General features: G+C 70.5%; 48 protein-coding genes and 4 pseudogenes. 22 read left to right on the top strand and 30 right to left on the bottom strand.

Features of this window, described 5'->3' with window-relative positions; translation table 11 throughout:
• Positions 1–427 (bottom strand): ATP-binding cassette domain-containing protein (locus AB0I76_RS01190; RefSeq protein ID WP_357028075.1); only part of this gene is annotated, 427 nt, incomplete at its 3' end.
• Positions 428–632: 205 nt separating this feature from the next.
• Positions 633–1,526, bottom strand: a complete 894-nt coding sequence (locus tag AB0I76_RS01185) for an alpha/beta hydrolase (RefSeq protein WP_357028072.1) — start codon at positions 1,524–1,526, stop codon at positions 633–635.
• 135 nt (positions 1,527–1,661) lie between these two features.
• Between AB0I76_RS01185 and AB0I76_RS01180 the strand changes: the two genes are divergently transcribed.
• Positions 1,662–2,003, top strand: coding sequence for a nucleotide pyrophosphohydrolase (locus tag AB0I76_RS01180; protein ID WP_357028069.1), 342 nt, complete (start codon positions 1,662–1,664; stop codon positions 2,001–2,003).
• A 2-nt stretch (positions 2,004–2,005) separates the two neighbouring features.
• Here the strand turns inward: AB0I76_RS01180 and AB0I76_RS01175 are convergent, their stop codons facing one another.
• Complete coding sequence (locus AB0I76_RS01175) at positions 2,006–2,785, bottom strand: NAD-dependent deacylase (protein ID WP_357028065.1); 780 nt, start codon at positions 2,783–2,785, stop codon at positions 2,006–2,008.
• Positions 2,786–2,826: 41 nt separating this feature from the next.
• Positions 2,827–3,738, bottom strand: a complete 912-nt coding sequence (locus tag AB0I76_RS01170; protein WP_357028062.1) for an NAD(P)-dependent oxidoreductase — start codon at positions 3,736–3,738, stop codon at positions 2,827–2,829.
• 94 nt (positions 3,739–3,832) lie between these two features.
• On the opposite strand from AB0I76_RS01170, the gene AB0I76_RS01165 reads away from it, so the two are divergent.
• Complete coding sequence (locus tag AB0I76_RS01165; protein ID WP_357028059.1) at positions 3,833–4,651, top strand: endonuclease/exonuclease/phosphatase family protein; 819 nt, start codon at positions 3,833–3,835, stop codon at positions 4,649–4,651.
• A gap of 22 nt (positions 4,652–4,673) precedes the next feature.
• Here AB0I76_RS01165 and AB0I76_RS01160 read toward each other — a convergent pair whose 3' ends face one another.
• A complete protein-coding gene (locus AB0I76_RS01160) occupies positions 4,674–5,075 on the bottom strand; it encodes a hypothetical protein (RefSeq protein ID WP_357028056.1) in 402 nt (133 codons plus the stop codon).
• 243 nt (positions 5,076–5,318) lie between these two features.
• Positions 5,319–6,083, bottom strand: coding sequence for an SDR family NAD(P)-dependent oxidoreductase (locus tag AB0I76_RS01155; RefSeq protein WP_357028053.1), 765 nt, complete (start codon positions 6,081–6,083; stop codon positions 5,319–5,321).
• A 99-nt stretch (positions 6,084–6,182) separates the two neighbouring features.
• On the opposite strand from AB0I76_RS01155, the gene AB0I76_RS01150 reads away from it, so the two are divergent.
• On the top strand, positions 6,183–7,037 hold the full coding sequence (locus AB0I76_RS01150; RefSeq protein WP_357028048.1) for a helix-turn-helix transcriptional regulator: 855 nt from the start codon (positions 6,183–6,185) through the stop codon (positions 7,035–7,037).
• A gap of 43 nt (positions 7,038–7,080) precedes the next feature.
• Here the strand turns inward: AB0I76_RS01150 and AB0I76_RS01145 are convergent, their stop codons facing one another.
• From AB0I76_RS01145 to AB0I76_RS01130, 4 genes are all read right to left on the bottom strand, one after another.
• The gene (locus AB0I76_RS01145) at positions 7,081–7,323 is read right to left on the bottom strand and encodes a hypothetical protein (protein WP_357028045.1); all 243 of its coding nucleotides are present in this window, start codon (positions 7,321–7,323) and stop codon (positions 7,081–7,083) included.
• A gap of 82 nt (positions 7,324–7,405) precedes the next feature.
• Positions 7,406–8,746, bottom strand: a complete 1,341-nt coding sequence (locus AB0I76_RS01140) for a metallophosphoesterase (RefSeq protein ID WP_357028042.1) — start codon at positions 8,744–8,746, stop codon at positions 7,406–7,408.
• A gap of 441 nt (positions 8,747–9,187) precedes the next feature.
• The gene (locus tag AB0I76_RS01135) at positions 9,188–9,586 is read right to left on the bottom strand and encodes a hypothetical protein (protein ID WP_357028039.1); all 399 of its coding nucleotides are present in this window, start codon (positions 9,584–9,586) and stop codon (positions 9,188–9,190) included.
• A 91-nt stretch (positions 9,587–9,677) separates the two neighbouring features.
• A complete protein-coding gene (locus tag AB0I76_RS01130) occupies positions 9,678–10,772 on the bottom strand; it encodes a winged helix DNA-binding domain-containing protein (RefSeq protein WP_357028036.1) in 1,095 nt (364 codons plus the stop codon).
• A 427-nt stretch (positions 10,773–11,199) separates the two neighbouring features.
• Here AB0I76_RS01130 and AB0I76_RS01125 point away from each other — a divergent pair, with 427 nt between their 5' ends.
• Positions 11,200–11,334, top strand: a complete 135-nt coding sequence (locus AB0I76_RS01125) for a hypothetical protein (RefSeq protein WP_357028033.1) — start codon at positions 11,200–11,202, stop codon at positions 11,332–11,334.
• Between the two features lie 22 nt (positions 11,335–11,356).
• On the opposite strand, the gene AB0I76_RS01120 is transcribed toward AB0I76_RS01125, so the two are convergent.
• From AB0I76_RS01120 to AB0I76_RS01095, 6 genes are all read right to left on the bottom strand, one after another.
• Positions 11,357–11,830 carry a hypothetical protein gene (locus AB0I76_RS01120; RefSeq protein WP_357028029.1) on the bottom strand — a complete coding sequence of 158 codons (474 nt, stop codon included), beginning with the start codon at positions 11,828–11,830 and terminating at the stop codon, positions 11,357–11,359.
• 101 nt (positions 11,831–11,931) lie between these two features.
• Positions 11,932–13,272, bottom strand: coding sequence for a hypothetical protein (locus tag AB0I76_RS01115; RefSeq protein ID WP_357028026.1), 1,341 nt, complete (start codon positions 13,270–13,272; stop codon positions 11,932–11,934).
• Positions 13,269–14,075, bottom strand: a complete 807-nt coding sequence (locus AB0I76_RS01110) for an ATP-binding cassette domain-containing protein (RefSeq protein ID WP_357028023.1) — start codon at positions 14,073–14,075, stop codon at positions 13,269–13,271. Before AB0I76_RS01110 ends, AB0I76_RS01115 begins: the two co-directional genes overlap by 4 nt.
• A 14-nt stretch (positions 14,076–14,089) precedes the next feature.
• Positions 14,090–14,764 (bottom strand): zf-HC2 domain-containing protein, encoded by a 675-nt coding sequence (locus tag AB0I76_RS01105; RefSeq protein ID WP_357028021.1) that lies wholly within the window; start codon positions 14,762–14,764, stop codon positions 14,090–14,092.
• A 128-nt stretch (positions 14,765–14,892) separates the two neighbouring features.
• Positions 14,893–15,432, bottom strand: coding sequence for an RNA polymerase sigma factor (locus AB0I76_RS01100; RefSeq protein ID WP_357028018.1), 540 nt, complete (start codon positions 15,430–15,432; stop codon positions 14,893–14,895).
• A gap of 68 nt (positions 15,433–15,500) precedes the next feature.
• Positions 15,501–16,181: a TetR/AcrR family transcriptional regulator gene (locus tag AB0I76_RS01095; RefSeq protein ID WP_357028015.1), complete on the bottom strand. Its 681-nt coding sequence runs from the start codon at positions 16,179–16,181 to the stop codon at positions 15,501–15,503.
• A 101-nt stretch (positions 16,182–16,282) separates the two neighbouring features.
• Here AB0I76_RS01095 and AB0I76_RS01090 point away from each other — a divergent pair, with 101 nt between their 5' ends.
• The 3 genes from AB0I76_RS01090 (at position 16,283) to AB0I76_RS01080 (ending at position 18,606) form a co-directional block, all read left to right on the top strand.
• The gene (locus tag AB0I76_RS01090) at positions 16,283–17,017 is read left to right on the top strand and encodes an NAD(P)H-binding protein (protein ID WP_357028012.1); all 735 of its coding nucleotides are present in this window, start codon (positions 16,283–16,285) and stop codon (positions 17,015–17,017) included.
• Positions 17,018–17,084: 67 nt separating this feature from the next.
• Entirely contained in the window at positions 17,085–17,807 is a 723-nt protein-coding gene (locus tag AB0I76_RS01085) for a DUF4386 domain-containing protein (RefSeq protein WP_357028009.1), read from the top strand.
• A gap of 79 nt (positions 17,808–17,886) precedes the next feature.
• The gene (locus tag AB0I76_RS01080; protein ID WP_357028006.1) at positions 17,887–18,606 is read left to right on the top strand and encodes a DinB family protein; all 720 of its coding nucleotides are present in this window, start codon (positions 17,887–17,889) and stop codon (positions 18,604–18,606) included.
• Between the two features lie 191 nt (positions 18,607–18,797).
• On the opposite strand, the gene AB0I76_RS01075 is transcribed toward AB0I76_RS01080, so the two are convergent.
• The gene (locus AB0I76_RS01075) at positions 18,798–19,331 is read right to left on the bottom strand and encodes an HIT family protein (RefSeq protein WP_357028002.1); all 534 of its coding nucleotides are present in this window, start codon (positions 19,329–19,331) and stop codon (positions 18,798–18,800) included.
• A gap of 401 nt (positions 19,332–19,732) precedes the next feature.
• Here AB0I76_RS01075 and AB0I76_RS01070 point away from each other — a divergent pair, with 401 nt between their 5' ends.
• Complete coding sequence (locus AB0I76_RS01070) at positions 19,733–20,392, top strand: acVLRF1 family peptidyl-tRNA hydrolase (protein WP_357027999.1); 660 nt, start codon at positions 19,733–19,735, stop codon at positions 20,390–20,392.
• A gap of 143 nt (positions 20,393–20,535) precedes the next feature.
• On the opposite strand, the gene AB0I76_RS01065 is transcribed toward AB0I76_RS01070, so the two are convergent.
• The 4 genes from AB0I76_RS01065 to AB0I76_RS01050 form a co-directional block, all read right to left on the bottom strand.
• Entirely contained in the window at positions 20,536–20,919 is a 384-nt protein-coding gene (locus tag AB0I76_RS01065; protein ID WP_357027996.1) for a VOC family protein, read from the bottom strand.
• Positions 20,920–21,058: 139 nt separating this feature from the next.
• Positions 21,059–21,616 carry a dihydrofolate reductase family protein gene (locus tag AB0I76_RS01060; protein ID WP_357027993.1) on the bottom strand — a complete coding sequence of 186 codons (558 nt, stop codon included), beginning with the start codon at positions 21,614–21,616 and terminating at the stop codon, positions 21,059–21,061.
• A gap of 196 nt (positions 21,617–21,812) precedes the next feature.
• Positions 21,813–22,295 (bottom strand): hypothetical protein, encoded by a 483-nt coding sequence (locus tag AB0I76_RS01055; protein ID WP_357027990.1) that lies wholly within the window; start codon positions 22,293–22,295, stop codon positions 21,813–21,815.
• Positions 22,296–22,336: 41 nt separating this feature from the next.
• The gene (locus AB0I76_RS01050) at positions 22,337–23,101 is read right to left on the bottom strand and encodes an SDR family oxidoreductase (protein WP_357027987.1); all 765 of its coding nucleotides are present in this window, start codon (positions 23,099–23,101) and stop codon (positions 22,337–22,339) included.
• 54 nt (positions 23,102–23,155) lie between these two features.
• On the opposite strand from AB0I76_RS01050, the gene AB0I76_RS01045 reads away from it, so the two are divergent.
• From AB0I76_RS01045 to AB0I76_RS01025, 5 genes are all read left to right on the top strand, one after another.
• Positions 23,156–23,770, top strand: coding sequence for a helix-turn-helix domain-containing protein (locus AB0I76_RS01045; RefSeq protein WP_357027984.1), 615 nt, complete (start codon positions 23,156–23,158; stop codon positions 23,768–23,770).
• Positions 23,771–23,890: 120 nt separating this feature from the next.
• Complete coding sequence (locus AB0I76_RS01040) at positions 23,891–24,694, top strand: inositol monophosphatase family protein (protein ID WP_357027981.1); 804 nt, start codon at positions 23,891–23,893, stop codon at positions 24,692–24,694.
• Positions 24,695–24,753: 59 nt separating this feature from the next.
• Positions 24,754–25,284: a GNAT family N-acetyltransferase gene (locus AB0I76_RS01035; RefSeq protein WP_357027978.1), complete on the top strand. Its 531-nt coding sequence runs from the start codon at positions 24,754–24,756 to the stop codon at positions 25,282–25,284.
• A 203-nt stretch (positions 25,285–25,487) separates the two neighbouring features.
• Complete coding sequence (locus AB0I76_RS01030; protein ID WP_357027975.1) at positions 25,488–26,348, top strand: tetrahydrofolate dehydrogenase/cyclohydrolase catalytic domain-containing protein; 861 nt, start codon at positions 25,488–25,490, stop codon at positions 26,346–26,348.
• A complete protein-coding gene (locus AB0I76_RS01025) occupies positions 26,275–27,774 on the top strand; it encodes a PQQ-binding-like beta-propeller repeat protein (protein WP_357027972.1) in 1,500 nt (499 codons plus the stop codon). Before AB0I76_RS01030 ends, AB0I76_RS01025 begins: the two co-directional genes overlap by 74 nt.
• 143 nt (positions 27,775–27,917) lie before the next feature.
• Here the strand turns inward: AB0I76_RS01025 and AB0I76_RS01020 are convergent, their stop codons facing one another.
• Positions 27,918–28,367: a VOC family protein gene (locus AB0I76_RS01020; RefSeq protein WP_357027969.1), complete on the bottom strand. Its 450-nt coding sequence runs from the start codon at positions 28,365–28,367 to the stop codon at positions 27,918–27,920.
• Positions 28,368–28,715: 348 nt separating this feature from the next.
• Between AB0I76_RS01020 and AB0I76_RS01015 the strand changes: the two genes are divergently transcribed.
• Positions 28,716–31,457: a M36 family metallopeptidase gene (locus AB0I76_RS01015; RefSeq protein WP_357028081.1), complete on the top strand. Its 2,742-nt coding sequence runs from the start codon at positions 28,716–28,718 to the stop codon at positions 31,455–31,457.
• 99 nt (positions 31,458–31,556) lie between these two features.
• Here the strand turns inward: AB0I76_RS01015 and AB0I76_RS01010 are convergent, their stop codons facing one another.
• From AB0I76_RS01010 to AB0I76_RS00990, 5 genes are all read right to left on the bottom strand, one after another.
• Positions 31,557–31,862 carry a DUF1330 domain-containing protein gene (locus tag AB0I76_RS01010; RefSeq protein ID WP_357027966.1) on the bottom strand — a complete coding sequence of 102 codons (306 nt, stop codon included), beginning with the start codon at positions 31,860–31,862 and terminating at the stop codon, positions 31,557–31,559.
• A 147-nt stretch (positions 31,863–32,009) separates the two neighbouring features.
• Positions 32,010–34,409 carry a hypothetical protein gene (locus AB0I76_RS01005; RefSeq protein ID WP_357027963.1) on the bottom strand — a complete coding sequence of 800 codons (2,400 nt, stop codon included), beginning with the start codon at positions 34,407–34,409 and terminating at the stop codon, positions 32,010–32,012.
• Between the two features lie 127 nt (positions 34,410–34,536).
• Entirely contained in the window at positions 34,537–40,536 is a 6,000-nt protein-coding gene (locus AB0I76_RS01000; protein WP_357027960.1) for a DUF4011 domain-containing protein, read from the bottom strand.
• A gap of 394 nt (positions 40,537–40,930) precedes the next feature.
• Complete coding sequence (locus tag AB0I76_RS00995; protein WP_357028078.1) at positions 40,931–41,443, bottom strand: DUF2267 domain-containing protein; 513 nt, start codon at positions 41,441–41,443, stop codon at positions 40,931–40,933.
• 153 nt (positions 41,444–41,596) lie between these two features.
• Positions 41,597–41,800, bottom strand: coding sequence for a universal stress protein (locus AB0I76_RS00990; protein ID WP_357027957.1), 204 nt, complete (start codon positions 41,798–41,800; stop codon positions 41,597–41,599).
• A gap of 229 nt (positions 41,801–42,029) precedes the next feature.
• Between AB0I76_RS00990 and AB0I76_RS00985 the strand changes: the two are divergent.
• The 7 genes and pseudogenes from AB0I76_RS00985 to AB0I76_RS00955 form a co-directional block, all read left to right on the top strand.
• Positions 42,030–42,216 (top strand): annotated as a pseudogene (locus AB0I76_RS00985) (transposase); the annotation flags it as partial.
• A gap of 149 nt (positions 42,217–42,365) precedes the next feature.
• Positions 42,366–42,698: a hypothetical protein gene (locus AB0I76_RS00980; protein ID WP_357027954.1), complete on the top strand. Its 333-nt coding sequence runs from the start codon at positions 42,366–42,368 to the stop codon at positions 42,696–42,698.
• A 114-nt stretch (positions 42,699–42,812) separates the two neighbouring features.
• The gene (locus AB0I76_RS00975; RefSeq protein ID WP_357027951.1) at positions 42,813–42,959 is read left to right on the top strand and encodes a hypothetical protein; all 147 of its coding nucleotides are present in this window, start codon (positions 42,813–42,815) and stop codon (positions 42,957–42,959) included.
• A gap of 426 nt (positions 42,960–43,385) precedes the next feature.
• Complete coding sequence (locus tag AB0I76_RS00970) at positions 43,386–45,011, top strand: glycoside hydrolase domain-containing protein (protein ID WP_357027948.1); 1,626 nt, start codon at positions 43,386–43,388, stop codon at positions 45,009–45,011.
• A gap of 264 nt (positions 45,012–45,275) precedes the next feature.
• Positions 45,276–45,452 carry a hypothetical protein gene (locus tag AB0I76_RS00965; protein WP_357027945.1) on the top strand — a complete coding sequence of 59 codons (177 nt, stop codon included), beginning with the start codon at positions 45,276–45,278 and terminating at the stop codon, positions 45,450–45,452.
• A 29-nt stretch (positions 45,453–45,481) separates the two neighbouring features.
• A complete protein-coding gene (locus AB0I76_RS00960; protein ID WP_357027942.1) occupies positions 45,482–45,610 on the top strand; it encodes a hypothetical protein in 129 nt (42 codons plus the stop codon).
• Positions 45,547–45,876: pseudogene (locus tag AB0I76_RS00955) on the top strand (metalloregulator ArsR/SmtB family transcription factor); the annotation flags it as partial. The gene AB0I76_RS00960 and the pseudogene AB0I76_RS00955, both read left to right, overlap by 64 nt.
• A gap of 367 nt (positions 45,877–46,243) precedes the next feature.
• On the opposite strand, the pseudogene AB0I76_RS00950 reads toward AB0I76_RS00955, so the two are convergent.
• A pseudogene (locus AB0I76_RS00950) lies at positions 46,244–46,456 on the bottom strand (hypothetical protein); the annotation flags it as partial.
• A 53-nt stretch (positions 46,457–46,509) separates the two neighbouring features.
• Here AB0I76_RS00950 and AB0I76_RS00945 point away from each other — a divergent pair.
• A pseudogene (locus AB0I76_RS00945) lies at positions 46,510–47,374 on the top strand (IS5 family transposase).
• A 92-nt stretch (positions 47,375–47,466) separates the two neighbouring features.
• Here AB0I76_RS00945 and AB0I76_RS00940 read toward each other — a convergent pair.
• Both AB0I76_RS00940 and AB0I76_RS00935 read right to left on the bottom strand, forming a co-directional pair.
• Positions 47,467–48,819 (bottom strand): protein kinase, encoded by a 1,353-nt coding sequence (locus AB0I76_RS00940; protein WP_357027939.1) that lies wholly within the window; start codon positions 48,817–48,819, stop codon positions 47,467–47,469.
• A gap of 170 nt (positions 48,820–48,989) precedes the next feature.
• Positions 48,990–52,588 (bottom strand): S8 family serine peptidase (locus tag AB0I76_RS00935; RefSeq protein WP_357027936.1); only part of this gene is annotated, 3,599 nt, incomplete at its 5' end.

Below are 52,588 nucleotides of genomic sequence, written 5' to 3'. Positions count from 1 at the left end.
CGGCGATGCCCAGGCCGGCGAGGACGTCGAGGGCGTGCCGGCGCAGCAGGTCCTCGTCTCGGTCGCTGCGGGGCAGCCCGAGCAGCGCCGGCAGGAAGCCGGCCCGCGCGCTGTGCGTGGCGCCGGCCATCACGTTCTCCAGGACGGTCAGCCCGGCGAAGAGACCGGCTCCCTGGAGGGTGCGGGCGATGCCGAGACGGGTGAGCCGGTGCGGTCGCGGTCGCAGCGGCCGGCCGTCCAACGTGAGCGACCCCGACCCCGGGCGGACGAAGCCGCAGATCACGTTGAACAGGGTGGTCTTGCCGGCCCCGTTGGGGCCGATCACCCCCACCACCCGGCCGGGGGGCACCCGCAGGGAGACGTCGTCGAGGGCGGTGAGACCTCCGAAACGCACTCCGACGTGGTGCAGCGCGAGCCCGTCGTCCATCACCCATCCCTCGCTCGTGGCGGGAGTTATTTACACTCGCAGTGTACTTTTCTCGGATGCCGCGTCAAGACCTTCGATCTTCAGACCGACTGTTCCTCGCGGCTTCCCGCGCCCTCGCCGCCGCACCGAAGCGGGCGGGTTTCTGCACGCGGACCGCAAGGTGTGGCGGGGCGGTCGCGTCCGGCGACCGCCCCGCCGTACCCGGTCAGGCGCTCGGGCAGGTGTTGCGGTACTCCTCGATCGCCAGCCCCGTCGGGCCCGGGCAGAGGAACTGCTCGTAGCGGGTGTCGTCGTCCACGAAGCGCTTGAGCCAGGCCACCATCTGCCGGGCGGTGGGCGTGTTCGTGGACTGCGGGAAGAAGTGACTGGCCCCGTTGAGTTCGAGGTACGCCTTCTCCGCCGACGCGGGGATGCTGGCGTAGAACGGCTCGGAGTGCGACGAGACCGGGGCGATGCTGTCGGACTCGCCGCCGATGATGAGCGTCGGCACCTGCAGCTCGGACCAGGTCTTGTCCAGGTTCCACGGCGCCAGCGGCACGGCGGCCTGCAGCGACGGGCGGTCGGAGGCGGCCTCCAGGCTGCCGCCGCCGCCCATCGAGTGGCCAGCCACGGCCAGACGGGTGGCGTCGATCCGACCCCGCACCGAGCTGCGCTGCGTCAGGTAGTCGAGGGCGGCGAGCAGTTGCTGGCCCCGGCTGGCCGGCTGGTCGTACCGACTGTTGGTCTCGATCCCGATCACCACGAAGCCGTGCGAGGCGATCCGGGGGCCGAGCCAGCTGATGCTGGACCACGAGGCGGTGTAGCCGGGAGAGATCGCGATGGCGCCGAAGGTGCCCTCGCTGGTGGTGGTCGGGTAGTAGATGACGCCGCCGCCGAAGCCGGTGACGCTCCACGACGAGACGGACAGCGACGAGGTGGCGAAGGGGCCACGGCTCGCCTCCAGCAGCGCGACGGTCGGGGCGGGGCCCCGCTCGTACGGGTTGGCTGCCAGGGCCGGACCGGCCGGAGCGGCGAGGACGGCCACGGCGGCGAGGACGGCGGCCACCGCCAGCCGGGCGATGCGGGCGGTACGGGGACGGGTGGTGGTTGGTGATGACACGTCGGGCACTCCCTGGTGGTCGGGACATATCGACGTGGGTCAGTGTTGGACGGGCCGCCCGACCGCCGCATCGGCGAAATCACCAGTTCCCGCGGGTTCCGCTGCCCGGCCCGCACGTCTGGCACACTGCCTGGCGTGACGACGGACCACCTCACCGCCGCCGTGCGGGCCTTCGCCGAGGAGCGGGACTGGCAGCAGTTCCACACACCGAAGAACCTCGCGATGGCCCTCGCCGGGGAGGTGGGTGAGCTGCTGGCCGAGTTCCAGTGGCTCACGCCCGAGGAGGCGGGTCGGGTCATGGCGGACCCGGACGCCGGCGCACGGGTACGGGCCGAGATCGGCGACGTCATGATCTACCTGACCCGCCTCGCCGACGTGCTCGGTATCGACCTGGTCGACGCGGCGCTGACCAAACTGGACGAGGCGGCCACGCGCTATCCGGTCGAGCAGGCGAAGGGGTCGGCGACCAAGCGCTGACGTCAGGCCCGGTCTTCGGCCTCCCACGCCGCCCGGACGAGGGCGGGGAGGACCTCGGCGGCCGGGCCGCGCAGGTTGACGGCGGCCACCGCGTCCAACGGTGTCTCCTGCGGGTTGACCTGGATCACCGCGGCGCCGAACCGCGCCGCCACCTGCGGGATCTCGGCGGCGGGATACACCAGACCGGAGGTGCCGACGGTCAGCAGCACGTCGCAGGACGAGGCGGCGTCGACGGCGGTGTCCAGCGCGTCCTCCGGCAGCGCCTCGCCGAACCAGACCACGCCGGGCCGGATCGGAGCGGAGCAGTGCCCGCAGGACGGCGGGGTCACACGGCGGCCGTCCGTCGGCTCCTCCCCCGGCCCGTCCGCCGCCCGCGCCGGACGGGCGCACGCCGAACACCGCGGCGCGAACAGGCTGCCGTGCAGGTGGACGGGATCCACCGACCCGGCCCGTTCGTGCAGGTCGTCCACGTTCTGCGTGACGACGACGGCGTGCGGCACCCGGGCCTCGATCGCGGCGACGGCCACGTGCCCCGCGTTCGGTCGCGCCCGCGCGACGGCGGTACGCCGCCACTCGTACCAGCCCCACACGAGGGCGGGGTCGTCGTGGAACGCCTGCGGCGTGGCGAGAGCCTGGGCGTCGAACTGCTGCCACAGCCCGGTGAGGGCGTCGCGGAACGTCGGCACACCGCTCTCGGCCGACATTCCGGCCCCGCTGAAGACCACGGCCCGCCGGGCCCGCCGAAGCAGGTCCGCGGCCTCCCGTACGCCCTGGTTCGTCATCTGCCGTGGTCCTTCCCGTCGTGGCCGCGGTACATCTCGACTCAGCGACCCGTGGGGTCCACGTGGTCCCGCCAGGAGTGCCGAGGCTCGTAGCCCAGCACGCGTCGTGCCTTGTCGATGCTGAGCAGCGTCTCGTGCTCGCCGAGCTCCTTTCGGACCTCGACGCCCGGGTAGACCTCGGCCATGAGACTGGCACTGGACCTGCTCATGACGGTGTCGGCACTGGCGATGATGAAGACGTCCGCGCCGGGCCGGTCGTGGGCAAGTGCCCGCTCGACCGCCCGGGCCCCGTCTCGGGCGTCGATGTAGCCCCACAGGTTCCATCGCCGCAGGAGAGGATCGGCGTCGAAGGACGGGAACCCGGCGTAGTCCTCGACGTCCATGACGTTGGAGAACCGCAGGCCCACCATGACCAGCTCGGGGTCCCACCGGCAGAAGTGCCGTGCCATCTCCTCCTCGAGCGCCTTGTTCAGCGAGTACGTCGACTCGGGACGCGGCGGGTACTCCTCGTCGACCGGCGCGTACGGCGGCGGAGTGTCGAACGGCAGCCCGAGGACCGTCTCGCTCGACGCCCACACCACCCGCCTGATCCCCGCGGTGCGCGCCGCCGCGAAGACGTTGTACGTCGCGGCGGAGTTGTTCGCGAAGGTGGTCGCGTTGGGCAGCAGCCCGGGGGCGGGAACCGCCGCCAGGTGCACCACCGCCTGGACCCCGCCCGCGTGCTCGTCGGCGCCCCCGGTGAAGGCCTCCACCACCTGCCCGAAGTCGGTGAGGTCGACGAGAAGGAACTCGCCGTGGACGTCGCGGGGATCACCTCCGGGGGCGCGGTCCACGGCCAGCACGTCGACACCCACGTCGCGCAGGTGCGCGACCACGGCGCGACCGAGTTTCCCGGCGGCCCCGGTGACGACGACACGGCGGGGCAGTGCGGACGCGAGAACAGGATCGGTCATGGCGACATCCTTGCCCGTCGCGCGTCGCGCTGCACGGGATGACCTGCTCCGGACGCGATACGCTTCGCGCACCCCCACCCCGAGGCGGTGCGTCGTGGAGTCTCGGTACCGCGGTCTCCGGCGAGTGGTCGCCGTCCTGCTCCTGACCGTCGCCGTCGCGGTGCCGGCGGGGTCGACGACGGCGGACACGGCCGGGTCGACGTCGTTGCGGGTGCTCCAGATGAACCTGTGCAACAGCGGCCGGGCCGGCTGCTACACGGGCCGGTCGGTGGCCGGGGCCGTCGAGGTGATCCGCGCCGAGGAACCGGACGTGGTCTCCCTGAACGAGATCTGCCGGGACGACGTCCAGCCCCTCAGGCGAGCGCTGGCCGACGTCCGCGTCGGCGGCACCGTCGTGTCGGCCTTCCAGGCCGCCGGGGACCGCCCGAGCGGCGACGCCACGCGGTGTCGCAACGGCCAGCCGTACGGTATCGGTCTGCTGGTGTTCACACCACGCCGCGGGCACGTGGTGCACGCCGGCATCCACCCGACGCAGGACCTCGCGGACCCGGAGGAACGGGCCTGGCTCTGCGTCTCCGCCACCGTGGTGCACGCCTGCACCACCCACCTGGCGGCCTTCAGCACGGCCGCGGCGCTCGGCCAGTGCCGCCACCTGTTCGACACCGTTCTCCCGGCCGTGCGGTCGACCGATCCCAGTCGGCCTCTCGTGCTGGGCGGCGACCTCAACCTCCGGCAGGGCGGCACACCCGACGTACGGTCCTGCGTACCGCCGGACCACCCGCGGGCCGACGACGGCGCCGTGCAGCAGATCACCGCCACGACCGACCTCACCGTCCAGTCGACCAGGTCGATCGACATGGGCGGGACGACCGATCACCCGAGCATGCTGGTCACCCTCACGTCCGCCCTCTGACCGGACCGGTCGCGCCGGGGGATCAGCTGGCGCGGTTGAGGTCCCGCCGGCCGGGACGGGGTCGCCGGCTCTCCGTGGGACGCCGACGGCCCTCCGCCGCCAGCATCCGGCCTGCCGCCTCCAGCCCGGTCAGTGCCGCACCGTAGGCGGTGAGCTCACGCTGGAAGTGCTCGACCTTGGCGTACCAGAACTTCAGCTCGGGGTTCATCCCCTTGGCATTGATGTAGTTGACGATGTCGGCCTCGGGCGTGATGCCCTGCCGCGCGTAGTAGCTGTCGAACCGGGCCTTGGTCCGCTCGTACTTCTCGCTCATGGCGGTCAGGCTGGCCTCGGCCTCCAGCAGCCGGTCGCGCAGGTAGAGCACGTACCGGCCGGGAACCGGCGGCTCGGCGGGCACCGGACGGGGCGCGGGGTACACGGGCATCGTGCTCACCCGGCCCGACGTGCGGCGCCGCCGGCGGTCGGGCCGCTGACGCCACCCGTCCGTCGACGATCGGATCCACCGTGGAACATCGTGATCGACCTCCCTTCATCCGCCTGATCGCCTCGCACCGGCACCGGCGCGGCGTTGGGCCTCTCCCCTGCCGGTCGGGCGGTTCCGGCCGTCCCACCAGGCACGCAGTGACGTTCTTCTACCCCGGAACCCATCGTGCTATGCCGCCAGAAGCTACTGTCCGTGCGGGTCGGCCGCGTTGAGGGTCGCGACGACCTGGTCGTAGTCGCCGCGCGCCTCGCCGTAGCGGAGGAACTTGACGCGTGCGACCTGGATCTCCTTCGCGTCCGGTTGTGACTCGATCAGCCCGACGACCTCGGTCACGAACTCGTCCAGCGGCATCGCGAACGCGCTGTTCTCCTGCCCGGGCAGGAGCGACGTACGCACAGCCGGCGGCTCCAGCTCCACGACCTTCACGGTCGTGTCGGCCAGTTGCAGCCGGATCGACTCGCTGAGCATGTGGATCGCGGCCTTCGACGCGTTGTAGCTCGGGGTGACCTTGAGCGGTGCGAAGGCGAGGCCCGACGAGACGGTCATGATGGTGGCGTCCGGCTGCGCCCGCAGGTGTTCGACGAACGCGGCGATGAGGCGGATCGGGCCGAGCACGTTGGTCGTGATGACCGATTCGGCGGACGCGAGGAACGATGCGGGCTGGTGCCAGTCCTCGACACGCATGATGCCGGCCATCGTGACCAGGACGTTGAGGTCGGGGTGTCTGTTCAACACCTCCTTGGCGGCCGCGTCGACGCTCGCGGGATCCGCCGTGTCGATCGTGACGGTGTCGATCTCGGGATGTTCCGCGGCGATCTGCTCGAGCAGGTCCACGCGCCGGCCGCCGACGATCACCCTGTTGCCTCTGTCCTTCAGCGCGAGCGCGAGGGCGAGGCCGATACCGGTGGTGGACCCGGGGATGAAGATGGTGTTTCCGGAGATGTTCATGAACCAACCCTGGTCCGCCGTGCCGTTCGGGGGCAGAGACCGCTTGTCGGGGGATCGGCGATCCCTGGTTCGCGCCCGCCGTCGCCGGATACTCAGATCATGGACCGTGCAGCACTGGCCGATTTCCTGCGCCGCCGTCGGGAGTCCCTGCAGCCCGGGGACGTCGGGCTGGTGGCGGGCGCGCGCCGGCGCGCACCGGGTCTGCGACGGGAGGAGGTGGCCACCCTCGCCGCCATGTCGACCGACTACTACACCCGCCTCGAACAGCAGCGCGGCCCGCAGCCGAGCCCGCAGATGCTCGCGTCGCTCGCGCGGGCGCTGCGGTTGACGAGCGACGAACGCGACTACCTGTTCCGGGTTGCGGGGCACAACGCCCCGGCCACCGTGTCCACCACGACGCACGTCGCCCCGGCGCTGCTGCGCGTGCTGGACCGGCTCGACGACACCCCGGCCCTGGTCCTGTCCAATCTCGGCGAGACACTCGTGCAGAACCGGATGGCCGAAGCCCTGTTCGGCGACAGATCGGGCCACACGGGGCTCGCCCGCAGCGAGATTTACCGATGGTTCACCGATCCCGCGGAGCGGCTGCGCTACCCCGAGCCGGACCGCGACCGGCAGGGCCGCGCCCAGGTCGCCAACCTGCGTGCCGCGTACGGGTCGATGGGCCCGCAGTCGCGTGCGGGCGAGATCGTACGGGCGCTGCAGAAGGCGAGCCCGGACTTCGCCGAGCTGTGGGAACGCCACGAGGTCGCCCAGCGCTTCGCGGACCACAAGACGCTCATCCATCCCGAGCTCGGCCCGATCGAGCTCGACTGCCAGGCGCTGTTCACCGAGGACCAGTCCCAGGCCCTGCTCGTGCTCACCGCGCCGCCGCGCAGCGAGGGCTACGAGAAGCTGAAACTGCTCGCCGTGCTGGGGCACGAGCGATTCCCGATCGACGCGCCGCCACGTTGAATCCTGCCTGGCGAACCGGCCGAGGCAGAGCGCCGATCCACGTTCATACGCCGAGCTCGCGACCGTTCTCGTCCAGCATGTGCTCGGCCCAGTACCGGTCCCACTCGTCGCCGACGTGCTGCGGAACCTTGCCCTCGGGGAACTGCACGAAGCCGGCGGGCGGCGCTTGTCCGTCCTCGACGCAGGTCCGGCCGGTAGTGCTCCGCACCGCTGCCACCGGGTACTCACCGGAGGAGCAGATCGACTCCCGGAATGCGCAGCCGGCGGCCAGGAAGATCCCCGCCACGCCCCCCACCGTCAGCACAGCCACCGTTCGTCTACCCATGATCTGTTGCCCTCCCTCGTCGGTTCGGACAGTTTCGCAAGGGTCAGTGCAGGGGGACGGTGATCGGCTCGTGGGTCACCGTCCCATCAGGTCGCCGGCGGGCGACGGGAACCGGCGTGGCTCCCGGCGGCGTCGGCCCGTACGGGATCACGACCAGCCGGTCCGGCGTCACGTGCACGAGCAGGCAGTGCGGCACGGCGGCCCAGGACAGCGTGCCGGCCTCCGCGAGTCCGACCGGTGTCCTCTCGTCCAGCTTCCCGCCCGCGCCGGACACCACGTACTGCAGCTCGTCGACCTGCCCGTGCTGGAAGTTGTGCTCGTGGCCGTGCAGCAGCAGCCGGACGCCGTGGCGCCGGTACAGCGGCACCAGCCGTTGCAGTTGTTCCGGCATGGACTCGTGGTTGGGTCCCGCGCAGTAGGCGGGGTGGTGCGAGAACGGCACCTGCCACACCGCGTCACTGCTGGCGAGGGTCCGCTCCAGCCACCCCCGCTGTCCGGGCTCGTCGAACCAGTGCAGGCCCCGCTCGGCTCCCCAGGTGGTGTCGACGCAGACCAGCTCCAGCAGCGAGCCGACCCGCAGCCGGTAGAACAGGCCGGGGTCGATCGACGCCCGCCCGGCCTCCTCCCGCGGCCCGAACCGGCTGCGCAGGTAGAGGTTGTCCTCGAGCTGCTCCCGGTCGTCACTGGCCTCGGTGTCCGAGCTGTCGTGGTTGCCGGCGGTCGGGTAGAAGGGTAGGTGGTCGAACAGGTACCGGTACGGTTGGAAGAACGTGAGCCACCAGTCCTCGTCGAAGGCGCCGGTGGCGTCCTGCGGGCCGCCCGGCCCGTGGTAGATCGAGTCGCCGAGACCGACGACGAACCGGATGTCGAACGCGTCTGCCAACCGCTGCATCGTGCGGGCAACGGCGAGCTGCCGCATCCCGTCGGCACCGGAGGCGATGCCGACGCCGAAGTCGCCGACGGCCAGGAAGGTCACCGGGTCCGGCTGCGAGCCGCCGGCGTGGGTCCGCAGCCGCTGGTCGAGCGGCCGCCATGCGGCGCCCAGCGTCCCCGGCGCCCAGTCAAAGCGCTCCCCCGCGCCCCACGGCTCGCCGTCCACGAGCACTCGATACCGGTACGTCGTGGCGGGACGCAACCCCTTCACCCAAGCGTGGTTGGCCTCGTCGGTGACGGTCCTGCCGACGATCACCCCGTCGCCGTCGACCACCTCCACCACCGCCCGGCCACGCGGTTCGGACCGGGCGCCGAACGTCTCCCCGGTTCGCTCTGCCCGCCACCCGCCCGCGTGCTCCCCCAGGTGGAAGCCGCCCCAGGCGATCAGCGCGGCCTCGTCCGTGACGTCGACGAGCTGGACGTATGGCTCAAAGTGTGTGTGTGCGCCCACCACCGTGCGGTACCCGCGAAGGGAGCCGACGGAAACCCGGCATCGCGAGTGCGGTGGGCAGGCGCGTGGTCAGCACTCGGGGCTCCCGCTCATCCGCTGAGGTGGCCTGCCCGGCTTCGAGTCCCCAACACACGGTGCCGTTCCGGTGCGGGCGGGTCCCAGGTCGGATCTACATACCGGATGATCATGATGTGGAGTATCTGGACCTGTCTCGTACGACTACCTCGACTTTCCGCTACCGATGCGGGCCGTTGGATGACTGCGGCTCGGTAACGTCACGCTCGGCTGCCACGATTGTGACTTCTGTGGGGTCGTCAAGGGTAACGGCGAGTATCGCTACTACCTGCCCGACGGGGAGATCTACGCCGCGCCGATGATGATCCGTGCCGGCTCTCCGCTGCAGTGAACGTCGCCGTCAGCAGCCGCTCCGACGGCCGGCCCTCATCGCTCTGGCGGCCCCACGTGCGGAGCCAGTCGTTCCCCAGCAGCGAGGTTGTCCCGCCAGTAGCGGTAGACGAGGCCGCGTACGACCTCGACCGACCCTGCCGCGACCAGACAGGCAAGATGATCACCCCCGCTCGGTGCGTCGACGTCGAAGGCGACGATCACCGGTGGTTCTTCACCGACGTGCCGAACCACCAGTGCGCGTTCGTCGAGCGTGGGTTCCCGGAACCGAGGATCCCGGAACTGGGTGGGGCAGGCCAGGTATGCGACGTCCGCGAAGACCACCTCGAGACCGTGGTGGTAGGTCAGGTCGTATCCCGCGGCCAACCGAAGCCGGGCACCGTCGAAGTGCAGCACGTCCCAATCCCACCAAGATCCCTCAGGCAGATCGATCACGGCGCCGATCCTCCCATCGGTGTAGTCGATGGATGGGGTCGGCACTTGGATCTGCCGCACGTCGCCCCCTGCTGCGGCGCCTACACCCGCGTCAAACGTCCGTGATCACGACGCGGTTGGCGTGTCGTGGCTCGGGCTCAAACATGGTCAGCAGGCTCTCGCCCTCGGCGACAACGGCGTCCCGCTCGTCCGTCGTGAGGGTGCGCAGCGGCGTGATCCGCAACGTCGCCGCGCCGTCGCCGCCGGTGACCGCCCAGGTGGCCGCCACCCGGCCGTCGACCAGCAGGAGGCGGGCACCCGTGACGCTCAATCCGCGATGCTCGGTGTCGATGACGCGACTGCGGTCGTCGTAGCCGAGCACCGCGTTGTCGAACGCCGGAAGGAAGCGCGGCGGCGCCGGGGTCGCCGGGTCGGGCAGCGCGCCGTCGGGCACGTCGAGCAGCTCGCGGCCGCGCTCGTCGCGGAACGTCCGCAACGACGGTCGCAACCGCTGGATGGACTCCCGCAGTCCGCTCAACCCCGACCAGGCCCGGATGTCGGCGCTGGCCGCCGGGCCGTAGGCGGCGAGGTAGCGCAGGACCAGCGCGTCGACGGTGGCCGACGACTCCGGCTCCAGCGGGCGGCCCAGCCACGCTTCGATGGTGGTGTTGTACGCGGCACCGCGCTCGCCCCACACACCGCGGGGCGGCACCTGCACCAGCGGCACCAACGTGCTGAGCGCGTCACCCAGCGAGCGAGGCTCCACCCCCGGCCAGCGGTCGGCGATCACGCGGGCCGCCTCGGTCAGCATGCGCGGCCGCTCCTCGAACAGCGGCCGGCCCAGTCCCGCCAGCTCGTCGAGGTCGACGCCGGGCAGCACCCGGCGCAACGTCGACCACATGCGGGAGACCAGCATTGCCTGGTGCACGGGCCGTAGCGCGAGGCAGTCGCGCGCGGTCACCAGGTGGAGGGTACGACGCATCAGTAGCGTGCGGACCGCCCGGCGGCTCAGCAGCAACTCGGCCAGCGCCGGCGGCTGAAAGCCGGCCAGCCGGCTCCACAACCCGACGTACGGCTCCAAGGGCTCCTGCGCCTGCAACCCCACCAGTTGCTCAAGGGCGTCGGCGACCGGCATGTCGTGCCGCTGCAACAGGAGCTGGCGGGCCAGAAGCGCCCGGTTGAGGACGCGACGATCGAGCACGCTCATGGCGGCGACGCTATCGCCCACCCCGGACACCATCCTCCCCGACGGGTCATCCACGTACCCGTCACCACGTCAGCGGCGAGGCCGGAGTTCCGGCCTCGCCTGCTGTCGGGGGCACTCGAGGTCCCGCTCGCCGCCGCGGTGCTCGGCGAGTAGCCGCCGACGGATCGAACGCCAGGCGACGCGCTCCTGCCCGACGGGCGAGCTTGCGGTGCGACTGGAAGGTGCAGAGCTGACAGCCGCAGAGGTTCGGAGCCTGAGCCGACGGCTGCGGTAGCAGCGAGTGCGGTGGTGCCGGCTACCTGGCCGAGAAAAGCACAGTGTCATCGAGCCCACAGGGGATGGTCCTGGAGCAGGGTCGCCTCACGTCGGCCCGCTCGAAGGCGATCACCGGCGTGGTGACGGCCTACTCAAGGAGTTCCGCCCGCACATGCGGACGCTTGTGGACGGTTTCGCCATCCCCGAGAAGTGGCTGCACCGCGCCAGCCTGCACGAGGAGCGCCGCCGGCAGGAGACGATGGCCGCCCATGACGCCGCAGGTGATCCGCAGGCAGTCCCGGCGTAGGCAGAGTGGCGGAAGACCGGGGCTATCGGCGGCCCCCGAAGGCCGCATGTGTCACCACGCCCACGAAGGCGATGGTCAGGGCGGTGGCAGTGGCCGACGTAGTGCCGGCCGGCTGCATCATCCAGGTCAGGACCTCACGGTACGCGGGCGAACTCGCCGGCCCGGACAGAAGCACCGTCAGAGTCCATCCGACGGGCAGAAGCCAGGCCCAGTGAGCGCCCCAGGCCACTCCTCCGAGCGCGAGCAGCCCTCCGATCCCGGCGGCGTCCCGGACCAGGATCGCCACCGCTGCCAGCGGTTCCTTCACCAGCGCCGGCGTGGCGGTGAGGACGGCAGCGGTCGCCATGACGGCGAGGATGTGTGCGGCCCGCCGAGGCAGCCAGGCGAGCGCAGCCGTCCGATCCAACGCGGGGTCCGCCCCGGCGAGCCCCGGCCCGAAGGCGACCGTCGCCACCAGCACGGTCAGCACCGCCACCGACAGTCTGAGTCGTGGCACATCGGTCACCTGGCCCAGCCACCACAACACGGTCACCCCGGCCAGCGCCGCCCCTGCCGACGTAGGGATGCCTCGGCATCGCAGGTACAACGTCAGCCACCTCATCGGCTGTCACCGACGAGGACGTCGAGCAGGTTCACCTCGTCGCAGGCAAGTGCCGCCTCCCGCAACGCGGTAACGCGGTCCCGCTGCTCGGTCGCCGGGAGCGATTGAAGCTTCTCCCACGCCCGCAGCGCCGCGTCGCCATACTCGCCGGACGGCGGTCGCCCCCCAATCAGCCAGGCCGCGGCCGCGAGCCGTGCGGTGTGGTGTGATCGGGCCGCAAGCGGCTTTCCGATGATGTAGGGACACGGCCTCGTTCCCGCCCCCTCCAGCAGCCGCCACCGCAGCTCCTCAGGGGTTGCCTTCGCGCCTCCCCAGGGGTCAAGCTCGAGTTCTACGAGCAGGGTGTCGCGCGGTTGTGGTCGGGGCTGCGCGTCGTACCACGATGCGGGTGTCTCCCGGACGGACGTGGGTGCCCGCGGAAGCTTCGCCGACAGTGTCGCGAGCGCCTGCCGCGCCGGTTCCCGCAGATCCGCCAGGGCCGTGGCATGCACCCTGGTCACACAAACCTGGAGCCCCGCATCGGAGCTGCACACCAGAGCGGCGGCCTCCGGATCCGGCACCGGCAGCCGCTGCCGGTCAGCGGGCAGCAGCGCCAGGGCCGCGACTGCGGCGACTGCCGCCGGCAGAAGTCCCACCAGCCGCGCGGTCCGGGTGGCGCAGGCGAAACCGGCAAGACCGGCCACGGCCAGGCCGGCCAGCCACACGGTGTGCGCGGCACTGACTCTGCCGGAGACGGTCACGAAGTCGCCCCAGAACCCGAACGGCGATGGCGTCAGCAGGTGAACGACCTTGGGCACATGGGAGTATCCGCGATCGGTGATGGCGACGATCGCCACGGCGGCACCGACGACAGCGGTGACAGCCGGTGTCAGACGCGACGGCACGAGCGCGCCGACGGTCATGCCGAGCCAGGCGCCGGACACCATCCAGAGGACGCCGACACCGGCTATCACCACGGATTGCCCCGGCAGATAGCTGGCGAACACCGCGACCTGGGCCACGCCGGCGGCGTACATCAGGACGTAGCCGACGGCTGCCGACAGAGCCATCGCGGCGGCCCCCGGCAGGCTGCGGTGCCAACGGGGCCGGGCGGTCGTCGAGATCAGCTCGTCGGTGCGGGACCTGCGATCACGGCCCGCGTGCCAGGCGCCCACCCCGAGAGCCATGGGCCAGAGGATGAACAGGAACTCCCGCTGCCAGAGCGCCAGGAGCATCCACCGGCCACCCCAGCCGTCCACGGCGACATACAGCAGGGTGGCGCCGAGCAGAGCGGTCCCGGCAGCCGCCGACAGGGCACCCGAACGAAGGATCTCGATGCGAAGGATCCGTCCGGTCACGCCGCGCCCTCCGCGGCTCGGTGCCGGCGCAGCAGCTCGGTGTACCCGCGTTCGGCCGAGCTGTCGCCCACCATCCCCGCCTGACCCGCCCCCACCAGATCGGCAGGTACACCGTGGAACACCACCCGTCCGGCGTCCATCAGCACCACGTCCGTGCACGCCGCGACCACGTCCTCCACCAGGTGTGTCGAGACCAGTACGCAGGTGTGTGTGCCCAGCTCACGCAGCAGCGACCTGAAGTCCATCCGCTGCTCGGGATCGAGACCCACCGTCGGCTCGTCCATCAGCAGGATCTCGGGGTCGTTCACGATGGCCTGCGCGATGCCCGCCCGCCGGAGCATGCCTCCGGACAGCGTCTTCATCCGGGAGTTGCCACGATCGGCGAGCCGCGTTCTTTCCAGCGCACGCTGAACCGCGTCCGGCACGTCGCGCGCGGGCACTTCCTTCAACCAGGCCAGGTATTCGATGAACTCCCGCACCGTGAATCGGCCGTAGAAACCGAACTCCTGGGGCAGGTACCCGATCGATCGCCGCAACGTCCGTAGATCGAGCCGCCGGTGTATGGAGTGGCCCAGCAGTTCGAGGTCACCACCGGCCGGGCGCAGCACGGTCGCGAGCACCCGCATCAACGTCGTCTTACCAGCGCCGTTGGGCCCGAGCAGCCCGTGCACGCCGACGCCCAACGACAGGTCGAGTCCGTTGACCGCAAGGTGCCGCCCGGCCCGCACTCGAAGGTCCCGCGCCCGGATCGCCCATGCGTGCGTCGTCGGCGCCACCGACGCGGCTCTGATCGCCTTCTTCATTCCGTACTTCCTCTTCATCGAAGCTCGGCGGCACTGTTGCGACGGGCGATCAGTACGAGGGTTACGACCACTGTCAGCGCCGCCCAGCCCGGCAGGGCGGCCTCCGTCAGCAGCACCGACATTCGGGCGGTGACGATGCTCGGCCCGATGACCACCGCCGCCCACAACAGCGCCAGCCCCGCCGTGGCCCGCGGCAGGCCGACCACCTCACCCAATGCCAGCGCGCACATCGTGAAGGCCAGACACGGCAGCAGCCAGCGGGCTGGGGAGGCGCCTACCAGCCAGCCGGCCGCGGCGAGCACCGGAATGACCACGACAAGGACGACCAAGGTACGCCGTAACACCAACCCGAGGCCCGCACGCGCTGTCGCGGCGACCATCTCGTGGGCCGGATCGACCCGCCGCGTCCAGGCGGTGGCGACTCCGAGAAACGGTGCCACCGGAGCGAGGAGGACAACCAGCGATGGCAGCGCTCCGCCCCTGGCCGCCGCAGCCAGGTCGAAGCCGAGCGCGACCAGGACCACCAGCACCGTCGTCGCGAGCCAGGGAACGAACACCGGCGTCACCCACCGGGTGGACCGGGAAGGCAGCCACCGACGCCGTACGGGTGCCGGTGCGGTAGCGGACACCGAGGCATCCAGACCCGTCCGGACACGGGCCAGCAGCGCCGCCGTGTCGACGTCGCCCATCTCGGCCAGGCGGCCCCGGCAGGCCGCACACTCCTCCAGATGTGCCTCCATCGCCCACAACACGTCCGGCGCGATACCGGTGTCGCCGCCGACGTACCGGCCCAGCAGGCCAGTCGAGATGTGTGCGGTCATGACAACGCCTCCCGCAGTGCCAGTCGCGCACGGCGGGCGCGAGTCTTGACCGTCCCCTCCGGCAGACCGAGCAGGACCGCGGTCTCGTGGACCGTGAGTCCGTCCACCACCATGGCGTGCAGGACCTGGCGCAGTTCCGGTGCCAGTCTGCGCAGAGCGTCGCCGACCTCGTCACCGACCGTGCCGTCCAGCGCCACGTCCTCCGCGGCCGGTGGGTTCTGCGACGCCAGTGGTAGCGGTACGGCCTGCGAATCTCTCGCACGCCGCCGGAACGCGTCGATCAGCCGGCGGGCGGCGATGGACCACAGCCAGCCGAGCCCGCTGCCGACGCTCACGCCCGCGAACGAATCCGCCGCCCGCCACACCGCCAGATACGTCTCCTGCATGACATCGGCGACCAGGTCGTCGTCATCGCACCGGCGACGGAGCCGGACCAGCAACCACGGGGACGTCCGGCGATACAGCTCGTCGAAGGCCGCCCGATCGCCACGAGCGGTACGCCGCACCAACTCCGCTTCATCCACCCTCACACCCATACAGACGCCCGACCCATAAGATCAGGTTCTCGCTCCGCGGTGCTCGTGGGAGCTCGGATGCAGACGGGTCACCGCCAGCCCTCGCGGTGTCGCTCCAGCCCGTCGAGGATCAGGTCGAGCCCGATGTCGAACTCCTCGGCGTACGCGTAGCCAGGTTTCAGGGCGCGGTCGACGATCATCTCGGTGAGGTGCGGAAACTCATCGCGGGGCATCTGTTTCAGAATCGAGCCTGCCACGTTTTCGAGGTCGACGGATGACGTGAAGGGCAGGCTGAGCTCCTGGAGCGCGAACCCGTAGAGGTAGCTGTCCAACACCGAGACCGCGTGCGCCGCACCGGCGATCGAGAAGCCGCCCGACCGAAGACAGCCGATCACCGCGTTGTGGTGACGCAGCGTCGCGTGGCCGGGGTTTGTCCGTGAGTCCATCAGGCTGATCGCCCACGGGTGGCGCACCAGTGCGGCGCGCATCGAGACTGCCCGCCGTCGCATCGCGGCCCGCCAGTCGGCGTCGTCCGAGGGGAGCTCGATCTCCTCGAAGACCAGGTCGACCATGCCGTCGAGGATCGCGTCCTTCTTGCGGAAGTGGTGGTACAGCGACATGGCCTCGACGCCGAGCCGCTCGGCGAGCTTGCGCATGCTCAGCGCATCGGTGCCGGCCTCGTCCGCCAGAGCGACCGCCGCGCGGAGCACCCCGTCCTTGCTGAGCGAGTTGCGGCGGGGCGTGGGCGTGCCGGCTGGTTCCGTTGTCATGAGGGCCCTCCTACTCAGGCTGTTCGAACACCTTGACAGCCTTACATCGTAAGGCTATACCTTACAGCGTAAGGCTGATGGCGACGTGCGGAGGAGCAGGTATGGAATTAATCGGTTTGGACGCAGTCGAGAAGCCGGGTACGGGAAAGAGGGTGTGCATCGTCGGCGCATCCGGGAAACTCGGGCGCTACATGGTGCAGCACGCGTTGGACCAGGGTTACGAGGTCGCGGGTGTGTGCCGGGAGCAAAGCGTCCACAAGCTCGCCGAGTTCGCGGGACGGATCACGGTGTTCCCCGGAGCGACCGACGATCGTGCGGTGATCGCACGGGCGGTGCGCGAATGCGATGCGGTGCTAACGGTGTTGGTGCCGTGGGGGGTGCGCCACTATGCCTCCGGTACCGCCCAGGCTTTGCTCGACCACGCGCGTCCGGACGCCCGCCTGGTGTTCTCCTGCGGTTGGCACGTCGCCCGCGATGAACAAGACGTGTACACGCGGAAGTTCAAGATATACGCGGCCGTGTTCGGCCGACTGGCGAAGCTTGCCCGTGTCGTGGACGTGGACGACCAGGTGGAGGCGTGCCGCAGGATCTTTGCCAGTGACACCGACTGGACGGTCGTGCGGGGCAGCGACCTGGAGGAGGGTGACGGTCAGGGCCTGCCGGTGTGGAGCCGGCACGTCGGTGATCCTGTCCTGGCCAGCAACCTGACCCGCCGCGTGGACTACGCCCGTTTCATGGTCGAGGCGGTGGCGAACGACGCTCTCGTCCGGGAGGCCCCGGCCATCGTCGGCCGGCTGACCCCATCGGCCCTCGCGCACGCCGGCGGGGCGACGTGAGCGGTCGAGGTACGTCCAGGAAGCTTCCCGGCTGTTCCGCAGGGCATGAACCAGTGGAGGACCAACCGTGACCACACCGAAGACGCTCGCGAGGATCGCGGGAGCCCTGTACCTGATCGTCGCCGTGTTCACCATTTTCGCCGGGCTGGTGAACACGAGCATCGTCGAGTCCGAGGACGCAGCGGCGACGGCCGACAACATTCGCGACTCGGCCACCCTGTTTCGCGTCGGCTTCGTCAGTGAACTGCTGGGGGCCACGGTCTTTCTGTTGACGGGCATGGCCCTGTACCTGCTACTCAAGCACGTCAACCAGCCGGTTGCCGCGGCGATGGTCACCTTCGTGGCGGTCAGCGTCGCGATTCAAAGCCTGAACCTCCTCAACCAGAATGCGGCGCTGACGGTCGCCACCGGCGAGGGCCACACCGCCGCCTTCGGCCCGACAGGTTCGGCCCAGCTCACCCTGCTGTTCGCCGACCTGCAACACGACGGGTACCTCATCGCCCAGACGTACTTCGGCCTGTGGCTCCTGCCGCTGGGCTACCTGGTCGTCAGGTCGGGCTACTTCCCCAAGATGTTGGGCGTCCTGCTGATGATCGGATGCCTCGGCCACCTCGTGGACGTGTTCGCGCGCCTCCTTGCCCCCGACTTCGGCGCAGACATCTCACCGTTCGCCATGACCCCTGCCGCCGTCGCGGAACTGTCGTTCGCGGTGTGGCTGCTGGTCAAGGCCGTGCGGATTCCCGAAGCCGACGCGGTCCACGACGGTGACAGGGTCGCCGCGTACCGGTAGTCCCCACCGACGCTCCCCCAGCCGGTTGTCGGCCCCGGCCGCTAGCATCGCCGCGATCGACAACGGGAGGGAGGGTGTCATGGCCCAGGGCGACGTCACAACGTTCGTCGACAGGGACCTGCGGGGCGCCCGGTTCAACAGGTCGACGTTGGCCGGTGCGGTGATGCGCGGCGTCGATGTGCGCGGGCTCGATATCGATGCGCCGTGGCTGGCGGACGGCACACTGCTGATCAACGGTGTCGACGTCGTGCCGCTCGTTGAGGTCGAACTCAACCGGCGGTTTCCGGGGCGCGAGCTGAAGAACGCCAAGGATCCCGATGGCCTGCGCACGGGGTGGGCGGCACTGGAACGGGCCTGGGCGGCCGCGGTCGACCGGGTTGAGTCGATGCCCGAGGGCACCAGCGGCGTCTCGGTCGATGGCGAGTGGTCGTTCGCGCAGACCCTGCGCCACCTCGCGTTCGCCACCGACGCATGGCTCGGCAAGGCGATCCTGCGCCTGCCGCAGCCCTTCCATCCGCTCGGGCAGCCGCACGCCGAGTACGAGACGGATGGATTTGACATGTCGGTCTTTGCCACGGCGCAGCCGAGTCTCGCCGAGGTGCTCGATCTGCGTGCCGGGCGGCAGGCCATGGTGCGGGACTTCCTCGCGAACGTCACGCCGGATCTGCTCGCCGAGCCTCGGCCGACCGCGTGGTCACCCGAACACGAGGAGCCGATCGTGCACTGCCTCCACGTGATCTTCGACGAGGAGTGGGAGCACCTCCGCTTCGCACTACGCGACCTCGACGCGCAGGAATAGGGGGACACACCTCGAAAGAACCGATCGGGCTCGATGGAGCTCACCGAGCTGTCGATCAGCGAGGGACCGACCGCGATCCGTTGGACGCGCGGATCGCGGCATGAGCGTGCACTCGATGGTGGCGTGCGGCGGTTACTAGATTGGTGATTTCTTGTCGGTGAGGTTGAGCGCCAGCGGCTGTGAGGGTGTGTTCAGCGCCTATCGGCTGATCCGCCGACGTGGTCGCGGGGTAGTTGGTTTCGGATGCGCTGTGCCAGGGCTGCCTGGCCGGCATCGGTGACGGCAAGGACGCCGTTTTCGCCCATGAGGGCGTGGAACTGTTGCTGGTGGTGGGGAACGTCGGGGGGCAGCGGCGCGAGGTGCCAGTGCAGGTGGGCGTTGCCCTGCTTGCTGCCGAGGCTCAGCGAGTACGTCCGCTCGGTCGGTACGGCGGCGGCTATGGCGCGGGCGATCACGTGCGTGACTGCCTGGAAGCGCAGGAACTCGTCCGGCTTCATGTCGTGCACCCAGTCCTCGAGGTGGGCTTTGGGCGCGACCAGGCAGTAGCCCAGCAGCGTAGGGTAGCGGCTAAGGAAGGCGATCGTGTCGCCGTCCTGGTAGACGATGTGATGCTGGTAGTCGGGGTCGCCAGCGACCAGGGCGCAGACAAAGCACGGCCCCTCGCGAACCCGGCGTTGGTACTGGGCAAGGTCGAACGAGGTTCTGGGCAGCGGCTGAGCGTTCATGCCGGCACGATAGACACCCGGAGCGACGACACGGACAGCGACGGGCACATAGAAAGGTCAACACGCCGGGTCGGCGGCATCTGAGTGCCTTGATCTTGGTAGTCGGACAAACGCGCGAAGGACCAAGCCGACCAACAGTACGGGGCAAGGTCAATTCTTGCGTGTCCGCCGGCAGGGACCCGGACGGCCGTCGGCGCCGACAATGAGGCGTTACATGAGGCCGCGCAGACGCGCCAACAAACCCCCACCAGGCGCTTGGACGGACGTTAGAAAGATCGTGATGTGTCGACACACTCAACTCGGCCAGAACCGGGCATCAACTGAGCTGTGTTCGATGGCGCGACCCGCTTCATGTGAGCATGGTGGGTGCAGGCCGGCCGTTCCCGATAGGTGGTGTTCACGTGGTGAAGGCGCGACCAGCCGCGGGTGGCGGGCGGTGGGTGGAGATCTCACCGGAGCGGATTCGTGGTTGGCTCGACGGCTTCTACAGCCGCCACGACGGCGCCACCGAGCAGGGCCTCGTGTTGACCGGCGTGAGCAACGGTGATACCGCCACGCTGTATCCGCCGCCGGGGCTTGCCGAGGCGAAGGATGTCGACACGCTGCTGGCCCGCATCATCCGACCGCCCCGGATCGCCGTGCTGCTGGCCCGTAAGGGCGCGGTTGCCGCCGGTGTCGCGGACGGAACGACCATCACCGTCTCCAAGGTCGAGCGCTTCTACGTGCAGGGTCGCACCGCGGCCGGCGGTTCCTCGCAGCAGCGCTACGCACGTCGCCGCGCCAACCAGGCCCAGGCTGCTACTCAGCGGGCTGCGGACATCGCCGCGCGGATCATGCTGCCCCATGCGCCCGGTGTTATCGCCGACCCTCACGATGCAGTCAGTGCCCTGGTCTGTGGCGGCGACCGGTCGATGATCGACGCGGTGCTGACAGACCGGCGTCTGTCGCCACTGGCACTGCTGCGTCATCCACACCTGCTCGAATCCGCCGAGCCCCGTCTAGCCGTCCTGGGGGATGCGGCGGTTACGGCCAGACGGATCCGCGTCCATCTGATGCCGTGACCACAATCAGGTCCAGCAGGTCGACGACGACCGACCAGGATGATGCACGACGGCCCAACAGTGCCGGACCTGTACGGCGATGTCCCGTAACCCGCCCGCTCTGCGGCAGATCCGGATACCGGAAGACGCCACTGATCATGGCATCAAGCGACGCAGAACTCGTTGCCCTCGGGGTCATACATGACGACGTGCCCGAGGACGTCGCCGTACCACTCCTCGCGGACCACCGTCGCGCCGGCGGCAACCAACTCGGGCACTTTCTGCCGGATCAGTCGGGCGCGCTCGGCCATGTCCCAGGGGCCTGGACCGGCCACCCGAACATCGATATGCATGCGATTCTTGCTGGACTTGCCCTCGGGCACCTTCAGGAAACTGATGGCGGGGCCGTGGCCATCCGGGTCGACGATGGATGCGTTGTCGGGCTCGTCGAAACCGGATTCCTTGACATAGTCGAGGGCCAGCGCCCAGAAGGCAGCGATCCGCTGGGGATCGTCGGCATCGCATCCCAAGGTCCAGAAAGTCGCCACGGCGTCACCGTACGGGGGGCTGCGACCCCCTGTCATCGGCAGGAGCATGCCCTCGGGTCGACCGCTATTCCCGAGTGACCGTCCGCCAGTGCCACTACCCGGTCCCCGCATCCTCAGTCCTTGGTCCTCGACGTGCGGCTCAGCGGGTCCGGTAGCGCGCGTAGATCAGCCCGCTGTCGAAGGCACGCTCCTCGACCAGATCGAGGTCGAGGCGTACGCCGTCGGGGAAGAACCGCTTGCCGCCGCCGACCACGCTCGTGGTGATGAACAGGTGGTACTCGTCCACCAGCCCGGCCGCGATCGCCTGGGCCGCGAGGTTCGGGCCGTCGACGGTGAGGTCCTGATCAGCCTCGGCCTTGAGCGTGCGCACCGCGGCCGGGTCGAAGGTCCGCTCGATCATGGTCTTCGCGCTGGACACCGACTCCAGCGTCGTGGAGTACACGATCTTCTCCGCGGCCTGCCAGTCTCGGGCGTACTGCAGGATGTGCGGCGGCTGGTCGGGCTCGTTGTGCGCGGTCTCCCAGTAGACCATCGTCTCGTACATCCGTCGGCCGTAGAGGTACGTACCGACGGGGCGGAAGAGGTCGTTGATGAAGGTGTGCACCTCCTGATCGTCGGCCCCGGTGCCGAGGCCGCCCTCCGCCGCCTCGGCGTAGCCATCGAGCGAGGTGACCATCGAGTAGATGAGCTTCGCCATGCGTCTCCTCCGGTACGAGCGCGTCAGTCTGCCAGCGGTCCTACAGGTACGACCTCCGCACGACCCGAAACTCATCGCTCGGCTGGAGCGCGCCGGCTACCGACTCGCCGGTCAACGGCTCTACATCGCCGTGAACCGAGTTCCGCCACAGAGCCCGGGCCGAGGTCACCGACCAAGGCCCGGGCCACCTCGCGCGTCAGCTCTGTCGCCAGACCCGGAACGTCTGTTGCAGCCGCCACGTGCCGTCCGGCTGCTGCGCCTGGTTACTCCAGCGGAATGCATCGACCTCGATGTCGGAGAAGGTCCAGCGCAGATCGCCGCCGTCGAGCACGATCTGCCCTTCGACGCGGCGCGCCAGGAACATGTGCGTGCGACGCCGGCCCGGTCCCACCCACGTCGAGCGCCACACGCCCGCACCGGCGGCGGGATCGGGAAACCGTACGCTGACGCCGTGTTCGACCCCGGGCAGGATCCAGACATCGGTGGTCGCCCGCCCGCCCAGCGCGTACCCGAAGTGCCACTCGCCTCGGCGGACAGTCGAGGACCCGTCGAGGCCGTACTCCGTACAGTCCAGCACCCAGGATCCGGCGAACTGTCCGAACAGGCTGAGGTCGAGGCCATCGGCTGGTCCGTCCGCGAGGAAGGCGGCAGCGACGGCAGTGGACGGTTGGATCGCCATGCGAAGACGGTAGTCCTGCCATCGGCGAACACCGTTGGTGGTCAGGCGCGCGGGCCCAGGAACAGGCCGCCACTCGCGTCGATGACCTGTCCGGTAACCCACCGCGCGGCGTCGGAGGCGAGGAACGCGACCACCTCGGCGACGTCGCCGGGCCCGCCCAGCCGGTCGAGTGCCGTCATTCCGGTGATCAGTTCGGCCAGACCCGGTGTCTCGAAGACCGGCCCGTTGGTCACGGTCCGGGTCGCGCCGGGCGCGACCGCGTTCACCGTGATGCCTCGGGCGCCGAGTTGATTGGCCAAGGTCAGGGTCATCGTCTCGACCGCGCCCTTGGTCATGGCGAACGAGGTCTGGGTGGCGTTGGCCATCCTGGTCGCCACGGACGAGACCGTGATGATCCGGCCGCCGTCGCGGAGCAGGGGCAACGCCCGCTCGATGATGAAGTATGGCGCTCGCACGTTGACCGCGAACAGATGGTCGAAGGCTGCCCGTGTCGTGGCGCCGAGCGGCCCGGCGGGTGGCGCCGCCGCGTTGTTGACGACGATGTCCAGCGGCCGCCCAGCCAGGCTGGCCTCGACCCCCGCGAACAGTGTCTCGACATCTCCGTCCACGCCCAGTTCCGCTCCGACAGCACAGGCCGTTCCACCGTCCCGCACGATCGTGTCAACTGTGGCCGTCGCGCCGTCCTTGTCCCTACCGAAGTGCGCGATGACCACTGCTCCCCGCGCCGCCAGGCGGATCGCGACTGCCTGCCCTATGCCACGCGATGCGCCGGTCACCAAGGCGGTCCTGCCGATCAGGTCCTTCATGGTGTTAGTCACTCCCTATCTGTTAGCAACTATCAGCACGGTAGTGTCTATCACATGGTTGAACGACACCCAACACTGCGGGAGCAACGACGGGCTGAGACGCAGCGCATGATCCAGGCGCATGCGGTGCGGTTGTTCGTCGAGCGCGGATATGACGGCACGACGGTGAACGACGTCGCCGAGGCCGCGGGGGTGTCTGCGATGACGGTGTACCGGCACTTCCCGACAAAGGAGGACCTCGTGCTGTTCGATCAGAACGGCTCGCTGGTCGCCGAACGGATCGCCGCGACACCGGCCGGGCAGCCCCTCGTGCGCCGCATCGGCAGCGCGCTCGTCGACTCAGCGCGAACGCTGACCTCCGGCGACGACCGGCTCCTGCTGGCGCGCCTGAGGCTGATGATCTCGACGCCCGCCCTCCGCGCCCGCCACCTGGACAACCACTACGTGCTTCAACAAGCCATCGTGGACGGCCTCGGGGACGAGGCCGCCGATCCCGAAACGGCCTTCCAGGCCGCGGCGGCGGCCAGCGCCTCCCTGGCCGCCATGCACACCGCGCTGGTGCGGTGGGCGAAGGACGACGGTCGCAGCGATCTACCTGACTTGATCGCGAAGGCACTCGCGGCAGCTTTCGGCGACAACACAACCATCCGCTCGAAGAAGGCTCACTGAGCGTTCCTGCGCCTCGCGGCGTAAGGCTTGTGCCGCGACCGGGTCGCCGGAAGGTGGCCGACGACCGCTGATGTGTGAGCTCGAGCCGCACCGAGCCGGGACGGTAACTATGGTGCGTACATGTCGATCACGGACCGAGATCTGGTCATCGAGGCCGCGATGGCCGGCGCTGCGGTCGTGCGCTCGCACTACCGATCGTCGCTGACACGCTTCGAGAAGTCCGCGGGCGACTTCGCCACGTCGGCCGACATCGAAGCGGAGCGAGCCATCCTCGACGTCCTGCGCGCTGCCCGGCCGGACGACCTCGTGCTGGGAGAGGAGAGCGGGCGTACGGGTACCGGCGGGAACGGCCGCTTGTGGCTGGTCGACCCGTTGTGCGGGACGCTGAACTACGCCGTACGCACCATGCTCGTCTCGGTCAACGTGGCTCTCCGAATCGGGACGCAGGTCGTCGTGGCAGCCTCGGCGGACCCGTTCACCGATGAGGTGTTCTGGACCGACGGTGCCGGGGCGTACGTGCGTAGCGACGGCGTGGACGAGCCACTTGCCCCGTCGGCCACGTCGAAGCTGGTGGACGTCAACCTCGATCCCCCGTTTCCCAACGAGGGCGTCTTCCGGGCCGCACGGCTACTTGCCGACGAAGGGTTCGTCGAGCAGTTCCGCCCGCGTGTCGTCTCCACCACCCTGGCGGTGGCCTGGGTCGCCGCCGGCCGACGAGCCGCTTACGTCACCGATGGCCACCTGAGCGACAGTGTCCACTTCGCGGCCGGCATCGCCCTCTGTCAGGCGGCCGGCTGCGTGGTGACCGGAATCGACGGGCAGCCTCTGCACACCGGTGCGGGCGGTCTGGTCGTGGCGGCCGACGAACAGACACACGCCGCCCTCCTGACGCTGGTAGCGAACCAACGCGCAAGAAGAGATTGATCGGTTGTCCGCTTCTCGGCAACGCCCCTCGGCATCCGGGTCCCGCTAGATTGGGTCGCGTGCGCACCATCGCGAGCGACCGCCTCCTGCTGCGCCCCTGGCGCGATGAGGACGCCGACTTCCTTCTGGATCTCGAGTCGCGCTGGGAGGTCGTGCGATTCTTGGGCGCGCAGCCCACGATCATGAACAACCGCGAGGATGCGCTCGCCTCGATCGCACGCCGATGCGCCATCGACGATCAGATCCACGGGATCTGGGCCATCACCACAGCGGCGGACGGCCGGCTGGTGGGAAACCTCCTGCTCAAGCCGATTCCCCTGTCGGCCGGGGAACCAGCCGGCGGGCCGACCGATGTCGAGATCGGCTGGCACCTGCATCCAGACGCCTGGGGGCACGGCTACGCCACCGAAGCAGCGGCGGCGGTCATGGACGACGCGTTCAGCCGGGGTCTGACGAGGGTCATCGCGGTCACGGATCCGGACAACCGTGCCTCCCAGGCCGTCTGCCGGCGGCTCGGCATGACCCACCTCGGCCGGACGACGAGGTACTACGACACGCCGAACGAACTCTTCGACAGGCTGAGCATCTGATCGGCAAAGACCGTCACGACCGCCTCCGCCGCTCGCCACCGCCACATCCGCACATCGACGCATCGACCGCAGGCTGTGAGCGTTGGTCGGTCTCAGTGCCGGGTATTCTGCTGGGCGGAGGCGACTGGCGGCACGGGGATGGTCGGACCATCGGGGAGCCTGTCACGGGAGTCGACCGCCTGGGCTGCCGTCCGGAGGAACCCATGCCCCAGACCCGACTCCTGCCCGGCGCACCGGTGGCCGAAGCCGTGCTCGCCGACATCGCCCGGCGGGTCGCCACCCTGCACGGGCGAGGCATCACGCCCAGCCTCGCCACGATCCTGGTCGGCGACGACGACGCGAGCGCCGGGTACATCCGGATCAAGCAGCGGCAGGCGGCCGATTTGGGCTTCGACTCCCCGCACCGGCACCTGCCCGCGGACGCCACCCAGGACGACCTTCTCGACGTGATCGCCGGCTTCAACGTCGACAGGGACGTGCACGGTGTCCTGATCCAGTACCCGATCCCCGACCACCTCGACTACGACGCCGCGTTGCAGACGCTGGACCCCGACAAGGACGTCGACGGGATGCACCCGCTCAACATGGGGCGGCTGGCTCTGGGCATGCCCGGCCCTCTCCCCTGCACGCCCGCCGGTATCGAGGCGTTGCTGGACCACCACGGGATCCCGGTCGCCGGCCGCGAGGTGGTGATCCTCGGGCGCGGCGCGACGATCGGGCGGCCGCTGGCCATCCTGCTGGCCCAGAAACGCCCCACCGCGAACGCCGCGGTCACCGTTGTCCACACCGGCGTACCGGACTGGCCCCGCTACACCCGCCGCGCCGACATCCTCATCGCGGCAGCCGGCGTCCCCGGCATCATCCAGCCGGAGCATGTCCGCCCCGGCGCGGTGGTGATCGGCGCCGGTGTCCGGTACGCCGGCCGCCGCCTCCTGCCCGATGTCGACGAAGCCTGCGCCGAGGTGGCCTCCGCGATCACCCCGCGCGTCGGTGGGGTCGGCCCGACGACGGTCGCCATGCTGTTCCGCAACGCCGTGGCCGCCGCCGAACGCGCTACCACCTGACGCCCGGCCGGCTCGCCGGCAGTCGAACCTTCTCGGTCCGGACAGACCACACCCGGTTCAGCCGCTGGACCAACCGGCCTCCCTCGATTGCTGGACGCCGAAAGGCTTCGCCCTGCTCCGACGTGCCGTCGGCGGGCAACCATGGACGTCGCTTGAGCCATATGATCACCGGCACGGCGGCGCCGAGGCAGCAGGGACGCAGCCCGGCACGAAGGACAAGGGCGCGGGGTTTGGCGACGCCGCGCCAACGGGGGAGGTAAGAGTGAAGCATTCACTGAAGGTGCTGACCGCTGCCGCGGTGCTCGCGATGACGGTGGCGATGCCGGCGGCGCCGGCCGCCGCGGGCGGCACGGGCTGGTGGGCCATGTCCGGCTACCTGGTCAGCAACAGCGGATTCAATCCCAACGAGTCGAACGTGACGGTTCCGACCGTCCCGAACCTCAAGCTCACGTACACCGGCGCCCCGGGCCGGACCGGCCAGCGTGCACCGGTCGTCGCCGACGGACTCGTGTACACGCAGGATGACCGTGGTATCACGGCCACCGACGAGGAGACCGGCGCCCAGAAGTGGCGCTTCGAGCCGGACCCCGAGAGGTTCCGGTGGCCTTCGCATCTCGTCCACACGGCCGGCCAGATCGTCTGGGCGATGAACGACAGCCCCGCCATGCCTGGCCTCGATTCCACCCAGATCTTCGTGCTCGACGCTGCGACCGGGACGGTGGTCCGGGACTTCCACGACGAGGGCGTGGTCACGCAGATCCTCGTCGACCGGGGCGTCGTCGTGGTCTCCGGTGAAAGCCGTTACAGCAACGACACGCGCGCCTACCGCCTCGCCGACGGGCAGCTGCTGTGGCAGCGCAACCAGTACATGAAACAACCGGTTTCGGCGAGCGGTCGCGTCGTTGTCTCCGGAACCGGGATGGGGGCCGGACCCCTGACGAGCACCATCGTCGACATCGGCACCGGCAATATCGTCCACACCACTCAGGACCGTGAGTACCGGCCGCTCGCGGCGGACGAGACGGGGACCAAGTTCTACGTCGGGTGGGGGCACAGCCTGCAGGTCCTCGACGCGACGACCGGCACCCTGACCTGGCTCGCGTCGAACCTGTACCCGAGGTTCGTGGTGGTCACCCCGACCAGGCTGTACGTCACCTCCACCGGGGGCACCGTCTCCGCGTTGAACCGCAGCACCGGCGCCACAATCTGGAGCCGAAGCATTCCGGAGAGCCAGTACCAGCGGGCGATCATCGCGGGTGGCGTCCTGTACGTCACAGCCAAGAGCGACCGGGTGTACACCCTGAACCCGGTCGACGGTGCCCCGCTAAAAGCGCCGGCGTTCACCGGCGCGGTCGACCAGCTCGTGGTCACCTACGGCAGGGTGTACGTCACCGACGGCACGAAGCTGACCGTCTACGGCCTCTAGCAGAGCGGCGTGCAACGGCGGTCGACCGTTTGTCGCGGTCGACCGCCGTTGCTGTCCGCGCGGTGTGGAGCCGCTGCGGTTGGGGTGATTCGGGGATGGAGTCCACCGCTGGGGTCAGGGTTTCCGGGGCACCGGCTCTGCCTTCAGGCGGCGGCGACCCGCCCCATCTCGGCGAGGATGCTGCCGGCCTGCCCGAGCTCGATCAGGTAGCCGTCCGGGTCCCGCAGGTAGCACCGGGTCTCGACGCCATGATCCTTCGGCTCGGTGAGGAACTCCCCGCCCCGGGAGCGCCACTGCTCGTAGACGGCATGGACATCGGTGACCCGGATGTTCATCGCGCTGCTCAGCGTGGTCGAGTCCGGCGGCGCCTGTGCGCGTACGTCCGGCTTGTCGTCGGTGGGACCACCTTCGTCGTTGATCACGATGTAGCTGTTGTGGAAGCGCAGGATCGCCGGCCGGCGATCCCGCACCACCGTCGCTTCCAGCACCCGCTGGTAGAACTCCCGTGAACGGTCCACATCCCGCACGATCAGCAGGGTCGTGAGCACCATCCCGTTCTCGGGCTGAAAGTAGTCCGGCGCCTCGCTCGTCATCCGCCCTCCCCCATCCGACCGGTGGGGCGTACCCCCTCTCCGCCTCGGCACACCCCAGGGTGGGCGCCGCGAGCGGCAGGCGGCGACAGCGGCTTGACACATGTCGGAGAAACAATCGAGATATTTAAACATGTGCTGGGTGACTGGTGCTCGCCCGGTCCGTAGCGTCGGTCGGCAACACCGCGCTGGGGCGTACGCCGGCACGGGCTGTTCCGGTGGTGGTGGCGCGGCGCCAGACGGCGCTGTGTCGGAACTGTGAAGGGAGCAGCGGTGGCTTCATCTCCCCCCGTCTCACGCGCTCGGCGTGACACCCGGTTGGTGTTTGTCAGCAGTCTTGTCGTGTCGCTGATGCTGGCGGCCACGCCGGGTTGGGCGGCTCCGAATGCGGGTCCGGCCGCGAAGCCGAACCCCATCTTCCTGACCGGCCCGAACGAGGGCCGGCCGGACACCATCGCCATGACATACCTGCGGTCGAACGCGGGTCAGCACGGCGTCCACGCCTCCGACCTGAGCGATCTCGGGGTCGCCTCCAGCTACACCAGCGCACACAACGGTGTGACGCATGTCAACCTGTCGCAGCGGTACAAGCAACTGGAGGTTTTCGGCGCCACCGCCACGGTCAACGTCGCCCGGGACGGCAGTGTCATCTTCGTGGGCGACACGTTGGTGTCCGGGCTGTCCGGCGGCGCGTCGGCCCACGAGTCGGTGGATGCCGTCAAGGCGGTGCGGTCGGCGGCGAAGGCGTTGAAACTGCCGACTCCGCGTAACCCCCGGGTGCTCAGCCGTGCCGCCGGCCCGGCGAAGCGGACGGTCGTGTCCGATAGCGGTATCTCCGACCAGCCTATTCCGGCGAAGCTGGGTTGGCAGCCCAGCGAGGCCGGGTTGCGCCTGGCGTGGCAGTTGGTGATCGACGATTCCACGGCCTCCCACCTGTGGAACGCGACGATCGACGCGCAGAGCGGTGCGCTGCTCGCCGTCGAGGACTGGACGACACACGACGAGGTGTCCGACCTGTCGAGCACGTTGGGCCACCACGTGGCGGGTCGCTCGCAGGTCTCGGCCGGGGCGGGCTCCCCCAACCCCGTGCAGGACGGGTCGAGCTACCAGGTGTTCGGCCTGCCGACCGAGAGCCCGAACGACGGGCCGCGCACGCTGGTGACGAACCCGGCCGACGGGACGGCGTCGCCGCACGGCTGGCACGACACGGACGGGGCGCCCGGCGCGGAGTTCACCACGACGCAGGGCGTCAACGTGCACGCCTACCAGGACCAGGACAACAACAACACGGCGGACCTGGGCAGCAGCCCGGACGGCGGAACGGGTCTGAGCTTCGACTTCCCGCTCGACCTCGGGGAGCACGCGCAGAACTACCGGGACGCCGCAACCGCGAACCTCTTCTACTGGAACAACATCGTCCACGACATCACCCACCGGTACGGCTTCGACGAGGCGTCGGGCAACTTCCAGGCGAACAACTACAGTCGCGGTGGCGCGAGCGGGGACTACGTGCGCGCGGAGGCGGCGGACGGCGGCGGCACCAACAACGCGAACTTCTCCACCCCGGCGGTCGACGGCGTGGGCACTCCCCGGATGCAGATGTACCTGTGGCCCGGCAACCAGTTCGGCAGCCAGAACCAGGTCGTCGTGGACGGCGCGGGCTCGTTCGACGCGTCGTGGTCGCGGTTCACCCCGGCGCCCACGGTCGCCGGGCGGTCCGGCCGGTTCGTGTACGGCGGCACCGGCTGCGCCACCGAGACGTACCCCGAGAGCCGGCCCGCCACCGACTGGGTCGCGGTGCTCGACGGCGGCACCGCCGCCTGCAGCTACCTGGTTCGCGCCCAGGTCGCCGAATCCCTCGGGGCCGTCGCCGTGGTGATCGCGCACAACGCGGCCGGCAACGCGCCAGTCCTGACCGGGTCGATGGCCGGCGCACCGGTCACCATCCCGGCGGTCGCCGTGACCCAGGCCGACGGAGCCACCATCAAGGCCGCCGTCGCCGACGGAGCTGCGACGGGAACCATCCGGAAGCACCCGAACCACCCCGGCATCCGGGACGGCGACCTCGACGCCGGGGTCGTCGTCCATGAGTACGCGCACGGCATCTCCAACCGGCTCACCGGCGGACCGACGATCAACTGCCTGACCGGGGACGAGCGGATGGGCGAGGGCTGGAGCGACTACTTCGCCATCACCATGCTGATGGACCCGAGGTTCGACACCGCGGAGGGCCGGCGCGGCATGGGCCCCTACGTCCTGTTCCAGGACGACCGGAGCGGCAACGGCATCCGGCCGCGGCCGTACTCCCGCAACATGGAGATCCAGCCGTTCACCTACGACAGCATCAAGACCGGTGGCTGGCTGAACGGCACGTCGCTGGCGATGCCGCACGGCGTCGGCCACGGCTGGGCGTCCGTGCTCTGGGACATGACGTGGGACCTCATCGACCGGCACGGGTACAACCCCAACATCTACGACTCCTGGAACGCCGGCGGCAACAACCTCGCCATGCAGCTCGTCATGGACGGACTCAAGTTCCAGGGCTGCGGGCCCGGCTTCGTCACCGGCCGCAACGCCATCATCGCCGCCGACGCGGCGCTGACCGGCGGCGACAACGCCTGCACGCTGTGGGCCTCCTTCGCCCGCCGGGGTCTCGGCTACAGCGCGGTGCAGGGCACCACCAACCGCGACGACAACACCGAAGCCTTCGACACCCACCCCACCTGCCGCGGCGACTTCACCGGTCGGGCCGCCCAACCCGCCCTGAACACCGTCGACGCCGGTGACGCGGTCCCGATGAGGTTCAACCTCGGCACCAACCGGGGCCTGGACATCCTCGCCAGCAACTCTCCCTACTCCCGCCTGGTCGACTGCGACACGCTCCGGACCGTCAACCCCGACGGCGGCGTCACCCCCCGACCCACCCCGGTCGCCGCCCAGACCGCCGGTGACGCGCAGCTGTCCGTCACCGCCAGCGGCCAGTACCTCTACCCGTGGAAGACCGACCCCGCCTGGGCCGGCACCTGCCGCGAGTTCGTGCTGTCCCTCGACGACGGGCACCAGTACCGCGCCTACTTCCGCTTCACCGGTTGACCGGACGTAGGCGAGCAGTCGGAACCGGAGGGAGCATCCCAGCCAGGGGTGCTCCCTCCGGTCGTCGGTGCCCCCGCGCGATGAATGACCGGGCGTCGTCTACGCCGGAGTCTCGGACACCGCCTCGATGATGCGCAGGTCGCGCTCGGCTCCGTCGTCGAGTGCCCGCAGCGCCTCCTGGTAGGCGGGGCTGCGGTAGGCGGCCACAGCCGCCTCGACGCTGTCGAACTCGATCAGCGTCGTGCGTTCCACGATGCCGGACTCGAACGCGTGCGCCGGTAGCCCTCGTGCCAGGAACCTGCCGCCCGCCGCACGCATCGCCGGCCCCGCCAGCTCGACGTAGGCGGCCAGCTTCTCCTCGTCGGTGATGGACCGGAACGTGTTGATCCAGTAGGCCTTCGGCATCGGCGGTGTCTCCCGTTCGTGTGGCGGTGATCAGGCCAGGGCGAGGCGGTGGCTGGGACGTGACGACGGAGGCCGACGGCACACCCCGGCCACGACCGTACGCGTCGGGCACCGCCGAGATGATGCGCTCGGCTCCGTCGCCTCCAGCTACCTTCCTTCGCCGCTCACCTCTTCGCGTAGCTCGCGGAGGTTGTCGACGCAGGCCGCGTATGCCTGGTCCTCCGCGTAGCCGGAGTGCCCGAGCGTGGCCGGGTAGCAGTTGTCCCCTGCCGTCCGAGCGAACACCGGGTCGATGATCCGTCGGTCGACGTCCTGCTCTGCGCCCTCGGTGGGCCCTTGCTCGCCGGTTGTCCCGACCGACCGGACCTCACTCAGGATCCATCCGCCGATCGGGTCGCTGGGCCGGTAGAGGTTGCGCCACGGCCAGCGGGCCCGAGCGTGGTCGGTGACGTCCAGGGGCCGGCCCGCCAGGAGAGCGCCGGTACGGCGCAACGCGGCCGGTCCGAAGTACGCGGGGAAGAAGCGTGCGTAGAGCCGACGCAGCGGGCTGCCGTAGGTGAGCAGGGCGACCCGTGCGCTCTCCGCGTACGTGAGTTGCATGACCACGGCCGCGCCGATGACCGTTCCCTGGGAGTGACACGACAGCAGGACGCGACCGCCGCAGGTGCAGCCGAGGTACTCGATGCGCCGGATCAGGTCCGGGACCGCCCGTTCGGCGTAGCAGGGAGGCGCGAGCGGATGGGTGGCGCGCGGCCAGAACGTGCCGATGTCCCACAGGACGCCGACGGTCCGCCGGAACCGCGGGTTGCGGTACGCCTGGCGCCCCACGTAGAGGAGGCCGGCCGCGAATCCACCGACGAGCAGGTCGCCGATGGTGACCGCCCAGCGCGCGTGGACGTAGACCCAGCTCCGGTCGACCAGGTAGCCGATCACGCCGCCTGCGGTCAGGGCGGCGAGCAGGACGACGAACACGCCGCTGACCCGTCCGCCCACGTCGCTCAGGGTCGCTCGGGACCAGGCGGCGGCGATGCGACGGGCGCGTCGCAGGGTCTCCGCGTGGTGCGGGTCGTGGGGCGTCCGGAGCGCCTCCGCGATCTTCTCTGTCGGGTAGGCCGGGATGATGTGGTCACGCAGAATTCGGTCGGTGCTGCGCCGTACGAACCACAGCGCGACACCCGCCAGCAGCAGCGCCGTCGCCGCCACCGGGACCGCCATCGCCGCTCCCCAGAAGTAGACCAGCGGGACGACGATGGTGTCGGGGGTGCGATCGGTCGGCGCCGGCTTGCCGAGCACATGGGCCACCGCCAGGGCCAGGCCGGCGGCGAAGGCGCCGGCGAGGACCAGCGCGAACATCATCAGCGCGGGGGTCGCGAGCCCGAACCACGCGGGTGACGGTTCCGCCGCCGAGTTGGCTCGCCGAGCCCGGGCACGCCCGGCCAGCAGGAGGACCAGCATGGCCAGCAGCAGGACGACCTGTGCCGCCGCCAACATCTGGACCGCCCCGGTGAGCCACGGTAGCTGCGACCGCGGAGCGTCCGGGTCGTACACCGGTGCGTTGACGCCGCGCTGCCAGACCACCATCGTGGCCAGAACGGTCACGGCCAGGGCCAGCCACGGCAGGAGCGTGTAGAGATCCCGCCGGCCACCGGGTGCACCGCCTCGGTCCGGCCGGGGGCGGTCGTTGGGCAGGCAGACCAGCACGACGGTCAGCCCGAGCAGGGCCAGCGCCAGCCCGAACAGGACAACCACGGCCGCAGTGGCCGCCCCTGGCTGAGTGGCGCCGCGATCGGCGAAGGGCGCGAGCAGGAGGACGCCGACCAGCGCGAAGCCGGCCGCGACGTGGGCCGCCCGCAGCCGCCGCACCTGGGACTCGCCGTTCCACATCCGACGGTCTTCCAGCGGCGTGCGGTCCTGCTCCTCGGCGGCGGCCGGCGGTACGGTCGCCGCTTCCAGTTCCCGCCAGGTCTTGTTCGCCAACCACCAGAGCAGACCCACCACGGCCAGCGGGAGCGCGGCCGTCACGGCGATGCGCCGCCCGGGCAGGTCGAGCCACGGCCAGGACAGGAAGCCCAGCCACGAGACGCGGTCGGTGCAGTCGCGCGCCGAACGCACACACTGCCACCCGAAGAAGTCCATGGACACGAGGACGACGGCCAGGACCAGGGTAAGCGTTACCGACAGCGCGAACAGCCGCAGCAGCGCCTCCGCCGTCCGCCGGTGACCCCGCCGTCCGGTTCGATTGCCGGCGGACGGCAGGGCGAAGAAGGCCACGTTCACCAGCAGGAACGGCGTGAGCAGCAGCCACAGCGCCCGCTGCCCACTGCCCGCGGTCAACGCACCCCACGAGTACGCCTCGAGTCGCTCCTGCGCCGTGTCGGCGGAGGTCTGCCGCGCCTCCCACCGCCTGCGGTGGAAGCCCGCCTCGGCATCTCCCGCCACCCGCGCGACGTGCGGGTGTGCCAGCATGCGCTCCGGCGGCGTTCCGGACACGCCATGGACCCGCAGTTCGGTCCAGCCGCCGCCGTCCCGGTTCACGTAGCCGCCCACGGTTCACCTCCGGCCACCGCAGCCTTCATGCCTCTCTACCGGACGATGCGCGTAGTCCGCAGTCACCCAGCGGACACATCGCCGGGCAGGTTGGGCGGGCCGCTGGCCGCGGTAGTCCTGAGCCCGGTCAGCCGAGCGTGATGCGTCCCTGCTCGTCGTACCGCAGACGACCGCTGGTCACGGCGACGTGCAGCCCGTACCGGAGCATTTTGTCGATCTTGCCGGTGCGCCGCCGGTAGCCGAGGCGCTCCAGCCCGGCGCGCAGAAGGCGCTCCTCGTCCATCCGCGGCACGCCCTGCAGCACGTGCACGAACGCGTTGGCCACCTCCTCGGGTGGCACCTCCTCGAACGCCCGGTCGTTGCTCGCCTGGGTGACCCGGTACGCGCGGTACGTCTGCGGGTCCGTCCCCTCGGGCCAGGCGTACCGGCCCACGGTGGGGTGGTCGTAGAGCCGGCGGGCGTCGACGAGCGCGAGTACGGCGGCGCGCCGGTCCTCGCGGGTCCGGAGGAAGCCGAACCGGGCAAGGGCCAGGCGGGCGAGTCGGTGCTGCTCGATGGGCCCCTCCGCCGCGATGATCTCGCGCAGCGCCTCCCGGACCAGGCCGCGTACCCGCTGATCGGTGGCGAGCAGGTCAAGGTCACTCTGGTCGCCGAGCGGCGTCGCGGCGTACGGGACGAACGGGCTGACCATGATGCCGCCGGCAGCCGCCGACGGCGCGATCGCGACGGAACCTGGCGCGGGCGGGACGGCGAGGCCGGTGACGGGTGCCGCCGGGGCGTCGGCGGGGGGTTCGCGGTCCTCCGCGACTCGCGGCGGCGACAGCTCGGCGACCTCCGCGAAGAGCGGCTGCTCGACGTCCTCCGCAACGCGGGGGGACGGTAGCTCGACGGTGGCGGGGGGAGCGACGGCCTCCGCCGGCTCGGGGGTTGCGATCTCCGTTGCCTCGGCCCGGGCGATCCCGTCGTCGACCCGGTCGAGCAGCGCCGACCGGCCGTGGATCCACGCCGGAAGCCAGAACCGCACGACCTCCGGCCAGCCCATGATCGTGCGGAGCAGCGCGGGCGCCGAGTCGCGGTCGGCAACCGTGGGCCGGGCGCTCCACTCCGGACCGTCCAGCATCACGGCCACCTGCCACCGCGGCGAGCCGGGTCGGCGTACCGCGATGTCCACGGTGAAGTCGGACAGGCCGTGCGAGGTGCGGACCTCGTGGCCGCGGTCGCGCAGCGCCGCGGCGACCTCGTCGCGGATGCGGCTGCGTCGTTCGGTGCGGTCGGTGGCGAGGTCGCCCAGGCGGTCCGCGCCCGCGGCGGCCATCTCGCAGTACGCGCGCAGGTGCTGGGTGCCGACGGCGGAGGTACGGGACAGGTCGATGTCCGACGGGTCGAAGGAGGAGAACAGCACGACCTGCCGGCGGGCCCGGGTGATGGCCACGTTGAGCCGCCGCTCGCCACCGGCCTGGCTGAGCGGGCCGAAGTTCAGCGGGAGCTGGCCGGTCTCCGGGTTGGTGGAGAACGCCAGCGAGAACAGGACGACGTCCCGCTCGTCGCCCTGCACGTTCTCCAGGTTCTTGACGAAGATCGGCTCCCCGACGGCAGCAGAGAGGTGTTCCCGGATGATCGGATCGGCGCTGTCCTCCAGCAGGTTGAGGATGAGGTCGCGCTGCTGGATGTTGAACGTGACCACGCCGATGGACTGGCCGGCGGTGGCCGGGTCGTGCAGGCGCCGGGTGATGTCCGCGAGGATCGCCTGCGCCTCCACCTCGTTGGTGCGCGAGCCACCCCGGTCGTACTGGCCGTCGACCCGTCGCCAGGTGATGCCGGCGGAGCTGCTGGCGCCGGGCGACGGCAGGCTGGAGAGCTTGTTGTCGTAGTAGTAGCGGTTGGAGAAGGCGATGAGCGACTCGTCGTGGCTGCGGTAGTGCCACGACAGCCATCGCTGCGGCAGCCCCGACTCGACGGATTCGCTCAGGATGCTCTCCAGGTCCTCCAGCACCGGGCCGTCGACCTCGTCGACGTCGTCCGCTGTGTGGCTGGCCTGCATGAAGGTGGACGGCGGCATCTGCCGGGAGTCGCCGACGACCACCACGGCACCACCCCGGCCCATCGCGCCGATCGCCTCGGCGACGCGGATCTGCGACGCCTCGTCGAAGATGACCAGGTCGAACCGTTGGCTTCCGGGAGCCAGGAAGTTCGCCGCCGAGGCGGGACTGACCAGGACGCACGGCGTCAACGCCAGCACCGCGTCCGGGTACTGCTCGAACAGCTCCCGGAAGGACCGGCCGCCCCGCTTGCGGCGCAGTTCCGCGGCGAAGTCGGCGAAGCGGCCCCGCCGGTCGGTCGGGCTGAACGGGCGGCGCCGGACCAGCACCGAGGGCAGGCGCTCGGGCAGGGCGGTCCGCAGCTCACCGGCGGCCGTCTCGAACTGGGCGATCTCGTCGTCGTGCAGCTCCGGGTCGAAGTACTGCAGGCCGCCGGCCCGGACCCGCTCGGCGAGGGACGCCGCGGCGACTCCCCGGCGGTAGACCTCCTCGGCGAGCTGCGCGTTGACCTCGGCGCGGAGCAGCCGGTCCCGGTAGTCGGCGAGACCGGCGGAGGCGAGCACGTCGGCGTGGGTGAGGACGGTCGCCCAGCGCCGCAGCGCAAACAGCTCCTCGGTACGGAGGTCGTGCAGCCAGGTCGCGCCGTCCCGCTGCCAGGCGTGGACCCAGTCGGTGCCACCGGACCACAGGGCGAGTTCGGGCGCACCCGAGCGCAGCACCCCGCGCCAGGCGCGCCACCGGGAGGCGACCCGGTCCAGGAGGGCGGCGTCAGCCTCGGTGGCTCCAGCGTGGAACAGGTCCCAGGCCTGGGGGTGGCGGGCGAGCAGCGTCCGGCCGGTCCGGGTCGCCTCGACCGCCTCGGCCAACCGCTCACGGGCGTCGGGGGCGGTGGGCCGCCACGCCGGCATCCGCAGCCCGCCCACCGTGACCGCGTGCTGGTGGAGCGTGGCGGCCTGCGCCTGGGCGGCGACCAGGCGTCCGGTGGTCACCTCGACCCGCTCGACGTCGACCTGCGCGCCGGTGATCAGGTGCACGGCCAGTTTGTCGACGACGGCCTGCCGGCGCTTGCGCTTGCCGAACAGCTTCCTGGCCGCCTCCTGCGCCTCGGCGTGCCAGGCGGCCAGCTCGGGGCGGGCGAAGACGTCCGCCCGGAAGGTGGCGAGTTCACCGGCGAACCCCTGGTGGAAGGCGGCCAGGTCGGCCTGGAGCCGGGCCACCGCCTCGTCCCACCGCCGGTCGCCGGCGCGCAGGGTCGTCTCCCGGTCCGGGAGCAGTCCGCGTACGGCGAGCCAGGCGCCGGCCTGCAGCTCGGTGACCGTCTCCGGGGCGGGAAGCGTGCGCAGCAGGTCGACCAGGTGGGGGTGGGGGGCGAGGTCGGCGCGGAGGTGTTCGAGGTCGGCGGCGATCTCGGTGACGGCCGCCGCGTGCAGCCCGTCGAGGGTGCGGCATCCGCTGAGCGCCCAGGGGTGCTCGGGCCGGATCCGCGCCGAGCGTGCGGCGGCCGGGAACTCCCGCAACGTCGTCTCCACCCGCGTGCGCACCTCGGCGGGTGCGTGCAGGTAGCTCACCGGGATCGGGGCGACCGGGCCGTCGGCGTACGCGAGGACCTGCTCGTAGGCCGACCAGAGCGACATGCCCACTCCGTTGGCGGTGTGGACCTGCGCCGGGTACTCCACCAGCGGCGCGAGCCGCGTCCGGTAGGCCGTCTCGACGGCCGTCCAGTCGCCGTCGCCGCCCAGGTCGTACTGGTCGAGGGCGTCGCGGAGCTGCTGGCGGATCGCGTTGAGGGACTGCTTGCGCCCGTGCAGGTCGAGGGCGAACGGTCCGAGGCCGACCTGCTTGAGGCGCCGCTTCACGACCTCCAGCGCGGCCTGCTTCTCGGCGACGAACAGCACCGACCGGCCGGCGGTGACCGCCCGGGCGATCATGTTGGTGATGGTCTGCGACTTGCCGGTGCCGGGCGGGCCCTCCAGGACGAAGGACTGGCCGCGCTCGGCCATCACGATCGCCTGCATCTGGGAGCCGTCGGCGGGGATCGGCAGGTGCAGCTCCGCCTCGTCGACCGTCACCTCCGCCTGGTGCTCGGGCCGGGCCGGGTCGTCGAAGGTGGCGCCGGAGGACTCGACCAGGTGTCGGACGACGGGGTTCTCCAGGAAGCGGGGCCAGTGCTCGCCGAGGTCCCGCCACATCTGGAAGGTGGAGAACTGCAGCAGCCGCAGGCTGGCGGTCTCGTCGATGCGGTAGTTGAGGCGGTTGTCGACCAGCCCGGCGTTGATCGCGGCCAGGGTCTTGGCGACATCGATGCCGTGTTCGTCAAGGACCGGTTGCTCCAGCTCCGGGATCCGGACGCTGTGCTTGACCCGCAGCCACTCGACCAGGCAGTGGTTGGGGCTGGCGACCTCGGTGCCGTCGATGACCATCGCGTACGGGCGGCGGCCGGTGCCACCCTCGATCCGCACCGGCAGCAGGAACAGCGGCGCGTACGCCTCTCCCCCGGTCGTCCTGGTGTGCACCAGCGTGCCGATGGTCAGGTAGAGGTAGTTGCTGCCGGTCTCCTGCTCCATCGTGCGCGCCTCGCGCTGCAGCGCCCGCATGACGGTCTTGTAGCGGGCCTCGGTGACGGCGCCGTAGACCCGGCGGTCGGTACGCAGCTCCCGGGTCAGGATCTCGGCGTCGAGGTCCTGCGCCCGGCGCGCACCGGCCAACTCGTGGACGTGACTGATGTCGTCCTGCGGAATGACCTGCACCTGACGGCCGTCGTGGATGAGGTCGTCGAGCAGGGCCAGCGCACCGGCCGGCACGTGCAGGTCCAGGCCGCGACCCCGCTTCGGCAGGTTGAGCAGCGGGTTGCGCAGACTCAGGTCGAGCAGGGACTTCCGCCACTGCTGGATCCGCGCCGGCGAACCGTCGGACTGGTGCGGCACCTCGTCGCCCTCGTCGGCGAGCTGGCGCACCCTGGCCGCGGCGACACCGGCCGGAAGGTCGAGGGACGCGGCCTCAGCGTCGGTGTCCGTGGTCGTCTGGGCCTCGACGGGCGCGACCAGCTCGTCGGCCGACGGCAGCGGCCGGATCCCGGAGCGGTGGGCCAGGTGGACGTCCACGACACCCTGCAGGCGGTGGCCCTCGCCGCGGAAGTGGCCGAGACCGACCCGTACCGCCTCGGTGAAGGTCGCGGTCTGCGTCCCGGGCCCGATCCGGGTCAGCTCGACCGGCACCGCCCGGCCCGAGTCGACCATCGAGATCAGCAGGTTGGTCTCGGTGACGGCGGCGGAGCCGAGCCGCTCCTCCTCGAGCAGGAAGCCGCCGAAGGCGTGCCCCTCGCTGAGGAACACGAGCGGGTGCAGCCCCGCCGCCTCCAGGCACGCGGCGTACGTGACGGACAGGTCGAGGCAGTTGCCGAGCCGCCCGTCCAGCACGGCGGCCGTCGTCCGTACCTTCTGGCCGCTGTTCTCGAACGACGCCGGCAGGGTCTGGTACGTGATCTGGAGCTGGCGCAGCGCCTCGTACACGGCGCCGGCGATCACCGCCGCCCGCTCCGAGCCCTCCTGATAGCCCTGCAGCGAGCCGGAACCGGTTCGCGCGAGCAGGATCTGCGCCGCCGACCGCAGCACCGCCTCCACCGCCCGGGTGTTCGGCTGCACGAACGCCGCCAGGCTGTCGTACAGGGCCGGGCTGTTGAACCACTCGTTGTGCGCGAGCACCGCACTCGGCGCGACCAGCCGTAATGCCTTGTCGTTCACCTCCACGGTGAGGTGGTAGTCGACCGGGAACGCCTCGTCGGTGCGGTACAGCAGCCCACCGTCGGGCGTGACGTCCCGGAAGTCGTCCCAGCCGGTGCTCGTGCCGGGCCGCAGCGGCGCGGTGAGCGTACGCGTCCACGGCGCGACGAGCGCGCCGTCCGGCCCTCGCAGTTCGAGCGTCAGCGTCACGCCCGCCAGCGGTTCCGTACCCCGGTTGACCAGCGTGAGGTGGCGGACCAGCGGCACCCGGTTGTGCACCAGGGCGGCGTTGATCGCCGGCTGCACGAGCAACGCGACGGCGAGCTGGTCGTCGTCGGCGGTGAACTGCGCGAAGACGCTGTCGGACATGGGGTTTCTCCAGGTGGCGCGGCCAGGAAGGGCCAGCCTAGCGGTCACCCGACCGGTGGACCGGTCCCCCGGCCGTATGCCGATCTTGGACGTCGTACGCCTGGGGCAGGATGTGGGCCATGACGACGCACCACCCGGGCACCCAGCGCCTGGTCTACGGCCACGCCCAGCTGCACGACTGCCTCGCCTTCGCCGATGCGAACACGGCCACCGAGGAGGCCGAGGAGATCGAGGCTCTCGCCGCCGCCCGTACCTGGGGAGAAGCCCGCCAGGTCCAGATGACCCACCTGTGGAACCCAGCCGGCCCGGAGTGCTACGAGCCGGAGGACGGGTACCCGGACGACGCGCACAACGGTGACTACCTCGAGATCCCTGTCGACCACGGCTGTGCGTGCTACGAGCCGGGGCGCCGCCCGCCACCGGCAGCCACCGGTTCGATCGCCTGCCGGAAATCCCTCGGGAGCTGGGCCAGCGCGTTCTCGAACTCGTCGCGGGTGACAGCCTCACGGAGCGTGGTGAGCACCGCGCCGATCCGGGCATCGGCGAGCGCACGGTCGACGTCCTGGCGATCGGCCACCCGCTGCACGAAATCTTCGAACCCGAGCGACGCCTTGACCTGGTCCTGTCTAAGCGGTTTGCGCAGGCAGTCGTCAAGCCCGTCGGGAAGTTGATATGCAAGGTCCTCAGCCTGGCCGGCGCTGATCCGATCTGCCAATGCCGTTAACGTCGCGCGGGTGACTGTCACCGCCTGATCGGTGGACACCTTTGCCCGCGTCGCCACTGCATTGAGAAGTCCTGGTATTCCATCTGATTCCTCCCCGTCGGATCGCCGTCGAATCACCAGTTGCGAGCCGCTTCGGTGCGCCTTGCCCACATCCTCCCGCAGCGGTGGGTGACCCTGCCTCATCCCGATCGGGCGACCACCAGGGCGCCCTACGCCGAGCGCGCCGGGCATCAGCCCCATCGCAGGAGACTCAAACGTGCACATTCTGGTCATCCTCGGCGAGGAGGTCGTCTCCCGCAGATCGGTCTTCCGGCAGCGCACGCAGCCAGCGGCCGATCATCCGGGCGTCAGCGTCGCTTCGATCATGCGCAGGTCAAACAGCCATGGGCACGACGTGATCAGCGGCCCGGCGTGGACGTGCACGATGATCAACGGGGTGGCTCGATTCGCGGCTTCGTTCGCAGCCAGATCCACCGCCGCGGCATTTGCCGGGGAGCCGTCCACACCCACCAACACCGGTAGCGCTACCTGACCAAGCACCTCGCACCACCTCTTTCTCTCCCTCAGGTTCTTCCCTCACCAGCCGGCGGCACAGTGCCGGAACGCCCGCCCGGGCGGGCCGTTCGGCCGTCGGATGACCGAAGAGGCACGTGGGCGTTGTGGATCCTCACCCGGGGGCGAGTCGGATGGTGGGGCGGCGGCGGGGATAGACAGCGAGGTCTCCGGTAAATGGTTCACCGACCAAGAAGAACCCGTCCCCGGAGACCTCGTGGCCACCTTAGCGGTGACGAGGCGACACGACCTGGGCAGCGCTGGAGCAGTTGCCGCCTGCGGCGCGTCGGTCAGGACGTTCGCCGAAGTGGAGCAGACGGCAGTTGATCGACGGGATCCGGTGGCGGGTTCGGGTGGGTTCGCCGTGGCGGGACGTGCCGGCGCTGTATGGGCCGCGCCGAACGCGCACCGCGCGCCGCCGATCAGTCAACGCGACGGACCCGGCAAGACCGCCGAGCGCGCCGGGCCGAACAAGCGTACGATGAAGTTATCCGGGAACCGACGACATCCCACACCTGAGGTGCCAGCCACACCGGCCCCCCAAGGGGATGTCATGTCCATCCTGCACGGCACACCGGCAGACCCGGCCACTACAACGCCGCCGCAGGCCGCAGCCGGCCCGCCCACAACCTCGCCGACGAGCCGAGTGCCCCGTACCCGGACGGCCTGGATCGGTATCTGCGCCACGGCGCTCACCCTCGTGGTGCTGATCGTCTTCATGCTGCAGAACACCCGCAGCGCCGAGGTCACTTTCCTTTGGATGCAGGGCACCCTGCCGCCGGCCCTGGCACTGCTGATCGCCGGCGTCGGCGTGGCCAGCCTGGCCGTGGTGCTAGGTGCCGCCCGCATCACCCAACTGCGCCGCCTGTCCCGTCAACGCCACTGAGCCGCGCCGTCCGGTTTTGCCTTGCCTTCGCCGCCTGCCCCATCCCTGCCCTCGCCCGATTCCGGCGAGCGCCCCGCCGCCCGCATGAAGATCCACGATAGGAAGGAAACCAGCATGGCAACCATCGTCGACCGCATCCGCACACTCCTGCACAACCCCCAAGGACAACGGATCACCCGCCAAGCACGTGACCAGCTCAACAAGCCCGACAACCAGCGGCGGCTGCAGCAGCTCGCGCAGCGACTCCGTCGACGCGGATGACTCTCGGCGAGCCCGTCCGATAGCCAGAGTTCGGCCAGCGGCGACCCGGCAATGGGCGGGGCGTCGACGGTGAGTTCGTAGTATCCGCGGCGCAGGTTCTGCATGAACGCTTGTCCGTCGCCCGGACGGCGTCGAAGAAGGCGTCGCGCCCGCCGCCCACTCCAGTGGACAGGGAAAACACCGGGACACCTCGGCTGTGGGCGGATGCCGTGGCGGCCTCGATCTCCGGGGCCGCCGCGGCCATCACACCTGGACGGAGTTCCACACTCTCACCGGCGCTGAGCAGGTAGCTACTCGCCCACCACCACCGAATGGACCTCACAGGCCGAAACAGTCCCTTCGACCCTGGTGAGAACGACGTCTGACCTGCTCCGCTGAGGGATAGGGCCACTGGGTTGGTGGCTCTCGACCGGAATCGAGACCGGCATGGACAGCATGTATTTCCCTCGAACAAGGCGCCGCATTCTCCGCGTCCTCTCGGTCGGCGTCGTCACACTGCTGGCGCTCCCCGCAGCGACGCCGACCTCCGACCACGCCACCACCACCCCGGTCACCGCCGCCCACAAGACCGCAGTCGCGGTGACGGGCCCTTCGCCCGGCACATTCACCGGACTAGGCTTCGACGCCTGCACCGCCCCGTCAGCCGAAACGATGCAGGTGTGGCTGACTGCCTCGCCCTACAGAGCGATCGGTATCTACTTCGGCGGTATCAACCGCGCGTGTACCCAGCCCAACCTGAGCGCCTCGTGGGTCACAGCCCAGCAGGCCGCGGGCTGGCATCTCATGCCGATCTACCTCGGGCTGCAGGCACCGTGCACGACGTCCACCAAGCGCTATCTCATCGACCCGGCGAACGCGGTGGCGCAGGGACGCGCACAAGCCGAAGACGCGGTCGCCCAGGCAAAGGCAGTCGGCCTGGCACCGGAAAGCGTACTCATCTTCGACATGGAGGCGTACCGGACCGACGATGCCGCCTGCCGCTCCGGGGTTCTCGCTTTCCTGAGCGCGTGGACGGCGCGGCTCCACGACCTCGGCTACCTCTCCGGCTTCTACAGCAGCATGGGCTCAGGCGTAGCCGACCAGGTCGCCGCATACAACACGCCCGGCTACGTCCGCCCCGACTACGTGGACTTCGCCCGCTGGGACGGGATCGCCGCGGTGTCCGACCCGGCTGTCCCCAGCTCGTACTGGTCTCCGCAGCGGCGGATGAAGCAGTACCTGGGCGGCCACGACGAGACGTGGGGCGGGGTGACGATCAACATCGACAACGACTATCTGGAGGTCGCCCCCATTCCGGCAACCCCCTTCGGAGACTTCACCGGCAACGGCTGGTCCGACCTGCTCAGCCGCCAGCCTTCCACCGGCAACCTGTATCTCTACCCGGGCAACGGGACGTCCCTCAGTAACCGCACGACCATCGGCGTGGGATGGAACGGCATGGATGTCATCATCCGGACGGACTTCACCCGGGACGGTCACGAAGACGTCATCGCCCGCGCCAAGTCGACCGGCTACCTCTGGCTGTATCCGCACACCCCGACGGGATGGGGCAGCCGGATCCTCATCGGTACAAGCTGGAACTCCATGCGCGAGATCACCCCCGCCAACGACTTCAACCGAGACGGCTACCGCGACCTGCTCGCCGTGCAGACCTCCACCGGATACCTGTACCTGTACCCGGGCCGCGGCACGTCGTTCGGCCCACGGGTGCTTGTCGGAACCGGCTGGAACAGCATGGACGAACTCACGGGAATCGGCGACTTCAACCGCGACGGCTATCAAGACCTCATCGCGCGGCAGAAGACCACCGGCTACCTCTTCCTCTATCCAGGACGGGCCGGCGGGTTCGGTGCCAAGCTACAGGTCGGCACCGGATGGAACAGCATGCGTGACCTGGTCGGCATCGGCGACTTCAACCGCGACGGCTACCCGGACCTGCTCTCGGTTGAGAAGTCCACGAGCTACCTGTACTTCTACCGCGGTCGGGGCACGAGCTTCGCCGCCGGAATCCGGATCGGTACGAGCTGGGGCGGTATGCAGCCCCTGCTGTAGGTGTACGGCGTACGTGAGCGGAGGCGTCGAGAGGCGCTGTTGCTTTGCCGGTGGCCAGGGGCCGAGGCAGGCTTGGCGGGTGAAGCTATCGAGCGGTCGTCGCCCTTGGTCGCCGCCGAGGTCGGCGTTCACCGGGTTCCGTTTCCCGTCCGAGGTGATCGTCGTCGCGGTCCCGTGGTACCTGCGCTGGTCGCCGCCGCCATCGGACGCGACGCGCCACCCCACCCCGGGTACCACCCGCGGTACCACACGGAACGGGATCCGATGACGCTCTTCGTGGAACGCCGTGTCGCCGAACTCACCGCGCGGCTGGTCACTGCCCCGCCGGTGGCGCTGCTGGCCACGCCGGCCACGGTCGCCGGACACGGCGACCGGCCCGGGTTCTCGGCCTCCTGCTGGAGGCGGAACAGGATGGCTGGCAACCTGGCGAAGCCGACCTGACGCAGGCCATCCTGCGTCTGCCTCGTGAGGTGGACCCCGCCGTCCGGGCGGCCGCCGCGCGCCTGGTCTCGCCGGCCGGCCGCCGGTTCGCCGACTGGCTGGCCACTCCCGCCGAACCGCGGACCGGGGTCGAGGAGGTCGGCTCGCGGGAGTGCTGAAGGCATTCGCCGATCCAGCCCGGCTGCGACTGCTCAGTTTCATCCAGTCCGTTCCGGAGGGCGAGGCGTCCGTGAGTGACCTCACCGCGCTGCTTGGTCTCTCCCAGCCGACCGTGAGTCATCACCTTCGGATCCTCACCGAGGCCGGCCTGCTCGAGCGCGAGAAGCGCGGCGTCTGGGCGTACAACCGCCTGGTGCCGTCCGCGATCGCGGCGATCGCCGACCTGTTGACGCCGCCCCGCAAGCGGGCGACGAAGAAGGCCCGTCGAGCGGCACTGTCGAGGCCGGCGCCGGTGCCGGGTCCCCACCAGTGGGTCGGCAGACGCAGGACGCACCTATCCAGCCCGCTTGGGGCGTGGTGATCAAGAATCCCGCGGTAGCGGCGGCCCGCCCAGCGTGGCTCCCCCGATGCTGATGACCCGCGCCGGCGTGCCTCAGCGCGGTGAGCGATCCGGACTGGCGCCGCACGATGTCGTGCCGGCAGCGGGCCGGCGCGCTCGACGCCGCCGACCGGCCGGTGTTGATCAGCGAGGCTAGGAGCCCGCCCCGACCCGACCCTGGCCGGGGCTAGACGGCAGACAACTGCCGTTGACGTCGCCGGCCGGTCTTCTCTGGGAGGTCACGCCACCCCGCTCGGTGCTTCAGCCGACCGTGTTCAGCCTCGATCGGATCGTTCGCGTGCCGCTCGACGTGATGCCAGGCCTGCGGAATCAGCTCGTCGAGCACTCCGGGGTAGACCGGCGCGGCGTTAGTGACGACCTCGCTCGGTATCACCGCCACCGTGAACCGCTGCACCCACCGGTAGACCGTGACGTGATCGACCTCCACGCCCCGCTCGGCCAGCAGCTAGGGCGTGTCCTGCCGATCTTGTAGTGGTTGATCGTTGACGATTGTCGGTGGTGCGTCGTGGTGAGCTGACTGATGAGGCGTGGGCGGTGATCGTGCCGCTGCTACCTGAGCCGGGTGGTGCGCGGGGGCGGTGGCGGGATCACCGGCAGGTCATCAACGGGATCTTGTGGAAGCTGCGTACGGGTGCGCCGTGGCGTGACCTGCCGGAACGTTTCGGGCCGTGGAAGACCTGCCACGAACGCCTGCGCCGCTGGACCGCGGACGGCACGTGGGATCGGATCCTCGCGGCGGCGCAGGTGCATGACGACGGCACACCGGTGCAGTGGACGATCAGCATCGACTCGTCGATCGTGCGGGCGCACCAGCATGCCGCTGGCGCCCGCAAAAAAGGGGCTCCCCGGCAAGTGCGGCGACGCCTGGTACGCAAGATGGCGAGGCCATCGGCCGATCCCGAGGCGGGCTGACCACGAAGGTCCACCTCGCCGTCGACGGACGCGGCCGACCGCTGTCGATCCTGCTCACCCCGGGCCAGGCCGGCGACAACCCCAACTACTGGCGCTGCTGGACGCGATCCGGGTCAACGAACCCGGACCCGGACGGCCCCGCAAACGCCCCGACGTGCTGATCGCCGACAAGGGCTACGCCCACGACTCCACCCGCCGAGCCCTGCGCCAACGGGGAATCCGGCACGTCATCCCGGAACGCTCGGACCAGGTCGCCCGCCGGACCGCCAAGGGCAGCGCCGGCGGGCGACCAGCGGCCTTCGATAGGCAGGTCTACCGCAAGCGTAACGTCGTCGAACGCTGCTTCAACCGGCTCAAACAGTGGCGTGACCTGGCCACCCGCTACGCCAAACGGGCATCCCTCTACTGGGCCAGCCTCGTCCTGATCGCCGCCATCATCTGGCTTCCATGATCGACAGGACAGGCCCTAGCCGGACGTGTCACCGACGTCCCGAGACTGATCTGTCACGCAAGTCCTGAGAATCGACAGTTGCGCAGCCCGGGTCAGGGAGTGGCCGCTGCCGTCGGTGGCGACGACGGTGATCGGCTGTCCGCGTCACCGGTCGGCTCCGGCGTCGGTTCTGCCGTGGGTTCTGTCGTCGGTGCGGTCGTCGGTGCGGTCGGTTCCGCAGAGGGGCGGACCGTGGCGGACGGCGTCGCACCGGATCCGGCGCTCGTCGTTCCCGAGGCAGGTTCGGAGGAGCGGGCGGCGGGGGAGGTGACGTTCGGATCAGGTCGCGCGCTCCGCGCGCCGCTGGGAGCGTTCGCCGGGTCGCCCCGGCCCGGGTCCTGCGGGGAAGGGACAGCGGAGGACGACGGCCCATCGGATGGACCAGGCGACCACCCGGTTCGATCGGCGAACACCACGGCAGCCGCCGCGGTGGCCAGAAGGGCGAGCACGACGCCGGTGATTCCACGCCACGCGCCCATCCTGCGGCTGGGCCGGCGAGCCGACTCCGGTGACCGGACCTCGGCGCGGGCGGGCGCCGCCGGAGCCACCGCCACGAGCGTCGGGGCCGTCGGCGATGCGGGCGGGCCGGCGACCGCCTCGGCGGTGGCGGCCATGGCTGCGGCGGTCGGGTACCGACGATCGGGGTCCTTGGCCATCGCGGTGGCGACCAGGTCGCGTACGGCCGTCGGGACATCGTCGGGCAGCGGGGGCGGCTCCTCGTCGAGGCGGCGCAGGGCCACGGCGACCGGGTTCTCGCCAGGAAACGGCGGATGACCGGCGAGGCAGTGATAGGCCACCGCCCCCAGGGCATAGATGTCGGCGGCCGGAGTCGCCTTCTCGGACAGTTGCTCCGGCGCCATGTACAGGACGGTGCCCACGACCTGGTTCGCCGCGGTCAAGCTCGTCGCCTCCGGGGAGAGCGCGATACCGAAGTCGACGAGAACGACGTGTCCATCCGGCTCGATGATCAGGTTGCCCGGCTTCACGTCACGGTGGACCACGCCGACGTCGTGCGCGGCCTGCAGGGCGTGGGCGGTCTGCACCACGATCGACAGCGTCTCGGCGGTACCCAGCCGACCCCGCTCGGCGATGCGCTCCGACAGCGGCTGGCCCTGCACGTACGCCATCACGATGTAGGCGAGCCCGGACGCCCCGGGCAGGGGCGCTTCGCCGTAGTCGTACACCTCCGCGACACCCGGATGCCGCAACGCGGCCATGGCCCGCGCCTCGCGCCGGAAACGCTCACCGGCGCTGGCCTCCTCGATGAACCGCGTGCGCAGCGTCTTGACGGCCACGGTCCGGTTCAACGTCTCGTCGACGGCTCGCCACACCTCGCCCATGCCGCCGGCCGCGATCCGATCGGCCAGGCGGTAGCGCTCTCCGATCAGGTCCCCTACGTCTGGCATCCGATTCCCGTACCCCGGGCGCCTGTCTCCTACGCCCCGGCCGCTCCCGGCTGCCGGTTCCGGCCGTGCTGTCCGGAGTTGCGTCACCTGGCCGTTCCCGGTGCGGTCGGCGGATGCGCCGGAGGCGGGGCCGCTGGACGCGGCCCCGCCCCGGTCGTGTCCCGTCCGGTTCAGCGCAGGCCGAAGGCCCGCGTGATCGTCTGCGAGACGGCGTTGTCGGCGCTGTCCCGCGCGGTGGTGCGCAGCGTGACGAAGGCGGCGCCATTCGGCGCCTTCAGGCTCGTCCGCCACCCGTCGCCGTCCCGCGTCAGCTCCGTGCGCCGCCAGGTCGCCCCGTCGTCGTACGACACCTCGACGGTGACCCCGCGGATCTCGGCCGGCACACCGGGCAGGTGCGAGGCGGTGACCGTCAGCCTGCCGTTACGGGCCGCCCGGCCCGCCGTGTCGGTCTCCACCCCGTAGTCGAGCTGGATCAGCGGCAGGGTCTCGGCGGACTCGACGCCGGTGGCCGCCGACGTGAAGGTCCACTCGGTCACCGTCCGCCTCGAGTACGGGTTCGCCCAGTCGGCCCGGTCGTTGTCGACGACGAGCCGGTACGGCAGCCGCTCGGGGGCGAGCCCGGTGACCGGCAGGAACTCGGCGTTGCCCCACCGCAGCTCACGCTCGCCCTGGTAGAGCGTCGCCCGGTTCTGGACGTCCCAGTTGCCGTAGGCGTCGCCGACGTGGCCGGAGCCGGAGTCGCCCCAGCCGGGCACGGGGATGTAGACCCCGTCGAGGTACCGCACCGGCAGGCCGGCGAGGGGTCCCATCCGGGGCCGGTGGATCGGGCCGAACCAGCTCACCCGGCTGGTCTTCTTCGCCGGGTAGCGGAGAACGGTGATCGAGGCCTGCCCCGTCTCGCCGGTGATGCCGGCGCTCTCGTACCAGTCGACGCCCGGGGTGACCCAGTCGGTCCGCTCACCCTGTGCGGGAGCGGTGAGTTCGTTGCCGACGATCCAGCCCTGCCAGACGTCGGCGCGGAACTCCCGTGCCTTGCCGGGCCGGTGGTTGCGGAACGAGACGTCCACCCGGGCCAGGTCGCGCTGCTCCAGGCGCCAGGTCGGGTCGGTGGGGACCGCGCCGCCCCAGTGCCGCACCACGTCGTAGAGGTACTCGGTGGTGGGATTGGAGTCGACCGTGAGGTCGACCCGACCCCGGTCGAGTGCCTCGATCAGCGTCGCGCCCTGGTCGGCGTTGAGGGTCGCCACCGTCAGCGGGGCCGGGCTCTCCGGGCTCCACGGTGCCTCGTCCCACGGCTGCGGCCGACCGATCCCGTCGCCCGCCACCAGGAGCAGCAGCGCGCCGGCCGCCGCGGCGGCCTCGGCCTGCTGACGGATGTCGACCTCGTCGGTGCGGCGGACGACCACCGCCTTGCCGCGTACGTCGAGGTCGGCCAACGCCTCGGCCGAGCCGTTGCCGGCGAAGACCGCCGTGAGCTTCCGGGTGCCCTTGGGCAGCGGCGTGGCCCCGCGCTTGACCAGCAGATCGTCGAACGCCTGCGACTCCGTGCGTACGGTCAGCGCCGGCTGTTCCAGCCGGAAGCGGGCGCCGAACTCGAAATCGCCGTCGGTCACCGTGGTGCCGGTCGGCAGCGCCCACACGCTGTCGTACGACGCGTTCGGGAGCGTCGAGCTCTCCACCAGGCTGTCGCCGAAGGACCGGTGGACGTCCAGGCGCATCCCGAAGGGGTTGCCCGGCTGCGGCACGTACGCCTTGATCTGCCGGGCCTGCCGGCCGTCCAGGGTGACGGTCCGGTCCCGGTCCAGGTTGACGTCGTTGAAGCTGAGCAGCGCCATGCCGAGTGAGCGTGGACCGTTGGCGCCCTGCACGTCGGTGGTGAGCCAACCGCTGTAGCTGCCGGCGGGCAGCCGGAGGGTGGCGGTGCCGGCCTCGTCGAGGTCGATCGCGGTGAAGAGCTTCCGCGCGGTGACGATCACCTTGCCGGAGGCGGGTTTCCCGGAGCGGTCCTTGGCGACGACCGTCAGGTTCTGCCGCTGGCCCTCCTTGCCGGCGCCGATCAGGGTCCGGGCCCGGACCGCGCCCGCGCCGTCGGTAGCGATGATCATGCCGCTGACTTCCTGCTCGGCCGCGAGCCGGTCCATCTCGGCGGTGAGCACCACGGTGGCGGTGCCGTTCGCGGGTACGGTCACCCGGTCGGCGGAGAGGCTGAAGAGCCCGGCCGGAGCACCGGCCACGTCGACCGCCAGCGCCAGGTCCACCGGGGCGTCCCCCACGTTGGTGTACGTCACCTTCTTGGTGTCGACGGTGCCCGACGTGTGCGGCCAGAACTGGAAGCCGGAGTACGCGCTGACGGTCGCGAAGACCGTCGCGCGCACCGCCGCGGCGGCGTCGAGCCGTCCCCCGCCCGCCTGATAGGGGGAATAGGCCGGAGTGGCCTTGGCGCTGCTCACCAGGGCTTCCTTGAGCCGCGGGCCGGTCCAGTCCGGGTGCGCGGCGGCGAGCAGTGCGGCGGCGCCCGCCACGTGCGGGGTCGCCATCGAGGTGCCGCTCATCAACCGGTACGGCCCCGAGCCGCCCCGGACGAGCTGCGAGCGGGCGGCGAGGATGTCGACACCGGGCGCGCTGATCTCCGGCTTCAGTCCGCCGTCGGTGCGCGGGCCCTGGCTGGAGAACTCGGCGAGCGTGTCGGTGCCGTCGACCGCGCCGACGGTCAGGGCGGCGTCCGCCGTACCGGGCGTACCGACGGAACGCGGGCCGCCGTTGCCGGCGGCGACGACGAACAACGCGCCGGTCTCGGCGCTGAGCGTGTTGACCGCCACGCTCATCGGGTCGGTGCCGTCCGTGCCGCCACCACCCAGGCTCATGTTGATGATCGTGGCCTTCTCCTGGCGGGCGGCCCACTCCATGCCGGCGAGGATGAAGGACTCCTGTCCCCGGCCCTCCGAGTCGAGCACCTTGGCGATGTGCAGCCGGGCACCGGGGGCCACGCCCCGCTCCCTGCCGTCGGACGCGGCGCCGGTGCCGGCGATCGTCGAGGCGACGTGCGTACCGTGGCCGTTGTAGTCGTCGACGTACTCCTCCCACGGCACGAAGCTGGCGGTGGCGTCGATCTGCCCGGCGAGGTCCGGGTGTCCGGGGTCCACGCCGCTGTCCAGCACCGCGACCTTCACCCCGGTGGCGGTGTTCCCCTGCGCCCAGACCTCCGGCGCGCCGATCTGCGCCGTCGAATCCGCCAGGCTGGCGGTCACCCGACCGTCGAGCCAAGTCTTCGCGATCCCGCCAGCGAAGGCCGGGGTGCCGGAGCGCCGGGCCGCCGTCGTCGCGGTCAGCGCCGACCAGAAGGCCGGGGCCTGCTCACGATCCCGGGTCACGGCCGCACCCCGCACGCTCTCCAGCGGGCGTACGACCGTCGAGCCGGCCACCGTCGCAGTGCGGCGGGAGCGGGCGGCGGCGTCGGTGTACTGGACGATCAGCGGCAGGCGCTCGCTGCGCGAGTCGTCGTAGCCGTCGGCGAGGAGCCGGGTCACGTTGAACAGGCGCCGGTCCAGGATGCCGGCGTCGACGTACGACAGCGCGGCCTCGGGGTAGACGTAGGTCGAGCCGTCGACGACCACGCGGTGGAAGGCGGCGCTGGATCCGTTCGGGCTGGTGACGGAGTGGACGGCGCTCCCGTCCGCGACCGTCACCCTGTCCCCCGTGATCAGGGTGACGCTGCGCGTGCCGCCCTGGGACGGCGGCGGGACGGCGGCGCCGGCGGGCGGCACCGGCC

The organism is Micromonospora sp. NPDC049799 (assembly GCF_040656655.1).
Classification (GTDB): domain Bacteria; phylum Actinomycetota; class Actinomycetes; order Mycobacteriales; family Micromonosporaceae; genus Micromonospora.
Note: the sequence above shows the minus strand (reverse complement) of the source record. Positions and strands in the feature narration are given on the sequence as shown.

Bases quoted from the DNA above. Each gene is read 5' to 3' on its own strand.
- AB0I76_RS01175 (WP_357028065.1), bottom strand. From the start codon at position 2,785: ATGACGAACCAGGGCGTACGGGAGGCCGCGGACCTGCTTCGGCGGGCC.
- AB0I76_RS01170 (WP_357028062.1), bottom strand. From the start codon at position 3,738: ATGACCGATCCTGTTCTCGCGTCCGCACTGCCCCGCCGTGTCGTCGTC.
- AB0I76_RS01160 (WP_357028056.1), bottom strand. From the start codon at position 5,075: ATGCCCGTGTACCCCGCGCCCCGTCCGGTGCCCGCCGAGCCGCCGGTT.
- AB0I76_RS01155 (WP_357028053.1), bottom strand. From the start codon at position 6,083: ATGAACATCTCCGGAAACACCATCTTCATCCCCGGGTCCACCACCGGT.
- AB0I76_RS01150 (WP_357028048.1), top strand. From the start codon at position 6,183: ATGGACCGTGCAGCACTGGCCGATTTCCTGCGCCGCCGTCGGGAGTCC.
- AB0I76_RS01130 (WP_357028036.1), bottom strand. From the start codon at position 10,772: ATGAGCGTGCTCGATCGTCGCGTCCTCAACCGGGCGCTTCTGGCCCGC.
- AB0I76_RS01125 (WP_357028033.1), top strand. From the start codon at position 11,200: ATGCGGACGCTTGTGGACGGTTTCGCCATCCCCGAGAAGTGGCTGCAC.
- AB0I76_RS01110 (WP_357028023.1), bottom strand. From the start codon at position 14,075: ATGAAGAAGGCGATCAGAGCCGCGTCGGTGGCGCCGACGACGCACGCA.
- AB0I76_RS01105 (WP_357028021.1), bottom strand. From the start codon at position 14,764: ATGGGCGACGTCGACACGGCGGCGCTGCTGGCCCGTGTCCGGACGGGT.
- AB0I76_RS01100 (WP_357028018.1), bottom strand. From the start codon at position 15,432: ATGGGTGTGAGGGTGGATGAAGCGGAGTTGGTGCGGCGTACCGCTCGT.
- AB0I76_RS01095 (WP_357028015.1), bottom strand. From the start codon at position 16,181: ATGACAACGGAACCAGCCGGCACGCCCACGCCCCGCCGCAACTCGCTC.
- AB0I76_RS01090 (WP_357028012.1), top strand. From the start codon at position 16,283: ATGGAATTAATCGGTTTGGACGCAGTCGAGAAGCCGGGTACGGGAAAG.
- AB0I76_RS01080 (WP_357028006.1), top strand. From the start codon at position 17,887: ATGGCCCAGGGCGACGTCACAACGTTCGTCGACAGGGACCTGCGGGGC.
- AB0I76_RS01075 (WP_357028002.1), bottom strand. From the start codon at position 19,331: ATGAACGCTCAGCCGCTGCCCAGAACCTCGTTCGACCTTGCCCAGTAC.
- AB0I76_RS01060 (WP_357027993.1), bottom strand. From the start codon at position 21,616: ATGGCGAAGCTCATCTACTCGATGGTCACCTCGCTCGATGGCTACGCC.
- AB0I76_RS01055 (WP_357027990.1), bottom strand. From the start codon at position 22,295: ATGGCGATCCAACCGTCCACTGCCGTCGCTGCCGCCTTCCTCGCGGAC.
- AB0I76_RS01050 (WP_357027987.1), bottom strand. From the start codon at position 23,101: ATGAAGGACCTGATCGGCAGGACCGCCTTGGTGACCGGCGCATCGCGT.
- AB0I76_RS01045 (WP_357027984.1), top strand. From the start codon at position 23,156: ATGGTTGAACGACACCCAACACTGCGGGAGCAACGACGGGCTGAGACG.
- AB0I76_RS01040 (WP_357027981.1), top strand. From the start codon at position 23,891: ATGTCGATCACGGACCGAGATCTGGTCATCGAGGCCGCGATGGCCGGC.
- AB0I76_RS01030 (WP_357027975.1), top strand. From the start codon at position 25,488: ATGCCCCAGACCCGACTCCTGCCCGGCGCACCGGTGGCCGAAGCCGTG.
- AB0I76_RS01020 (WP_357027969.1), bottom strand. From the start codon at position 28,367: ATGACGAGCGAGGCGCCGGACTACTTTCAGCCCGAGAACGGGATGGTG.
- AB0I76_RS01015 (WP_357028081.1), top strand. From the start codon at position 28,716: ATGCTGGCGGCCACGCCGGGTTGGGCGGCTCCGAATGCGGGTCCGGCC.
- AB0I76_RS01010 (WP_357027966.1), bottom strand. From the start codon at position 31,862: ATGCCGAAGGCCTACTGGATCAACACGTTCCGGTCCATCACCGACGAG.
- AB0I76_RS01000 (WP_357027960.1), bottom strand. From the start codon at position 40,536: ATGTCCGACAGCGTCTTCGCGCAGTTCACCGCCGACGACGACCAGCTC.
- AB0I76_RS00995 (WP_357028078.1), bottom strand. From the start codon at position 41,443: ATGAGGCAGGGTCACCCACCGCTGCGGGAGGATGTGGGCAAGGCGCAC.
- AB0I76_RS00980 (WP_357027954.1), top strand. From the start codon at position 42,366: ATGTCCATCCTGCACGGCACACCGGCAGACCCGGCCACTACAACGCCG.
- AB0I76_RS00975 (WP_357027951.1), top strand. From the start codon at position 42,813: ATGGCAACCATCGTCGACCGCATCCGCACACTCCTGCACAACCCCCAA.
- AB0I76_RS00970 (WP_357027948.1), top strand. From the start codon at position 43,386: ATGGACAGCATGTATTTCCCTCGAACAAGGCGCCGCATTCTCCGCGTC.
- AB0I76_RS00965 (WP_357027945.1), top strand. From the start codon at position 45,276: ATGACGCTCTTCGTGGAACGCCGTGTCGCCGAACTCACCGCGCGGCTG.
- AB0I76_RS00940 (WP_357027939.1), bottom strand. From the start codon at position 48,819: ATGCCAGACGTAGGGGACCTGATCGGAGAGCGCTACCGCCTGGCCGAT.